This is a genomic window from Reyranella sp. (assembly GCF_044224635.1).
In the GTDB taxonomy this organism is placed as follows: domain Bacteria; phylum Pseudomonadota; class Alphaproteobacteria; order Reyranellales; family Reyranellaceae; genus Reyranella.
In genome coordinates this window covers 1-55590 of record NZ_JBGAKA010000036.1, presented here as the reverse complement: position 1 = coordinate 55590, position 55590 = coordinate 1, and the positions used below count along the sequence as shown (strand labels likewise).

Genomic DNA, 55590 nt, shown 5'->3' with positions numbered 1-55590 from the left:
ACCAGTACCGTGACGACGGCGATGGTGTCATCCCGAGCGCAGCGAGAGACCTTTCCTCTTGCGGACACCACGGGTCTGCGGCAGGTCCGCCGCCTCGGAACGCTTCTTGCTCGCGTGACGCGAGTGAACCAGGAGGAACAGCGGGATGCCCAAGGAAATTCTCTGCGGATTCGGGATCGACGTCGATGCCGTCGCCGGCTGGCTCGGCAGCTATGGCGGCGAGGACTCGCCTGACGACATCTCGCGCGGCCTGTTCGCCGGCGAGGTCGGCAGCCCGCGCCTGCTGCGGATGTTCGAGCGGCTGGGCATCAAGACGACGTGGTTCATTCCCGGTCATTCGATCGAGACCTTTCCCAGAGAGATGAAGGCCGTCGCCGATGCCGGCCACGAGATTGGCATCCATGGCTACAGCCACGAGAACCCGATCGCCATGACGCGCGCCCAGGAGACCGAGATCCTCGACAAGTGCATCGATCTCGTGACCAGGCTGTCGGGCAAGCGGCCGACCGGCTATGTCGCGCCGTGGTGGGAGTTCTCGCCGGTCACCAACGAGCTGCTGCTCGAGCGCGGCATCAAGTACGACCATTCGCTGATGCACAACGACCACACGCCGTACTACGTGCGGGTGGGCGATCGCTGGACCAAGATCGACTATGCCAAAAAGCCCAGTGACTGGATGGTGCCGCTGCAGCGCGGCCAGGAAACCGACCTGATCGAGATCCCGGCGAGCTGGTACCTCGACGACCTGCCGCCGATGATGTTCATCAAGAAGTCGCCCAACAGCCACGGCTTCGTCAATCCGCGCGACATCGAGGAGATGTGGCGCGACCAGTTCGACTGGGTCTATCGCGAGTACGACTACGCCGTGTTCCCGATGACGATCCATCCCGACGTGTCGGGGCGGCCGCATGTGCTGATGATGCTGGAGCGGCTCTACCATCACATGATCGGCCATCCCGGCGTGCGCTTCGTCACCATGAACGAGATGGCCGACGATTTCGCGCGCCGCTTCCCGCGCAAGAAGGGGTAAGCCCGCGTGTGCGCGCTGTGCGGCGTGCTGGGCGGCGCCGGCCACTGGACCGACGCCGTCGCCCGGCCCGGCGTGTTCACGCGCAATGCCGATCCCGTCGACCGGCGGCGCGACCGCGTGCAGCTGGTCGCCGGCGCCAACCGCATCCTCGCCGCCTACGGGCTCTCGCTCAGCGACTGGCAGGCGAGCGCGTTCGTCCTGTCGACGGCCACCGGCAAGAGCGAGATGGTCGACCATCTCGGCCATCTCTGGGCGACCGCCGAGAAGCTGCTCGGCCGGCCCTGCGATCCGCTCGACCCGGCGCTGATCGCGAGGCTGGAGGAGCAGGGCATTCGCAAATGACAAGAAAGCTGTCATCCCGAGCGGCGCCGCGCGCAGCGCGGCGTAGAGGAGGGACTTTTCTTCTTGCAGCTTCGACAAGACAGGTCCCTCGACTGGGCCGCGCTACGGACGGCGCCGCTCGGGATGACGGCTTTTCTCGCCGTATGAGAATGCCCTGGCGAGGGAAGCGGACGTGAACGTGCCTGTCTTCACGCCGGTCAATCTGATCACGGGATTCCTGGGCTCGGGCAAGACCACCCTGCTGCAGCGCCTGCTGGCCGATCCGGCGCTCGCCGACTCGGCGGTGCTGATCAACGAATTCGGCGAGGTCGGGCTCGACCATCACCTGCTCGAGCGCATCGATGAGACCATGGTGCTGCTGTCGTCCGGCTGCCTTTGCTGCACCATCCGTGGCGAGCTCGCTGCTGCCATCAGGGACCTGCACGAGCGACGCGAGGATGCGACGGTGCCGCCGTTTCGCCGGCTGGTAGTCGAGAGCACCGGGCTTGCCGATCCGTTCCCGATCCTGTCGACCCTCCAGGCCGACCCGGTGCTGCGCCATCATTTCCGGCCCGGCAACGTCATCACGACGGTCGATGCCGTGAACGGCGCGGCGCAGCTCGGCCGCCATCGCGAGAGCGCCCTGCAGGTCGCCATGGCCGACCGCTTGGTGCTCACCAAGACCGATCTCGCGGACGCCGACGAGATTGCCGCCTTGGTGATCCGATTGCGCCAACTCAACCCCTCGGCGCCCTTGTGGCAGGCGGCCGCAGCGCCGCTCGATGCCGGTGCGCTGCTGTCCCACGACCTCTTTGCAACGGCCGGCCGCAACGAGGCGGCGCGCCGTCTGTTGGCCGCCGAACTCGGGGTCCCGGCAAGCCTCGGCCCATCGCCGCATGAGGAGACCTTCCGGGCGTTCGCCCTGGCTTTCGATAGGCCGGTCGATTGGACACGGTTCGGCCTGTGGTTGAGCATGCTGCTTAATCGCCACGGCGAACGCGTGTTGCGCGTGAAGGGCATCCTGAACGTCGCCGGCTCGGTGACGCCGGTCGCCGTGCACGGTGTTCAACGTCTCGTCCATCCGCCAGTCCATATGGCGGCGTGGCCCGACGAGGATCGGCGATCCCGGCTCGTGTTCATCGTCGACGGCCTCGACCGCGCCGTGCTCTTCCGATCGCTTGGCGCCTTCCTCGGAGACGGCACGCACCTGCGCTCGGCGGCGTAGTCCTTTTTCGGTAGTGACGTTACTGTCAAGTTCCGTGTTGCAGGTCACGGCGACGTGACTGTCGGCAACTCGATCGACATGGACCGGAGCGGCTCCGACATCTTGCCCAATGACGGCATGACGATTGCCATCAACAGCAGCTATGCCAACTGCATCTTCAGCGACCGGGCACTCCCGCGGAGATCAGCATCGGCTTGCCGCCGCCGGTGACGAGCCAACTCGAGGGCCTTTACATCGGCTTTTTCGGTCGTGCCGGCGACCCGGGTGGCTTCAACTATTTCCCCAGCGAGGCTGGGAGGCGGGAATGATCAGTAGAACCCGTAGCGGTCCGGCTTGCGGTTCTCGCGGACGCAGAGCATCTGGGTTGCTGTCTCGGCGGGTAGCCTGATGCGCTCTTCCTCGCACTTGTCGTAGGTATAGGGACCGCCGAAATACTCCGGCCCACCCAGCACCGTCAGGTAGGGTTTCTGCAGGTACCAGCCCGGTCCGTTCCAAGCCTGGTTGACGCTCGGTCCGCAACCGGCAAGCCCGAGGGCGGGCGCCAGAACGGTGAGGCCGGCGGCCAGACGGCGAAGTAGCGCAAGCGACATTGAACCGACCATCTCCCCCAGGCTGCGGTGGCAACCTACAGCGCCTTTCGCGGCGCAACAAACGCTTTCGTCCGGCCCCGCTGCCGGGCTAATAATGCCATGACACCTGCATCTTGGGAAATCCTGCGCCGAAGGCGGGAATGGAACAAAGTGATGGATCTGCCGGAAAGACAAGGACTTTACGACCCGCGCAACGAGCATGATTCCTGCGGCGTCGGCTTCGTGGCCGACATCAAGGGCCGGAAATCGCATGCCATCGTGCGCCAGGGCCTGAGCATCCTGGTCAACCTGGACCATCGCGGCGCCGTCGGCGCCGATCCGCTGGTCGGCGACGGCGCCGGCTGCATGATCCAGATCCCGGACGCTCTGCTGCGTGACTGGGCCGGCCGGGAAGGGCTCGATCTGCCGGCACCCGGCAGCTACGCCGTGGCGATGTGCTTCCTGCCGCAGGACGAAGCCTCGCGGACTTTCGCCATCAAACGGCTCGAGCATTTCATCAAGGTCGAGAAGCAGAAGCTGATCGGCTGGCGGGACGTTCCGACGGACACGGCAGGGCTCGGCAAGGCGGTGATCGAGCGCATGCCGGTGATCCGCATGGCGATCGTCGGACGTGGTGCCAAGCTCGCCGACCAGGACGCCTTCGAGCGAAAGATCCTGGCGATCCGCAAGCAAACCCAGAATCCGCTCACCGACCTCGCGAAAAAGCATCAGCTGCCAGGCCTGCCGCAGCTCTACATGCCGTCCTTCTCGACGCGAACTGTGGTCTACAAGGGCCTGTTGCTGGCGCCCCAGGTCGAGAGCTTCTACGAGGATCTGCGCAATCCGCTGACCGAGTCGGCGCTGTGCCTCGTGCATCAGCGCTTCTCGACCAACACCTTCCCGTCATGGCGGCTGGCGCATCCCTATCGCTTCATCGCCCACAATGGCGAGATCAACACCGTGCGCGGCAACGTCAACTGGATGTATGCCCGCCGGCGCACCATGGAATCCGACTTGATCGGCGCTGACCTCGACAAGATGTGGCCGATCATCCCGCACGGCCAGTCCGACACGGCGTGCGTCGACAATGCGCTGGAGCTGCTGGTCGCCGGCGGCTATTCGCTCTCGCATGCCATGATGATGCTCATCCCGGAGGCGTGGGCCGGCAATCCTCTGATGGATGCCAAGCGCAAGGCCTTCTACGAGTACCACGCGGCCCTCATGGAGCCATGGGATGGCCCGGCCTGCATCGCCTTCACCGACGGCCGGCAGATCGGCGCCACGCTCGACCGCAACGGCCTGCGGCCGGCGCGCTTTCTGGTCACCGACGACGATCAGGTCGTGATGGCTTCCGAGGCCGGCGTGCTGCCGATCCCGGAAGAGAAGATCGTGCGCAAGTGGCGCCTGCAGCCCGGCAAGATGCTGCTGATCGATCTCGAGCAGGGCCGCATCGTCGAGGACGAGGAGCTGAAGCGCACCCTGGCCGAGGCCGAGCCTTACGAGGAGTGGCTGAAGGAGACCCAGCACAAGCTCGAGGAACTGTCGGAGATGCCCGAGCAGCCGGTGCCGGCGCCGTCGAACGATCCGACGACCTTGCTCGATCGCCAGCAGGCCTTCGGCTACACGCAGGAGGACGTCCAGTTCTTCCTCGAGCCGATGAGCAAGGAGCCGGACGATCCGGTCGGCTCGATGGGCACCGACACGCCGATCGCCGTGCTCTCGCGCAAGCCCAAGCTGCTCTACAACTACTTCAAGCAGAACTTCGCCCAGGTCACCAACCCGCCGATCGACCCGATCCGCGAGGAGCTGGTGATGTCGCTGGTGTCGATGATCGGCCCGCGGCCCAACCTGCTCGGCCGCCAAGCGGGCACGCACAAGCGCCTCGAAGTCTCGCAGCCCGTCCTGACCAATGCCGAGCTCGAGAAGATCCGCTCGATCGAGGAGCTGCTCGACGGCGCCTTCCGCACCGCAACCATCGATACGACCTGGCCGGCGTCGGAGGGCGCGGCCGGCCTCGAGGACGCGCTCGATCGGGTCTGCGCCGAGGCGACAGATTGCGTGCTGGCCGACCGCAACATCCTGATCCTGTCGGATCGCGCGGTGTCACCCGAGCGGGTGCCGATCCCGGCCTTGCTGGCGACCGCCGCCGTGCACCATCACCTGATCCGACGCGGCCTGCGCACCCAGACCGGCCTCGTCGTCGAATCGGGCGAGGTCCGCGAGGTTCATCATTTCTGCTGCCTGGCCGGCTACGGCGCCGAGGCGGTGAACCCCTATCTCGCCTTCGAGACGCTGGAGCAGCTCAGGGTCCAGAACGGCCTGCCGCTCAAGGCCTACGAGGTGCAGAAGAACTACATCAAGGCGGTCGGCAAGGGCCTCCTGAAGGTCATGTCCAAGATGGGCATCTCGACCTATCAGTCCTATTGCGGCGCCCAGATCTTCGACGCGGTCGGCCTGCATTCGGGCTTCGTCGAGAAGTATTTCACCGGCACCGCCACCACCATCGAAGGCGCCGGCTGGCAGGAGATCGCCGAGGAGACGGTGCGTCGCCATCGCGACGCCTACGGCGACAACCCGATCTACCGCGCCATGCTCGATCCGGGCGGCGACTACGCCTTCCGCCTGCGCGGCGAGGACCATGCCTGGACGCCGCAGTCGGTCGCCAGGCTGCAGCACGCCGTGCGTGGCAATTCATCGGACGAGTACAAGGCGTTCGCCGCATCGATCAACGAGCAGAGCGAGCGGCTGCTGACCATCCGCGGCCTGATGCAGTTCAAGTGGGCCGATGCGCCGCTCTCGATCGACGAGGTCGAGCCGGCTGCCAACATCGTCCGCCGCTTCGCCACCGGCGCCATGAGCTTTGGCTCGATCAGCCGCGAGGCGCACACCACGCTGGCGATCGCCATGAATCGGATCGGCGGCAAGTCGAACACCGGCGAGGGTGGCGAGGAAGCCGATCGCTTCAAGCCGCTGCCCAACGGCGATTCGATGCGCTCTGCCATCAAGCAGGTGGCGTCGGGCCGCTTCGGCGTGTCGGCCGAATATTTGGTCAATGCCGACGACCTGCAGATCAAGATGGCGCAGGGCGCCAAGCCCGGCGAGGGCGGCCAGCTGCCCGGCCACAAGGTCGACGAGAACATCGCCCGGGTGCGCCGCTCGACGCCCGGTGTCGGCCTGATCTCGCCGCCGCCGCACCATGACATCTACTCGATCGAGGATCTGGCCCAGCTCATCCACGACCTGAAGAACGTCAATCCGCGGGCGCGAGTCTCGGTCAAGCTGGTCTCCGAGGTCGGCGTGGGCACGGTCGCCGCGGGCGTCAGCAAGGCACGCGCCGACCACGTCACCATCTCGGGCTTCGAGGGCGGCACCGGCGCCTCGCCGCTGACCTCGCTCACCCATGCCGGCTCGCCGTGGGAGATCGGCCTCGCCGAGACCCAGCAGACGCTGGTGCTGAACGGCTTGCGCGGCCGCATCGCCGTCCAGGTTGACGGCGGCCTGCGCACCGGCCGCGATGTTGCCATCGGCGCCATGCTGGGCGCGGACGAGTTCGGCTTCGCCACCGCGCCGCTGATCGCTGCCGGCTGCATCATGATGCGCAAGTGCCATCTCAACACCTGCCCGGTCGGCGTGGCGACCCAGGACCCGGTGCTGCGCAAGCGCTTCACAGGGCAGCCCGAGCACGTCATCAACTACTTCTTTTTCGTCGCCGAGGAGCTGCGCGAGATCATGGCGCGCCTGGGCTTCTGCACGCTGAACGAGATGATCGGCCGGGTCGATCGGCTCGACATGCATCGCGCGGTCGATCACTGGAAGGCGGGCGGTGTCGACCTGTCGCGCCTGCTGCACGTCGCGCCGGCGCGCGAAGGCGTGGCGATCTGGAACTGCGAGCAGCAGAACCATGGCCTCGACAAGGCGCTCGACCACAAGCTGATCGAGGCGGCTGAGCCGGCGCTCGAGAAGGGCGAGCCGATGCAGATCGAGCTGCCGATCAGCAACGTCAACCGAACGGTCGGCGCCATGCTGTCGGGCGAGCTTGCCAAGCGTCACGGCCATGCCGGCTTGCCCGAGGATACGATCTCGGTGAAGCTCACCGGCACCGCCGGCCAGAGCTTCGGCGCCTTCCTGGCGCACGGCATCTCGCTCGATCTGACGGGCGATGCCAACGACTATGTCGGCAAGGGGCTGTCGGGCGGTCGTGTGGTGGTGCGTCAGCCTGCAGGCACCAACCGCGATCCGCTGCACAACATCATTGTCGGCAATACCGTGCTCTACGGCGCCATCGGCGGCGAGGCCTATTTCGAAGGCGTCGCCGGCGAGCGCTTTGCCGTGCGCAATTCGGGCGCGGTATGCGTCGTCGAAGGCACCGGCGATCACGGCTGCGAATACATGACCGGCGGCGTGGTGGTGGTGCTGGGCGACACCGGACGCAACTTCGCCGCGGGCATGTCGGGCGGAATCGCCTATGTCTACGATCCCAAGGCGCGCTTCCGCGAGCTTTGCAACATGTCGATGGTCGAGCTGGAGTCGGTTGCCCCGGCGTCGGGCGATCGCGACAGTCCGGGCCGGCCGCGCCAGCGCGCGCTCAACGCCGACGACACGGGCATGGGCGACGTGCTGGCCTTCGATGCGGAGCGCCTGCGTATCCTCGTCGAGCGGCATCTCCTGCACACCGGCAGCGCGCGGGCGCGCGAGCTCCTGGACGATTGGGACTCTGCCCTGCGCAGTTTCATCAAGGTGATGCCCAGGGACTACAAGCGGGCCTTGCTGCAGGCGAAAGACCGCGCGGCGGCGAAAGCGGTGGCGGCGGAGTAGAGCTGCCCGGCGGCGGGCAATTGCATGAACCTCATGCCGGGGCGGGCGGCCCAGCGACCGTCGCCTTGACGCATGGACAAGATGGGGGAGTTTGCAAGCCATGGGTCTTCCCACCGGCTTCCTGGAGATCGAGCGCAAGGATCGGCCTTACGAGAAGGTCGAGAAGCGCCTCAAGAATTGGCAGGAGTTCGTGCTCGGCCTGGCGCCGGCCGAGCTGTCGCAGCAGGGCGCGCGCTGCATGGATTGTGGCATTCCGTTCTGCCACAACGGCTGCCCGGTCAATAACCTGATCCCCGACTGGAACGAGCTGGTGCGGCGCGATCGCTGGCGCGACGCGCTCGAGTCGCTGCACTCGACCAACAACTTCCCTGAGTTCACCGGGCGCATCTGTCCGGCGCCGTGCGAAGCCTCGTGCACGCTCAACATCGACGACAACCCGGTCACCATCAAATCGATCGAATGCGGCATCGTCGATCGCGGCTGGCAGGAAGGGTGGATCGTCCCGCTGATTCAGGCGCGCAAGACCGGCAAGCGCATCGCCGTGGTCGGCTCCGGGCCGGCCGGCATGGCGTGCGCCCAGCAGCTTGCGCGCGCCGGCCATGCGGTGACGCTGTTCGAGAAGGCCGACCGCATCGGCGGTCTGCTGCGCTACGGCATTCCCGATTTCAAGATGGAAAAGCACCTGATCGATCGGCGCATGCGCCAGATGGAGCAGGAGGGCGTCGAGTTCCGTACCAGTGTCGAGGTCGGGGCGACGCTTTCCATCAAGTCGCTGCTCGAAGGCTACGACGCCGTTGCCCTGACGGGCGGCGCGGAATGGCCGCGCGATCTCGAGGTGCCCGGGCGCGAGCTCTCCGGCATCCACTACGCCATGGATTTCCTGACCCAGCAGAACAAGCGGGTTGCCGGCGACGACGAATCGCGGGCGGCCCCTCGCGGCACGCTCACGGCCAAGGGCAAGCATGTCATCGTGATCGGCGGCGGCGATACCGGGTCGGACTGCGTCGGCACGTCGAACCGCCAGGGCGCGGCCTCGGTGACCCAGCTCGAGGTGATGCCGCGGCCGCCGGAGCGGGAAAACAAGGAGCTGACCTGGCCCGACTGGCCTCTCAAGCTCCGCACCTCCTCGTCGCACGAGGAGGGCGTCGAACGCGACTTCGCCGTGCTGACCAAGCGCGCCGTCGGCAAGGACGGCAAGGTGACGGCGCTGGAATGTGCGCGCATCGAATGGTCGAAGGGCGGCATGAAGGAGATCGAAGGCAGCCGTTTCGAGCTCAAGGCCGACCTGGTGCTGCTCGCCATGGGCTTCCTCGGTCCGCGCAGGCCCGGCATGGTCGAGCAGTCCGGTGTCGCGCTGGATTCCCGCGGGAATATCCTGGCCAACGTAAAGGACTACAAGACCAGCGTGCCCCGGCTGTTCGCCGCCGGCGACATGCGCCGCGGCCAGTCGCTGGTCGTCTGGGCGATCCGAGAAGGCCGCCAATGCGCTCGCTCGATCGACGAGACCCTGATGGGCAGCACGACTCTGCCGCGGTGATCTTTCTCCTCCCCCAGCTTCGCTGGGGAGGTGCCCCTGCAGGGGCGGAGGGGTCATGAGCGACACACGTGTTGTTGGAATGGACGGACGCCTCGACTGAGGCTCTTGACCCCTCCGCCCCCTGCGGGGGCACCTCCCCGCGCTTCGCGCAGGGAGGGGAACAAGATGCGTGACGGCGACATCACGAATGGTTCCCTGGAGGTAGGCGCAACCGGTCCTGCAAGGGCACGTTCGGCGGGCATCATCCTTAAAATGAGATGTCACATGAAACGCATTTTGCTGACCCTCGCACTCATCGCCGCAGCCGGGGGTTACAACAGGCTCGAGCGAGGTCATGCGACAGGGCCGGAACCGATCCCGATGGATGCTGCCGGTCCCCGTCAAACCGCGCTCACGGACGAATACGGCTTCCGCTACGACAGTCAGGGCAATCGCCTCGATGCCCGCGGCAACATCATGTCGCCGCACGTGCCGCAACGCTGACGTCATCGCGGTGGGCCCGTGCAAATAGCTCATCCCCGAGCGCGCCTTGCGAAAGCCCGGCCCGTCATATGCGCGGCCGGGCTTTTGTTTCTCGCCGGTGGAACCTCGCTCCGTTGAGTGGCGCGCTCCTGGCCACGAGCTGCCATGCTTGCTTGCTACTTGCCCCTCGATCTGGCCGCGGGTGACATATCCGGGTGAGAGACAAGGTCTGAGAAGGAAAAGGCGCATGGCGGACATTGGCCGGAACGAGGGTGCCTATCTCGATGGCATCCGCGTGCTCGAGCTTGCGGAGGAGACCGGAGAGTATGCAGGCCGGGTGCTTGCCGGATTGGGTGCCGACGTCGTCAAGGTCGAGCCGCCGCAAGGTGAAGCGACGAGGCGGATCGGACCTTTCCGAGGGGACGTGCCGTCGCCAGAGGAAAGCCTGCATTTCTGGCACTACAATTTCGGCAAGCGCAGCATCGTCCTCGATCTCGATGGCGCCGACGGGCAGGCATCATTCTTTCGGCTCGCAGCGGCGGCGGATGTCGTGCTTGATGCGCGCCCGCGTGGGTATCTCGCCGACCGAAACCTGGCCTTCGAACGATTGCAGTCGGCAAATCCGCGACTGATCTATCTGCGGATCAGTCCGTTTGGCGATACCGGCCCGTGGGCTGACTACAAGGGCAGCGATCTCATTCACCTGGCGCTGGGCGGCGTCATGATGAACTGCGGCTACGATCCTGATTCGTCCGGCCGCTACGACACGCCACCCATCGCGCCCCAGATGTGGCACGCCTATCACATCTCCGGCGAGATGAGCGTGATCGCGCTGCTCGGGGCTCTCGCGCACCGGCTGCGGACGGGCGAGGGGCAGCACCTGTCCCTCAGCATCCACGAAGCGGTCAGCATGAATACCGAGAGCGACGTGCCGAACTGGATATTCCTGCGCCAGCGCCACTTTCGGCAGACCTGCCGGCATTCGATGACGACGGCGAGCCTGCCGGCCCTCGCGCAGACCAGGGACGGACGGTATCTCCTGCCGTACAAGACCTATCTCCGCGCCACGGCCACCTATTCCTCGGACGCCCTGCGCGGGACCATCGCGGTTCTCGCCAAACATGGAATGGACGAAGGCCTTGGCAAGCTCGACCAGCTCGATGCAGAGGTGGAAGCCAGGGTCGGCAAGCTGGTGGATCGCGTCGCGGCCAGCCTGGACTTCGATGCCGATCTGTGGCGCGACGGCCAGGACAATGGGCTGCCGTGGGCGCCTGTCCGACGCCCCGAGGAGAATGCCCGCGATCCGCACTATATCCAGCGCGGCATCTTCGCCAACGTGCCGCACCCGGAAAGCGGGGCTTCGTACACCTATATCGGCGCTCGCTGGTACAGTTCCGACGCGCCTTGGACGGTCGCGGCACGACGGCCGCCCAGGCTCGGCGAGCACACGCATTCGGTCATCGAAGAGTGGGCGGCGGCGCGAAAGGTGGCGACGCTGTCGCCCGATTGCGGCCTGGCCCGAGGGCCTGCCAAGACAGGCCCTACAGGCCAGCCCTTCGCCCTTTCCGGTGTGCGCGTCGTCGATCTCGGATGGATGCTCGCGAGCGCCGGCGCGGGACGCTACCTCGCCGCCCTGGGGGCCGAGGTCATCAAGGTCGAGCACGAGTCGCGCGCCGACGGAATGCGCTTCGGGCCGGCGGCCTGCCCCCTCGGCGGGCGGGCCGAGCGGCAGGCGGCGACGCAGACGATGCCGACACCTCCCCGCGACGGGCTCAATCGCAGCGGCTCCTTCATGGAGATCAATGCCGGCAAGCTCGGGATATCGCTCGACCTGAAGAAGCCCGAGGGCAAGCGCATCCTCGAGGATCTCATCCGCAATGCCGACGTGGTGCTCGAGGGCTACTCGCCGGGAACGATGGATCGGATGGGACTGGGCTACGCCCGCCTGAAAGAGCTGAATCCCGGCATCATCTATCTCCAGCAATCGGGGTTCGGGCAGCACGGCGTCTATGGTCGCGCCCGCGCCTTCGGCCCGACGGCGCAAGCCTTCTCTGGCATCAGCGACATGTCCGGCCTGCCGGAACCCCGTCCCCCCGCCGGCATCGGCTACTCCTATCTCGACTGGTTCGGCGCCTACAACATGGCGACGGCGGCGCTCGCCGCGCTCTACCGGCGGGCGACGACGGGCCGCGGCTGTCACGTCGACGCCTCGCAGGCGGAGGTCGGCATCTTCCTGACCGGAACCGCGGTGCTCGATCACTCGGTCAACGGTCGCCGCTGGTCGCGCTACGGCAACCGTTCGCCCTATCGCCTCGCCGCACCGCATGGCGCCTACCGGACACGCGGCGAGGACAGCTGGATCGCGATCGCGGCGTTCACCGACGAGCAATGGCAAGCGGTCGCGACCGAGCTCGGCCATCCCGAGTGGCTCGACGATCCGCGGTTCGACGGAGTGACGAACCGGCGCGCCAATGAAGACGCGCTCGATGATTTGATATCCGGCACTACAGGCACTCTCGATGGCGCGGACCTCATGAACCGGCTGCAGGCCTCGGGAGTCCCGGCCGGCGTTTGCCAGACGGCAGAGGAGCGGTACGAAAAGGATCCGCAGCTTCGGCACCTGCAATGGCTGGTCGAGCTGCCGCAATCCGAGATCGGCACCTGGCCGGTGAAGAGCTTCCCCGCGCGCCTCGACCGCAGCCCGGCCTATGCCGGCGGGATGCTCGGCCGCTCCGGTCCCAGCTACGGCGAAGATACCGAGCGCGTGCTCTCCTCGGTGCTCGGCATGACCGCCGAGCAGGTCACCGCACTGCGCTCGGCTAGGGTGGTGTGATCGCTGCCGGTTGCGACGGCGGAAAGCCATGAAGTTGCTGCTGATCCAGGGCGCCAACATGGCGTCCCTCGGCCGCCGGCAGCCTGCGCTGTACGGCACCACGACCTCCCGTGAGCTCGACGCATTGCTGCTGCTGCGAGCGGCCGAGCTCGATGTCGAACTCGACATCTTCTACACGAGCAACGAAGGCGAGGCCGTTGACCGGATCCAGGCCGACAGCGCCGGGATCGACGGCATTCTGTTCAATCCGGCCGGCTTCCTGCATGCCGGTTATGGCCTGCGCGACTGCTTGAAGGCGATCGCCGTGCCGGCTATCGAGATCCACATGACCAACATCGAGAAGCGGGGGCGTCGCTCGGTCACCGCAGATGTCGCCGTTGGCTCGATCGCCGGCTTCGGTGTCGATTCTTATGTCGTCGCGCTGGAGGTCATGGTCGCGCGTCTTCGCGTGCGATGACCGGAGAGCGCACCCAACTCATGTTCCTCTTCGCCGGCAGGGCAGGGCGTTCACATATGGGCGCTCTCTCATTTCCTCCCCAACTCTGTTGGGGAGGTGTCGCCGTCATCGGCGACGGAGGGGTCATGAGCAGCGGGACTGAGGCTCATGACCCCTCCGCCCCGTGTGACGGGGCACCTCGCCAGCTTCGCTGGGGAGGAGAATGAAAAGCGCGCCCATATGCGAACGCCCTGCCCTAGCGGCGGAGAGGAGCCTGCGATGAGGGAACGCCCGTTGCCAACGTTGTCGGGGCATAGGTGCCGAAGGCCCAGTTGAACGGGAAGGCCGATCGCTGCCGCCAAGCATGCTCAATCGTTATTTGCCAGAGGCGCTCGACTCCAACAGGCGCGGCGCCGGGGTGCCAGTCGATGGCGACCCGCCCCTGGAGCTGGAGCAGGTCGCCGGAGGCAAAGTCGATGAACAGCAGGCCGGCGCGCGGATCGCCGAGCAGGTTGCCGAGCGTGTTGTAGAAGCGGTTGCCGCGAAAGTCTGGGATCGTCAGCTGCTCGCCGGCCACGCCGACGAATCCCGGTCGTCCGCCCCGGTGCGACATGTCGAGGCCGCCGCCGGCACCGACGCCGGCGCGCGAATGGCTGGCCACGAAGAATGTGTCGGATATCCCGATCAGCGCTTGCGCCGTCCCGTCGAGATGGCTCAGCGCTTCAATCGGTGTCGAGGCCGGAGTGCGCGGCGACGGCGTGCGGGTCTGGATGTACTGGGCGCAGTTGCCGAAGCTTTGACCAACATGCACGGTCAAGCCGTCATCGACGACGGCCAACGTGCCGTTGGCACGATTGCGACGGCGGTTGGTGAAATCGAGGCCGATCAGGCCGATCTCTGCGCCTTCGACCAGGCCCGGCGACGCCGGGTCGCCCTCGCGCGGAAACGCCTCGATCCGGAGGGCCGTCGGATCGGGTGAGCGGATGAAGCCCGTTTCACCGGTCAGCGCTGTGCCGATCGGCCAGCCGCGTTCGTCGAGGCTGGCGGCGAAGATGTACGGCAGGCCGGCGAAGAAGGCGCGATGCTGATCGGGCATGAAGGGGCGGATCGCAGCCCGGCCGGGAGACTGGCCGGCCAGGCGCTGCGCCGCGAGCTCGTCCTCGTGAAACGACAGGAACTCCGGCGCGCTATCCTGCGGGCTCATGTCAGGCCCTCCGGCCGCTCGGGATGCTGCCGCCTGGGGTCGTACCAGGAGGCGGCGTCGCTGCGCCAGATATGGACTTGCCGGTGTTCGCTGATCGGCGTGTCGAGGCAGCCCAGGCGCAGCAGCACGACCGGCTGCGCCATGCGCTCGGCCATGATGTGAGAGCCACAGCGCGTGCAGAAGCGGCGGAATTTGCCGGGCGAGGATTCGAAGGCGCCGAGCAGCTCCTCGCCGCGGGTCCAGCGGAATTTTTCACGCGGCACGGCAGTGACTGACGAGAACGCCGTGCCGTGCGTCTTGCGGCAGGTCTGGCAATGGCAGTGGACGATCCGCTCGACATCGGCCTCGACCTCGTAGGCGACGCCCCGGCAAAGGCAGCTTCCGGTCAGCATGCAGGCACCTCGCTCGATTTCGCGCTGAACGTAGGCTCGGTGGATTGAGCCGGAAAGCCGAAGGGCATAGAATTCACTCTTGCAAATCATGGAATAATAGAATGGATCGGCTGGACGAGCTTGCGATCTTCGTGCGCATCGTCGATGAAGGCAGCCTGGTGCGCGCCGCCGCCCGTTTGCGCCGCTCGCCGCCCGCCGTCACCCGCGCGCTGGCCGCGCTAGAGAACCGCGTCGGGCAGCGGCTGATCGATCGCACGACGCGACGGCTGGCGGCGACCGAGGCCGGCCGCATCCTCTACGAAAGGGCGCGGGCGCTGGTCGCCGACTACGACGCGGCAACCGCCGCCACGCCCGGCATGCCGGTGCATGGCCTGTTGCGTCTCACCGCGCCAGTCCAGTTCGGCCGGCGTCATATGGCGCCGATCGTCGGCCGCTTTCTCGATGCCCACGACGGCGTCGAGGTCGAGCTGATCCTCAACGACCGCAATATCGACCTGATCGAGGAGGGGATCGACATCGCGCTGCGCATTGGGCCGCTCGCCGATTCGTCGCTGCTGGCGCGTCCGGTCGGGCAGGTACGGCGGCTCTGGGTGGCGAGCCCGGCTTATCTCGCCCGCCGCGGCACGCCGCGCACGCCGGCCGATCTCACGGGCCACGAGGCGCTGCTCGGCACCTTGCGCGGAAACAGCGAGTGGCAGTTCGCCGGTGGTCGCCGCGGCGCGCCGGCGCGGCTTGCCGGGCGCCTCAGGGTCGACGACGTCGAGACGCGGCTGCGCGCGGTGCGGGAGGGCCGCGGCATCGCCCAGCTCCTGTCCTACCAGGCAGCCGACGATCTGGCGGCAGGGCGGCTGGTCCGCCTACTGCGTGCCTGGGAGCGGCCGCCGCTGCCGGTGCAGCTTCTGACCAAGGGCCGCGCCCATCGCGCCCCCAAGATCGATGCCTTTCTCGATTTCGCCGCCAAGCGGCTGAAGGCGCTGCATGTGCTGTCGGGCGAGACGCCAGGCTGATTGGCATAGGCGCCAAAATGCAAAGGAACCTCACCCTGAGGAGCGGCCCGGAGGGCCGCGTCGCGAATAGAGCGCGGTAAACCGCGCGTAGTCGGCAACTGTGAAGGGTGCAGCGACACCGCTCTCTAACGACTTCGTGTGCGGCCCATCCTTCGAGACGGCCGCTACGCGACCTCCTCAGGATGAGGGCTTTATTGGGCCTTCGACTTATCTTGACCGCCTATGGGCTGATTGGCCTGTGGATGACCCGTGGCCGACCCGTGCGCTACAAGGCGGCATGATCCAGGTGACGCGCCTTCGCGAGACAGACCGCCAAGCATGGCAGCCGCTGGCGATCGGCTACAACGCCTTCTATCAGCGCGTGCTGCCGGCGGCAGCCTACGATCAGGCTTGGCGACGTTTGCTCGCGGGAGAGGAGATTCAGGGCCTCGCTGCGCGTCTCGACGGTCGGGTGGTCGGCATCGCGCACTATCTGTTTCACGCCGGAGTCTGGTTCCCCAAAGTCTGCTATCTTGCCGACCTGTTCGTCGATGAGGCCGTGCGCGGACAGGGCGCCGCGCGGGCGCTGATCGAGGAGGTCGCCGAAGCGGCCCGTGCCCAGGGCTGCGCCCGCTACTACTGGCTGACCCAGGACGGCAACGCCCAGGCGCGCACCCTCTACGACAAGGTGGCGCGCCACGTCGGCTTCATCCGCTACGACTATCCGATGGAGTGAGCCCTGACGGGCACATTGCTGATTCTGTCGTCCTGAACGAAGTGAAGGACCTCATCGCCGCTGGCACCAGCGTACTCTGGAAGTTCTGGCGATGAGATCCTTCGCTGCGCTCAGGATGACAGAGGGTGCGGTGGTCGGATGATCAATCCGGCGTCACGCCGAAGCGGCGTTGCCAGAATTCGCGGCTGCGCCGCTCGCCGATGTCGCAGCCGAGCTCGTATTCCGGCCGGACGAACTTGGTGTAGTCGTCGTCGCCGCGAATGGCGCGGCGCAGGGTTCCGCTGCCGCTCTGCGCCAGCTGGACGCCCTCGCGCAGATCGCTGCGTCCGCCGATGTCGAAGTCGTGGCGTGGGCCTAGATCGGCGACTTCCTGCAGCAGCTTCTTGCGGACCGCTCGTGGGAAATCCTCGAAATTGTGCGCCACTTCGACGAACGAGCGCGGCCCGCCGGTGACGCAGTGCAGGTAGTAGCGGTCGAGATCGGTCTCGCTCGGGAAGCCGAACGGGTTGGGCCGGTCGTTCATGATCGGCAGGCCGTTGATGACGATGCGCTCCTTCAGCGCCTCGTAGCGGATGTCGGTGACCAGGCCGCCGTCGTTGTTGGAGCCATCGCCCGAGATGTCCAGCACCTTGCGCTCGGCGTCGAACGGGCTGCGGCCGAACAGGGGAATGGCGTAGCGGATGGCGCCGCTGATCGAGGTGCGGCGGGCGATCGAGATCGGCGCGTTGGCCAGTCGCGTGGCAAAGCTCGCGATCGCCGACTCGGAGTCGAGCAGCATCCAGTCGATCAGCAGGCGCTGGACCCAGGCGTCCGACCATTCGAAGTAGGCGACGGCGATGCGGCCGTGGCTGCCGCTCAGGATCGCCTTCACGATCGCCGGATCGCGGAACGCCTGCACGTAGCCCTCGCGTTGAAGCTTCGCCTCGTCGGGATCGATGCTGCCGGAGATGTCGATGGCCAGCACCAGGGCGAGGTCGACTTCCTTCTTGTCCTGCGCCACCGCCGGCCCGGCGAGAAGGAGCATGAGAGCGATCAGACGGAGCAGGCGGGCCATGGTGACCTCCGCAGCATAGTGCGCGAGACGATGCAACAACCATACCGCCCGTCGAAAGCGTCCACCAGCGCTGCACTGGACGCCAACCACGACCGGCCGCTAGCCTCTGTGGAAAGCTCGACCTGGGATGGGAGGCCCACGAATACCATGGATCTGGCGCTGAGCCCGCAGGACCAGGCCTTTCGCGACGAGGTGCGTCGCTTCCTCGACGACAACCTCAGCGAGGATCTGCGCGAGGCCGGCCGCAAGACCGGCGGCGTCTTCGCCGACATTGCAGCAGGTCTGCGATGGCACAAGGTGCTGGCGTCGCGCGGCTGGTCGGCGCCGACCTGGCCCAAGGAGCACGGCGGCACCGGCTGGAGCGCGACCGAGCGCTACATCTTCGCGCGCGAATGCGCGGCGGTCGATGCGCCGCGCATCTTCAGCATGGGCCTGCGCATGGTCGGGCCGGTCATCATGAAGTACGGCACGCCCGAGCAGAAGGCCAAGTACCTGCCGCCGATCGTGGCCGGCGACATCGTGTTCTGCCAGGGCTATTCCGAGCCCGGGTCGGGCTCGGACCTCGCCAGCCTGAAGACGCGGGCGGTGCGCGACGGCGACGACTACGTGATCAACGGCACCAAGATCTGGACGACCGGTGCGCATGTCGCCGATCACATGTTCTGCCTGGTGCGGACCTCGACCGATGGCAAGCCGCAGGACGGCATCTCCTTCGTGCTGATCGATTCGATGAACACGCCGGGCCTGACGGTGAAGCCGATCGTGACCCTGGCGGGCGATCACGAGGTCAACCAGGTGTTCTTCGACAACGTGCGCACGCCGGTCGCCAACCGCATCGGCCCGGAGAATGCCGGATGGACGGTGGCCAAGTACCTGCTCGAGTTCGAGCGCGGCGGCGAGGCCTATACGCCCAACCTGCATGCCCGCCTGGAGGACATCCGGCGCATTGCCCGCGAGGAGGCGGCGGACGGCTCGGGCAAGCTTGCGACCGAGCGCGGCTTCGCCGAGCGCCTGGCCGAGACCGAGATGGAGATCCAGGCGCTCGAGATGATCGAGATGCAGGTGCTGTCCGATCTCAGCCGCGGCCGCAATCCCGGCGCGGCGTCGTCGGCCATGAAGATCCGCGGCAGCGAGACCCTGCAGAAGCTCGATGGTCTCGGTGTCGAGGCGCTCGCCTGGTACGCCGCGCCGTTCGAGCCGGAGGCCCGGACGCTCGGGCACAACGAGCCGACGGTCACGCCGGAGTGGGGCATCACGGCGATGCCGCTCTTCCTCAACAACCGGGCATCGACGATCTATGCCGGGTCGAACGAGATCCAGCGCAATATCATCGCCAAGGCCGTGCTCGGCCTGTGAGCGGCCTTTACACGCTGCACGGCTTCGACCCGTCGCCCTATTCGGTCAAGATGCGGGCGCTCATGCGTTACCGCCGGATCTCCTTCGTGTGGGACGCGCTGGGCTCGCCGCGCGACGTCGCGGTGGCGGCCGGACTGCCGCCGGTGATTCCCGTGCTGCGCTTTCCCGATGGCCGGCTGATGAACGATTCGACGCCGCTTGCCTACGCGCTGGAGCGCGAGCACGCCGGGCGCTCGGTAATCCCCGACGACTTGGTGCTCGCCTATCTGTCCGACCTGCTCGAGGATTTCGGCGATGAGTGGATCACCAAGATGATGTTCCATTATCGCTGGTACTATGCCCCGGACCGCGCCTTCGCCCAGACCTGGATCGTGTCGTCGCGCGATCCGACGATGGAAGAGCAGAAGCGCCGGCAGGCGATGCAGGCCTTCAACGACCGCCAGGTCGGGCGCATGGCGCTGGTCGGCTGCACCGAGCAGAACCGGCCGGTGATCGAGGACAGCTACCGTTTCGTGCTCGACACGCTCGACCGTCACGTCCGCAGCCAGCCGTACCTGCTCGGATCGCGGCCATGCCTGGGCGATTTCGGGCTCTATGGCCAGCTGCAGATCCTGTCGGTCGATCCGACGCCGGCGGCCGAGATGCGCGCCCGTGCGCCCGATCTGTTCTGCTGGCTGATGCGGCTGGACGATGCCTCGGGCATCGAGGGGGAGTGGGTCGATCCGGCGGCGCCGTTGCCCGAGGCGGTCGAGGCCCTGCTGCGGCACATGGGGCAAACCTACCTGCCATTCCTCGCCGCCAATGCCCGGGCGGTGCAGGACGGCGCACCGGAGCTCGAGGTCGAGCTGCTGGGGCGCGCCTTCAGCCAGGCGCCATTCCGCTACCAGGCCAAGTGCTACGACGCCCTGCGCAAGCGGCGGGCGGCCTTGCCGGCGGCGGCGCTGCGCCGGGTCGATGCGATCCTGGAGAAGGCGGGCTGCCTGGCCTATCTCGCGTAGGACCCAATGAAAACGCGCCGGGAGCGCACCACTCCGTGGCGCTCATGCTCTTCTTCCGATCTGCAATCGGTGTAACCGCTGTCGCCATGAGCGCCACGGAGTCGCGTGCTCCCGGCGAAGATTCATGACACCTCCCCAGCTTCGCTGGGGAGGAGAATGATCGCCGCGCCGGGCTGTCCTGTGACTGAGGGCTTGCAACCGCCTGAAACGACATCAAATTGTGGCTCATGACCGACCCCTATTCCGTCCTCGGCGTGGCCAAGGCGGCGAGTGACGAGGAGATCCGCAAGGTTTTCCGCAAGCTCGCCAAGAAGTACCACCCCGACCTCAATCCAGGCGACAAGGCAGCCGAGGCAAAGTTCAAGGAGATCAGCCAGGCCAACGACATCCTGTCCGATCCGGAGAAGCGCCGGCGCTTCGATGCCGGCGAGATCGATGCGACCGGTCAGGAAGTGCCGCCGCGTGGCTTCTATCGTGATCAGGCGGGCGGCTTCGACGGCGCCAAGTACGAGCACGCCGGGGCCCACGACTCCTTCGTCGACATGGGCGGCATCTTCTCCGAGATGTTCGGCCAGCGCGGCGGCGGCGGCCGCGGCTTCAGGTTTCGAACCGGCGATGGCGAGGAGTTCGAGATGGACGGCCTGCCAGTCACCTACAGCCTGCGCGTGCCCTTCCTGGTGGCGGCGCGCGGCGGCAAGCAGCGCGTCAACCTGCCCGACGGCAAGACGCTCGATATCGACGTCCCCGAGGGCACCACGAACGGCCAGACCCTGCGTCTCAAGGGCCAGGGCATGCCGGGCACCAAGGGGCGTCCGGCCGGCGATGCCTATGTCGAGATTCACGTCGAGCCGCACGCCTTTTTCGAGCCGCGCGACAACGACATCCATGTCGAGGTGCCGGTGACCCTGCCCGAGGCGGTGTCCGGCGGCCGCATCCGCGTGCCGACGGTCGGCGGTCCGGTGATGCTGTCGGTGCCGGCCGGCTCCAACACCGGCACGTCGCTCAGGCTCAAGGGCCGCGGGCTGCTCGACCGCAAGACCGGCCAGCGCGGCGATCAGTACGTCAAGCTGAAGCTGGTGCTGCCCGATCAACCCGACGCCGAGCTGAAGGCGTTCGCCGAGAAATGGGCGGCCGGGCGTGATCACGATCCGCGCAAGGCGATGGAGCAGTTCACATGAGCACCCTCGACGAATTGCTGCGCGCCTGTGACGGCGTGACGGTGGTCCATGTCGAGCGCTGGGTGGCGCGCGGCCTGCTGCGGCCGGGCGTCTCGGCGGAGGGCTGGACGTTCGCCAGCGTCGACGTGGCACGCGCCCGCCTGCTCGGCGAGCTGGCCGACGACATGGGCTTCGACGACGAGGCGGTGGAGACGGTGGTCGACCTGCTCGACCAGGTTCACACCCTGCGCCACCAGCTCGACCTGATCGGCCGTGCCATCGCCGACCAGCCGGTCCCAGTGCGTGAAGCTATTGCCGCGACCCTGAAGCGGCTGGGCGGTCGCTAGAGCGACACAGACCTAGACCGCGCGCCTGCCCAGCGCTTTGACATCGTCGAGCGCCCGCGCGATCGACTCCCGGCTGCGCTGGCCGATGCCGCCCAGCACGGTGCTGCGCACCGGCGCGATGCCGACGAATCGCAGGATGTTGCGCTCGAGGGTCTTGAGGCCGTGGGCGAGGAAATACCAGCGGTAGAGGAATGCCGGCATGCCCATGGTCACGATGATGCGGGCGGAACGGCCCTTCAGCTTGCCGATCGGAAACCCGCTCGGGCGATCGACGAAGGCGAAGCCCGGCCGCAGGGTCTGCTCGAAGAAGGCCTTGAGCAGAGCCGGCATGTCGCCCAGCCAGAGGGGAAAAATCACCACCAGGTGATTGGCCCACAGCAGCGTCTGCTGCGCGGCGAGGATCGCGGGCGAGTCGGCGCTGCGGGCGAATTCCGACTGCGAGTGGAGCAGGCCGAACTGCAGCGCGGCGATGTCGAGGCGGCGGACCGTGTGCCCGGACGACCGGGCGCCTTCGGCATAGGCTTCGGCAAGGGCATGGCAGAGCCCCTTGCTCGCTGGATCAGGATGCCCGTTCAGGATCACGATATTGCGCATCATGCGCCACTTCTAGCGGTGCAAGACGGTGTCCTCCTTGATCTGGATCAGTCTGTTGCAGCGAGGGCGAGTCATGCGCCGGGAGCGCGCCGCTCATGAGCGTGACTCGACTTTCGCTTCTCCTCCCCAGCTTCGCTGGAGAGGAGAATGAACGGCGCCCCCATGCGCCTTACCGACCACCTCCGCCGTCCCTCACGCCGCCAAGCGCACGGGGATGCGCAGGTAGATGGTGCCGTTGGCATCGGCTGGCGGGAAGTTGCCGGCGCGGATGTTGACCTGAACCGACGGCAGAAGCAGCACCGGGGCGGCAAGCGTGGCGTCACGCCTGATGCGCAACTCGACGAAGGCCTCCTCGCTCACGCCGTCATGGACGTGGATGTTGTGAGCGCGCTCGGCGGCCACGGTAGTCTCCCACGCGTAGTGCTCGCGGCCCGGTGCCTTGTAGTCGTGGCACATGAAGAGGCGAGTCTCCGGCGGCAGCGACAGCAGCCGCTTGATCGAGCGGTAGAGCCGCGTCGCGTCGCCGCCCGGGAAATCGGCGCGGGCGGTGCCGTAGTCGGGCATGAAGATCGTGTCTCCGACGAACACGGCGTCGGCGATCCGGTAGGCGACATCGGCCGGCGTATGGCCGGGCAGGTGAATCGCCTCGATCTCCAGCGTGCCGAGCGGCAACCGCTCGCCGTCGCGTACCAGGTGGTCGAACTCGCGGCCGTCCTCGCTCACGTCGGCGGCATTGAAGACCTTCTTGAAGATCTCCTGGACCTCGCGGATGTGCTCGCCGATCGCCACTTTCGCGCCGGTCCTCGCCTTGAGCCAGGGTGCGGCGGTCAGGTGGTCGGCATGGGCATGGCTCTCGAGGATCCAGTCCACCGCGACGCCGCGCTCGGCCGCCTTCGCCAGGACGCGATCGGCTGAAGCCGTGGTGGCCTTGCCCGAGCGGTGATCGTAGTCGCGCACGGGATCGATGATGGCGGCGCGCCGGGAAACCGGGTCGCTGACGAGGTAGGTGACGGTGAAGGTCGCCTCGTCGAAGAACGGGTCGATGATCGGAAGGGTGGTCAAGTTTTTCTCCCGTGAACGTCTTGATCGATATATTAGTAGACACTAATTTAGCAATACCTAATATGAAAGTCAGGACAACACACCGCATCGACCCGCGGGCGCTCGAGAAGAAGGCCGGCATCGTCGCCGGCCTGCTGGGCACCCTCGCCAACGACAGGCGCCTCCTCATCCTCTGCAAGCTGGTGGAGGATGGCGAAGCGACGGTCGGGGGACTGGCCGAGGAGATCGGCCTCTCGCAGTCGGCTCTGTCGCAGCATCTCGCGCGCCTGCGCGAGGAGGGCGTCGTGACTTACCGGCGGGAAGCCCAGACCCTCTGGTACCGGATTGCCGACCCACGGGTCGAAAGCCTGCTGGCGACCCTGCATCGCCTCTATTGCCAGGACTGACCTGGCCCCGAAGGAAAGGAACCCATCCATGTCTCTGCCCACCATCGACGTCGCCCGCGCCCGTCGTCTGCTCGACCAAGGCGCCGTCCTGGTCGACGTTCGCGAGGCCGACGAGCGCGCGCGCGAGCACGTGCCGGGCACCCGCCACAACCCGCTGTCGCGGCTCGCTGCCGTCGATCCTCGCGGCGCCAAGGCCGTGATCTTTCATTGCCGGTCGGGCGCGCGCACGGCGGCCAACGCCCAGCGCCTCGCCGCCGTCGCGGATTGCGAGGCCTACATCCTCGAGGGCGGGCTCGAGGCCTGGAAGAAGGCCGGTCTGCCGGTGACCGTCGATTCCCGCCAGCCGATCGAGATCATGCGCCAGGTGCAGATCGCGGCCGGCAGCCTGGTGCTGGGGGGCGTCGCGCTCGGCGTCTGGGTCGCGCCGGCTTTCCTCGCTCTGTCCGCCTTCGTCGGCGCCGGCCTGGTGTTCGCCGGCACGACCGGCTGGTGCGGTATGGCGAAGCTGCTCGCCATCATGCCGTGGAACCGGCGCGTCCGGAAGGCTGTCGCCGCCTGATGACGACCGCAATTCTCGCCCTGTTCGGTCTGCTCATGATCGTGGTCGGCCTGATGATGCTGCGGCCGCGCCGCGCCGCCACGGCGCCGTCGCCCTGGCTGAGCGCCGCCACGGCGCGCCATCTGCTGCCGCGCCTGGCGGCGCTGGGGCTGGGCGTCGGGCTGCTGTCCGGGTTCTTCGGCATCGGCGGCGGGTTCCTGATCGTGCCGGGCCTGATCCTCGCCACAGACATGGATATGCCGGAAGCCACCAGCGCGCCGCTGATCGCGGTGACAGCGTTCGGCATAGCCTCGGCGTCGAGCTACGCCTGGTCGAGCCTCGTCGACTGGCCGGTCGCCGGCCTGCTGATTGCCGGCGGTGTCGCGGGCGCCGTTCTCGGCGCCAAAGCCAATGCCAGGCTTGCCAGGCTTGCCGGGCAGAAGGGCATGCTGGCGCGCATGTTCGCCTGGTTCGTCATGGCTGCCGGCGTCTATGTCGGGGCGCGCGGCGTCCTGACCGTCCTGGAGGCCTGAAACTCTTCGCCAGCCGTTCACGAACGGTGAATGGCCTGCCACACCTTGTGGGCGGTGAGCGGCATGTCGAGATGGCGCACGCCGAGCGGCGCCAGCGCGTCGAGCACGGCGTTGGCGAGCGCCGCCGGCGCCCCGTTGGTCGGGAGCTCGCCGACGCCCTTGATGCCCATGAAATTGTTGGGTGAGGGAGTGACGATGGTCTCGACGGTGAAATCGGGCACGTCGTCGGCGCGCGGCAGGGCATAGTCCATCAGGGTGCCGGTCAGCAACTGGCCGGTCTCCTCGTCGTAGATCGCCTGTTCCGACAGGGCGTTGCCCAGGCCATGTGCGATGCCGCCATGGATCTGGCCGGCGAGCAGGCGCGGATTGACCACGACGCCGCAATCGGCAACCTCGGTAAGGCGGTCGATACGGACCTCGCCGGTCTCCGGATCGACCTCGACCTCGCAGACCATGACGCCGGTCGGAAACGATTCGATCTTGTCACCGAACAGGGCATCACCGGAGAAGGGCTTGGCGGCAGCTAGCTCGAACAAACCGACCTTGCGGTCGGTGCCCACCACCTCGAAGGCGCCGTTGCGGTAGGCGATGTCGGCTGGCGCCGTTTCGAGGTGCTCGGCCGCGAGGTCGCGGCCGCGCTCGATCACCACATCGGCAGCGCGCCGGATGGTGGTGCCACTGATGATGGTCGAGGAGGAGCCGCCGGTGCCGCCGCCGCGCGGGATGGTGCGCGTGTCGCCCTGGCGGATGTCGATGCGCTCGACCGGCACGCCGAGCGAGGCGGCGAGGATCTGCGCGAACACGGTCTCGTGGCCCTGACCCTGGCTCTGCGTGCCGACGGCAGCAACAAGCCGGTCGGGGCCGACCTGCACCACGACATGCTCGTCGGCGATGCCGCCCGTGCCGTGGAGATGGCAGGCGAGACCGAGGCCGCGCCGACGGCCGCGAGCCTCGCTGGCCGCCCGCCGCGCCGCGAAGCCCGGTTCGTCTGCTGTCGTCAAGGCCGTCTCGAACAGGCGCACGCAGTCGGCCGCGTCGTAGGTGTAGCCGCTCGCCGCCGCGTACGGCATTTCGTCCGGCCGCAAGAGGTTGCGCCGGCGCAACTCGGCCGGCGTGCGACCTGTCTCGCGGGCGGCAATGTCGATCAGCCGCTCGAGCAGGAACAGCGCCTCGGGCTTGCCGGCGCCGCGGATCGCGTCGACCGGCACGGTGTTGGTGAAGGCGCAGTCGAAATCGACACGAATCGCGGGGATGCGGTACAGGCCCGAGATAACCTTGGCGAGGCCGGTGGTCGGGATGGTCGGCGCGAACATCGAGAGATAGGCGCCGTAGTTGGCCTCCGCCTTCACGCGCAGGCCGATGAAGGCGCCCGATGCGTCGAGCGCCAGCTCGGCATGCGCGACCAGGTCGCGGGCGTGGCTGTCGGACAGGGCGAGCTCGCCGCGCTCGCAAGTCCAGCGCAGGCCGCGGCCGAGCTTGCGCGTCGCCCAGGCAATCAGGGTCGGCTCGGCATAGATCGGATATTTTGGTCCGAAGCCGCCGCCGACATCCTCGGTGATCAGCCGGAGCTTCTCCTTCGGGATGTTGAGCACGCGCTCGCACATCAGCCGGTGCGGGATCTGCACGCCTTGCGAGGAGAAGGTCATCGTGACGACATCATCGCCTGGCTCGTAGGACGACCACGCGGCGCGCGTCTCCATGTAGTGGACGATCTGGCGCGGCGAGCGGATCGACAGCGACGCCACGTGCGCGGCGCGCAAGAAGGCGGCGTCGGTGGCGGCCTTGTCGCCCTTGGCCCAATGGCACATCAGGTTGTCCGGCACGTCGTCGTGCACCAACGCCGCCCCGTCGGCCAGCGCCTGCGCCACCGTCACCACCGCCGGCAGCGTCTCGTAGTCGATATCGATCAGCTCGGCGGCGTCGCGCGCCTGGTCGAGCGTGCCGGCGACCACCATGGCGACGATGTCGCCGACATGGCGCACCTTGTCGGGCGGCATCGGCAGGTGCAGCGGCTCGCGGTGGCGGTTGCCGGCCTCGTCCTTGATCTCGCTGACCGTCGGCAGGTGGCCGACCTTGTCGGCCACGAGATCCTGCGCGGTATAGATCGCCACCACGCCGGGCGCGGCGAGGGCATCTGTCTTGTCGATGCCGCCCAGGCGGGCGTGCGCGTGCGGCGAGCGCACGAACAGCACGGCCAGCGCTTCGCGCGGCGCGGTGTCGTCGGCATAGCGGCCGCGGCCCGTCAGGAAGCGCTGGTCCTCGCGGCGGAGAATCGGCTGGCCGAGCGTGATGGGTGCATACATTGACGAGGCTCCGGTGCTCCTTCTTCTCCTCCCCGGCGTAGCCGGGGAGGTGTCGCCGTCACACGGCGACGGAGGGGTCATGAGTCTCATGAGTCGTAAACGCACATGAGTCACGAATTCCGAGTCACGATGTCCATCATGAGAGTCATGACTGCGATGGCCTATGACCCCTCCGTCGCCGTGTGACGGCGACACCTCCCCAGCGAAGCTGGGCAGGATGATGAGATCACGCCGCCAGGGCGTCGCTGATCACCTTGAGCGCGGTGTCGATGTCCTTGCGGTTGACGTCGAGATGGGTGACGGCGCGGATGCGTGTCGCGGTGTTGGCGCCGATGCCGACGCCGCGCTCGCGGCAAGCCTCGACCAGCCTGGCCGATGTCCAGCCAGCCTTGGTGACCTCGAAGAACACCAAGTTGGTCTCCATGCGCGGCACGTCGATGGCGATGCCCTTGATGTTGGCGAGGCCCTCCGAAAGATGGCGGGCGTTGTCATGGTCCTCGGCCAGGCGGTCCCAGTTGTGCTCGAGCGCGTAGAGCGCGGCTGCGGCGATGACGCCGGACTGGCGCATCGAGCCACCCAGCATCTGCTTCTGCCGCCACGCTTCCTTGATCATGTCCTTCGGGCCGGCGAGGCTGGCGCCGACCGGCGCGCCCAGGCCCTTGGTGTAGTCGAGCCACAGCGTGTCGACGCAGGCGGCGTAGTCGCGGGCCTTGGTGCCGGATTTCACCGAGGCATTGCAGAGCCGCGCGCCATCCATGTGCAGGGCGATGCCGGCGGCGCGCGCCACGTCGGCCACACCTTGCATGGTCGCCAGCGGCCACACCGTGCCGAAGCCGCCGTTCGAGGTGTTCTCGATCGACACCAGGCTCGTGCGCGGATGGTTGCGGGTGTTGGGATCGCGCAGCGCCGCCTTCACCTGCTCGCCGGTGAAGATGCCCGACGGCCCGTCGATCGGGCGGATCATGACGCCGGAATTGGCGGCCGGACCGCCTGATTCGGCGTTGATGATGTGCGCCGTGCGGTCGGCAATCACCTCGTCACCCAGCCGGCAATGCACGCGGATGGCGATCTGGTTGGCCATCGTGCCGCTCGGCAGGAAGACCGCATCCTCCTTGCCCAGGAGCTCGCAAATGCGGTCGCGCAAGCGGTTGACGGTGGGATCCTCCATCTTCTGCTCGTCGCCGACCTCGGCATCGGCCATCGCCTTCCGCATGCCGGGCGAGGGCTTGGTCTTGGTGTCGCTGTAGAGATCGATGAAACGGTTTTGCATGGCGTGTCGGGTTCTCCTGCGCCACCATAGCGGCATTCGCCAAGGGGAGGAAACATGAGCCAGTTTGCGGCCCAGCCCGCAGCTTCGGTAATATCGGAGGAACTGCTCTATGGCGTCGACGGGGCGATCGCCACCGTCACCCTGAATGCGCCGCAGCGCATGAACACCATTTCCGGCCCGATGCTGAAGCAGCTCACCGAGGCGCTGGTGCGGGCCAACGAGGATCGTGGCGTTCGGGTCGTGATCCTGACCGGCACCGGTCGCGCCTTCTGCGCCGGCTTGAACCTCGAGGCCCAGAGCAAGGGTACCGACAATCTCAGCGTCGGCTCGGGCGCGTCACCGACCAACATCGACCTGCGCAACACGCCGCCGCCGGTGCTGCACGCCATGGACAAGCCTGTGATCGCTGCGCTCAACGGCTCGGCGGCGGGCTATGGCCTCGACCTGGCGCTGGGCGCCGACATCCGGGTGATGGCGCAGTCGGCCAAGCTCGCCGCGTCCTATGCAAGGCGTGGTGTGCTGCCGGAGTCGGGCGGCACCTGGTACCTGCCGCGCCTGCTCGGCTGGGCCAAGGCGGCCGAGCTGATCTTCACGGGACGCACGCTGACGGCGGAACAGTCGATCGAGATGGGCCTGGTCAACAAGGTGGTGCCTGACGCCGAGGTCATGGGCGCGGCGCGCGAACTCGCGCTCGAGATCGCCGCCAACGCGCCGCTCGCCATCCAGGCCGCCAAGCGCATGATGCGCATGGCGTGGAACGAGCCGTTCAACGAGCACGTCCACCACGTCTTCCTGCAGCTCCTGCCGCTGATGCAGACCGAGGATATGAAGGAGGGCATCAAGGCCTTCCTCGAAAAACGCGAGCCGCAGTTCAGGGGGCGGTAGTGAACGCGATGCTCATACACCTCCCCAGCGAAGCTGGGGAGGTGTCGGCGTCTTCGCCGACGGAGGGGTCATGAGTCACGTGTCGAGGCTCATGACCCCTCCGTCCGCGATTACGCGGACACCTCCCCAGCGCAGCTGGGGAGGAGAAGATCAGCGCTCGCCTGACATCGAACACCACGGGAGCCCTCCATGAAGTTCACCTGGTTCCATCTCATGCCGTGGCCGCACATGCCGGACGACTTCCGCGAGAAGCACCGGTCGGTGTGGGTCGATCTGCCCAGCCGGATGTACGAGCCTGAGGTCGGTCACGGCGTTTATCACCAGTATCTCGACCAGCTCGAGTTCGCGGAAAGCGTCGGCTTCGACGGCATCGGCGTGAACGAGCATCACGCCAACGCCTACGGGCTGATGCCGTCGCCCAACATCATGGCGGCGACCCTGACGCGGCGCACCTCGAAGTCGGCGCTGGTCGTGCTCGGCAACTCGATCGCGCTCTACAATCCGCCGCTGCGCGTGGCCGAGGAGATGGCGATGCTCGACGTGCTGTCGGGCGGCCGCCTGGTGGCCGGCTTCCCGGTCGGCACCTCGATGGACACCAACTACGCCTACGGCACCATCCCGGCCCTGACGCGCGAGAAGTACGCCGAGGCGCACGACCTGATTCGCAAGGCGTGGGCGGCCGACGAGCCGTTCGCCTTCAACGGCCGCTACACCAAGCTGCGCTACGTCAATTGCTGGCCCAAGCCGATCCAAAGGCCGGCGCCGCCGGTGTTCATTCCCGGCGGCGGCTCGGTCGAGACCTACGATTTCTGCCTCGACAACACCTACTCGTATTCCTACCTGAGCTACTCGGGCTACCTGCGCGCCAAGCTGCTGATGGAAGGCTACTGGAAGCGGGTGGCGGAGCGCGGCGTCGCCGACACCGATGCCGAGGCCGAGCGCCTCTACGGCTCGCACATCAACTATTTCTACAACAGGTGCCTGCACGTCTATCCGGGCTTCGCCGATGCGCCGGGCTACCGCACCATCAAGACCATCCAGACCGGCGCGCTGTCCCAATTCACCGCCGCCTCGGCGCGCAACTACGTCACCATGTCGTGGAAGGACCTGACGGAGAACCGCTACGTCATCGCCGGTTCGCCGGAGACGGTGCGCCAGCAGATGGAGGAACTGATCAAGACCCTGCGCGTCGGCAACATCTTCTGCCTCATGCATGTCGGCAACATGCCCGACGACAAGGTGCGCCATTCGACCCGCCTGTTCGCCGAGAAGGTGATGCCCCACCTGCGCCATCTGTGGCCGGAGTGGAACAACCACGACGACCGATTCTGGATCCATCCCATGCACCGGCCCGTTGCCCTGCGGACCGCCGCCGAATGACATCGCGCTTCATCACGCTCGAACCGTCGGGCCGCCGCATCGAGATCGTCGAGGCCGGGACAGGTCGCGACCTCCTGTTCCTGCATGGCGCCGGCGGCCACATGCCGGCCGATCCGCTGATCGCAGCACTGGCCAGCCAGTATCGCGTGGTGGCGCCGCTGCTGCCGGGCTACGGCCAGTCGGCCGGCGAGGACGATCTGCGCGACATGCTCGACGTGACCCTGCACGCGCTCGATGTCCTGCACGCGCTGAAGCTCGAGCAGCCGATCGTGGTCGGCCATTCGATGGGCGGCATGATCGCGGCCGAGATGGCGGCGATCGCCCGCACCGAGATCGCCCGGTTGTGCCTGCTGGCGCCGGCCGGGTTGTGGATCGACGATCATCCCGTGATCGATATCTTCACCAAGCTGCCTTACGAGCTGCCGGGATTGCTGTTCCATGACGCCGAGGCCGGCCAGAAGATGCTGGCCTCGGGCGGCAACATGGAGGATCCTGAGTTCCTGAAGCAGTTCCTGGTCATGAATGCCCGCCGGCTGGGCATGGCCGGCAAGCTGCTTTTTCCGATTCCCGACCGGGGATTGGGGCAGCGACTCTATCGTATTACCGCCGATACCCTGATCGTCTGGGGCGCCGAGGACGTGCTGATCCCGCCGGTCTACGGAGACGCCTTCAAAAAGGCGATTTCCTACGCCAAACTTGTTAAGGTCTCTGGCGCTGGACATGCGGTGGGGCAGGAGAAGCCGCAGGCGGTGCTCGAGGCGATCAAGGCTCACTTCTGACGGGAGAAGATTTCGATGATCAAGGTTGTGGCTTTCGCTGGCGCGGTGATCGGCTTGCTGCTCGGCGCCACCGCGCAGGCTCAGGCGCCGAAGACCGTCTATACGTGGACCGGTTACGGCGTGAACGTCCCGGGCAGCTCGAAGTGCCCGACCTACAAGATGACCATCGACGTGACGGTCGAGGGCGAGCAGGTGAAGGGCCTGTTCCAGCAGGAAGGCCGCCCGCAGCGCCATTTCGAGACCACCCTCGGCAAGGGCGGCGCCATCAAGACGGCGGCGGCGGTCGGCGGCGGCGGCATCATGGATGTCATCGGCCAGATCAAGGAAGGCGATTCCAAGATCAAGCTCGACGGCTACTGCAAGTTCGAAGGTGCCCTGACCAAGAAGCAGTAGCCTGCAAACCGGGCCAGTAACCGGATTAGTCCATCACCACGGCCACGCGGCCGGTGACACTGCGTTCGAGAAGCGCCCGCATGGCCTGGGGCGCTTCTTTCAGTTTGAAGGTGCGGTCGACGTGCGGACGGCACAGGCCCGCCTCGCACCAGCCGCGGATGCGTTCCAGCAGCGCGAAGACGCGATCGGCCTCCTCGAGGCGCGCATCGTGCGGGCTCCAGCCGACATAGTAGCCGTAGTTGAAGCCGGTGACGGCGAGGGTCTTGACCAGCAGGATGTTGGCCGGGATCTGCGGGATCGTGCCGCCAGCAAAGCCGATCGGGCAGATGCGGCCCTCGACCGCCATGCAGCGCAGCGATTGCATGAAGATGTCACCGCCCACCGGATCGTAGACGCGATCGGCGCCGCGGCCGCCGGTCAGCTTCATCACCTCGTCGCGGAAATCGCTCGCCGTGTAGTCGATCACGTGGTCGGCGCCGCGCGCGCGCACGAACGCGACCTTGCGCGACCCGCCGGCGGTGGCGATCACGGTGGCGCCCAGGATCTTGCCGATCTCGACCGCCGCCATGCCGACGCCGCCGGCCGCCGCATGGACGAGCAGGGTGTGGCCCTTCTGGACGTCGAGCACAGCGGGCCAGGTAAGCGCGCCGGCCGACGTCGGGTAGGAGATGGCGAGCTGGATCGCCTCGACGAAGCCCACCGTGCGCGGCTTGGGGAAGACGTTGACCTCGTGGGCGACGGCTTGCTCGGCGAGCCCGCCCCAGTCGAGCACCGCCACGACCTCGTCGCCGACCCTGAGCCGGCGACAGGCCGGATCGGCCTCGATCACTGTGCCGGCGACCTCGGTGCCGGGCGCGAACGGGAAAGGCGGGCGCCGCTGGTACTTGCCGGCGATCACCAGCGTGGTGGCGAAGCTGACGCCCGCGGCGTGGACCTTGATCCTGACCTGCCCGGCCGCGAGCGGCGCCGGCTCGGTCTCCTCGTACGCCAGGTCCTCGGGCTCGCCCCAGCGGCGGCAGACCATCGCCTTCATGCACCACGCTCCCTCGTTACGCGCGGCGGGAGATTAGTCGAGAAGGGGCAGTATGCACACGAGCTCATAGCCGGGAGCGCGCGATCGTCTCCTCCCCAGCTTCGCTGGGGAGGTGTCCGCGTAATCGCGGACGGAGGGGTCATGAGCCTCAAGGCCGGGAGCGCGCCACTCCGTGGCGCTCATCTCATGCTCCCTCCTCCTCAGCTTCGCTGGGGAGGTGTCCGCGTAATCGCGGACGGAGGGGTCATGAGCACCCCCCTGTGCCCTTGACCCCTCCGTCGCGTATGACGCGACACCTCCCCAGCATAGCTGGGGAGGAGAATGAGATGAGCGCCACGGAGTGGCGCGCTCCCGGCGATGAGCGCCTCGCACCAGCCTTCGTTGCGAGTTGCGATAACCGGCGCTACGCTTTTGGCGCAGGGGCGGGCGATCGAATGAGGCGGCGGCAGTTCTCTTACCTTTTCGGCGCTCTCGCCTGCTCGAGTCCGTTTGCCGCCTTTGGGCAGTCGAAGGACAGGCCGACGGTCGGCGTGCTGGGCTTGGCGAGCGAAGCGCAGTCCCGCCCGTACGTAGAGGGGCTACGGGACGGGCTGGGCAAGTTTGGCCTGATCGATGGCAGCACGATGCGGCTGGTTGCTCGCTACGCCGACGCCAGACCGGAGCGACTGGCCGATCTGGCGCGCGAACTTGCAACGGAGCGCAGCCGTGTGATCGTCACCTCCGGCACCACCGCCGTGAATGCTGCCCACCTCTCCGCACCAGGTCTGCCCATTGTCATGGCGGGCAGTGCCGATCCCGAGCTGATGGGATTCGCCCGCAGTCTGGCGCGGCCCGGTGGCCGGATCACCGGCATCTCGATCCGGGGCGTCGAGCTTCTCGGCAAGCAGTTTCAGCTCCTCAAGGAGGCGGTCCCCGCGGCACGGACGTTCGCGGCATTCCTGCACGCGGCGAATCCAGGCAATCCCGAGTTCCGCAAGGCTTTCGGCGACATCAGCCAGGCTCTCGGCATGCGGATCGATGTCCGGGACATTCACGCCGTGGAGGAGTTCCCCGCCGCCTTCGACTGGGCCGTCCGGCAGTCGGCGGATGGAGCGATGGTGCTGCAGGATCCCTCCTTCGACACCCATCGCGAGGCCATCTTCCGGCTCGCCGTCGAGCGCCGGCTGCCGACCGTGACCGGAAACGCGCGGTTGGCGCGGGCGGGCGCCCTTCTGGCCTATGCGCTGGACTTCGTGGACGTGTGGCGCCAGTCCGCGCGTTACGTCAGCGAGATCCTGCGCGGGGCTGATCCTGCGCTACTGCCGATCGAACAGGCGACCGCTTTCCGGGTTCTGGTCAATATGAAAACAGCGCGTGCCCTCGGTCTTGCGCTGCCCCTTTCGCTCCTCACCCGTGCCGACGAGGTGATCGAGTAGGGACTTCCGCCATGTCCGCTTCGGGAAGGGCTTTGATCTCAGTCTGTCTCCCACGGCGTGCGTGCCGACCGGCGGACGAACTTGACGAAGTTGCGTACCGCAGCCGCCGGATCACCGTGCCGGCAAGCCAATGTGAGAACCGCGTTGGGAACTGATCCCTTGATGGCACGATACACCACGCCATTCAGGGCCATGGTGCGCATCGACTGGGGCACGATCGCGAGGCCAAGTCCGGCCGCAACCAGGCTGAGGGCTGAGACGATGCGCGGGGCTTCCTGCCCGATACGCGGTGTGAAACCCGCTTTCAGACATCCCATCAACATCGCCTCGAACAGCGCCGGCCCGGACTGGCGCGCGTAGGCGATGAAGGTTTCGCCGGCCGCCTCCTTCAAGGAGAGTGGCTTGCCGTGATCGCGCGCGAGGGGGTGGTTGGCGGGCAGCGCCGCAATCATCGGCTCGGTCAGCAACGGATAGAGCACCAGTCCCTGCGGCGGGGTGAAGGACGATCGCATGAATGCGACATCCATCTGCTCGTCTTGCAGTCGCGAAATCGCTTCGATCTTGAGGCACTCGTCGAGAGACAGGGAGATCCCCGGAAACGCGGTCTGGAACTCCCGGATGGTCGAGGGCACGAAGGGATGGAACGGCGCCGACGGCATCATGCCGACCCGCAGGATTCCTTCCTCGCCCCGTGCCGCTCGCCGGGTCGCTTCCAGGGCCCGGTCGTGGTGCTGCAACATGGCCTTGGCGTTGTCGCGCAAGACGCGTCCGGCTTCGGTGAGCTCCACGCCGCGCGGCTTGCGCCGGAACAGCTGCGCCCCGACCTCGCGCTCGATCATCCTGATGCGCTGGCTCAGCGGCGGCTGCTGCATGCCGAGCCGTTCGGCAGCGCGCGTCACGTGGCCTTCCTCGGCGACCACAAGGAAATGCCGGAGATGGCGCAGGTCAACTGACATATGAAAACCAATATGGAAATCGTATCTCCCATAGGATACCGGATCACCCGCCGCGATGATATCCCCGATCACGCTGGCAATCACATCAGGTGGCCCATGACCCTCGGACGTCGACAACTGCTCCAGATCGCCGCTGTGTTCGCGCCAGGGAAGGTCGCTCTTGCCCAGTCCTATCCCAATCGAATGGTCCGCATCGTCGTGCCCTACGCGCCGGGTGGACCCTCGGACATCCTCGCGCGACTGGCCGGGCAAAAGCTGTCGGACGAGCTCGGCCAGAAGTTCCTGGTAGAGAACGTCCCCGGCGCGAGTGGCAATATCGGCATGGGGCGCATCGCCAGGTCGGCGCCGGACGGCTACAGCCTCGCCGTCGTGCCGCCAAACGTCGTTGTCAATCCGATGATGTATGCCAGCGTGCCCTACGATCCCTACAAGGATTTCGACCCGGTCACGATAGCTGTTTCCTCGCCGATCGTGCTGGCGGTCAACGCGTCGATGCCTGTCCGATCGGTCGAAGAGCTGGCGTCGATGGTAAGGGCCAACCCCAGCCGGCATTTTTTCGCCTCTCCGGGTATCGGCACGCCGCCGCACCTGGTGGGCGAGCATTTTCGCCTCGAGCTTGGTCTCGACCTCCCGCATGTGCCGTTCACGGGTGCGGGTGCCGCGGTCAACTCGGCGATCGGAGGACACACGCCAATCGTGTTCTCGTCGCTGCCGCCGGTCGTGCCGCAGATCAAGGAGGGCCGGCTGCGGGCGTTGGCCGTGATGAGCAAGAGCCGCGCCCCGGTGCTGGCGAATGTCCCGACCATCGTGGAGCTGGGTCACCCCGATCTCACGGGTGAAGGATGGTTTGCGTTCCTGGCTCCGGCCGGAACACCGAGGGAGATCCTCAGACTCCTGCACCAGCAGATCGTGAAAGCCATGGCACTGGCCGACGTAAAGGAGCGGCTGAGCGCGCTCGGCTACGAGACAGTAGGCAATTCGCCGGAGGCGTGCGCCGAGCAATTCAAGAGCGAAGGCGCCAAGTGGGCGAGGGTGATGCAGAAGGCGGGCATCAAGGCCGAGTAACGCTTCCGGTTGTTGACGGCCACATCATCGCCGCGAAACCGACAGACGAGGCTGCGGACCAGCCTCAGCTGCCGCCGCCCGCCTTGTCGGCTCGTCCGTCCTTGCGTATGGAGGGGCCTCGCAAGGTTGGAGGCTCAGGATGGGCTGCTGCGACGAAACCACTGCCCGGGTCCCCGACACCGACGTGTCCCGGCGGTCGCTGTTCAAGGGAGCGGGGCTGATCGCCAGCGTGCTCTCGGCCGGACAGGCCGCGCCCGCGATCGCCCAGGGCAAGCAGATCAAGCTCGCCTACTGCAGCCAGCTGTTGTGTGGCGTGCCTTATGAGGTCGCACGCTCGGGCGGCCTGTTCAAGGCGCACGGTCTCGACGTGCAGTTCGTCTATACGCGCGGCGGCACGGCGGCGATGCAGGCGCTGGTCGGCGGCGCCGTCGATTACGCCGCCACCTCGCTCGACGTCGCCATCCAGGCCTATGCCAATGTCGGCGCCGACATCCGTCGCTTCGCGGTGACCGGCCGCCTGCCGCTGTTCGCCATCGCCACCGCGCCCAAGACGGCCGACAAGATCACGTCGATCAAGGATCTCGAGGGCAAGACCGTCGGTATCAACGCGCTGGGCACGGCCGACCATGCGCTGACCCTGTATCTCCTGAAGCAGGCCGGTGCCGACGCGAGCAAGGTCAAGTTCGCCACCATGGGCGTCAATCTCCTGGAGGCGCTGCGCCAGGGACAGATCGATGTCGGTCTGGTGCAGGAGCCGGCGCTCACCCTGGTGAAGCGGGCCGGCGGGCGTGTGCTGATGAACGCCATGGACCTCGAGGAGGCCAAGAGCCATCTCGGCGGTTCCTTCGAGTTCATGGGCGTCGCGGTGCGGGGCAAGGAGATCGAGCGGCGCAAGCCCGAGATGATCGCCCTGACCAGGGCGCTGGCTGACGCGCTGAAGACGTTGCGCGGCCTGAGCGGCGACCAGTTGAGCGCCGCCTTTCCGAAGGAGATGACGGCCGGGCTCGATCTCAAGGAGCTCGGCGAGATCATCCTGGCGCATCGCGAATCGCTCTATCCCGAATCGGTGACCATCGATCTCGACTCCGCCAAGCGTGTCCAGCAGAGCCTGATCATCGGCGGCCTGATCAAGCCCGACTCGAGCATCGCGGGGCTGCACGACACCTCGATCGCCGGGGGCTGACCGCTGCACGTCCGCGATCTGACAATCTCCTACGGCGGCGGCGAACCGGTTCTCGAGGGGGCGAGCCTGTCGGTCGGCGCGGGCCGTTTCGTCAGCCTGGTGGGGCCCTCCGGTTCGGGCAAGTCGAGCCTGCTGCGCGCCGTGATCGGCCTGCAGCAGCCGCTGTCGGGCACCGTGGAGACCACGCTGACCCATGCCGAGATCGGTCTGTTGTTCCAGGATGATGCGCTGCTGCCGTGGAAGACGGCGCGCGACAACGTGGCGCTCGGCCTGACCTTGAACGGCGTCGAGCGCCGCAAGGCGCTGGCCGAGGCGGACGCCTGGCTGGAGCGGCTCGGCCTGTCCGGGTTCGGCGACCGCTTTCCGCGCCGTCTGAGCGGCGGCCAGCGCAAGCGCGTCGCGCTCGCCCAGGTGCTGGCGCGCCAGCCGAAGCTGATCCTGATGGACGAGCCGTTCGCCTCCCTCGACGCCATCGTGCGCGCCCGCGTGGTGCGCGACGTCGTCGCCCTGGTCGAGAGCGGCGGCATCAGCGTGCTGCTCGTCACCCACGATCTGGAGGAGGCGCTCAGCCTCTCCGACGACGTCTACCTGCTGTCACAGGGGCCGCGCGCCCACATCACCCAGCACTACCAGGTGGCGATTCCCCGGCCGCGCGATCCCGTGCACTCGCGCGCCCATCCTGCCTTCGCGCCGCTCTATGAACGGCTGTGGGATGACCTGTCGCGCGCGGTCGATCACCGCGTGGAGGCGGCATGAAGTCGCTGCTCGATCCGCGTTATGCCTGGGTGCGCCGCCTGCTCGCGCTGGGGCTGCTGCTGGCGGCGTGGGAAGCGGCGGGTGATGCCGGCCAGCTCAACCCGCTGTACGCGCCAACCCCGAGCCGGGTCTGGCTCGCGCTTGCCGACCTGTTCGCCGACGGGCGCATCTGGCCGCACCTCGAGGCGACCTTCTCGGCGGCGCTGGGCGGACTGGCGCTCGGCATCGTGGTCGGCGTCCTGCTGGGCGTTGCCGCCGCCCTGATCCCGCTGGTCGCCGAATTGCTCGAGCCGGTGATGAGCGTGCTGAACGCCATCCCGCGCGTCATCCTGGCGCCGCTGTTCGTGATCTGGCTGGGCATCGGCATCGCCTCGAAGGTCGCGCTGTCGTTCATCCTGGTGGCGGTGCTGATCTTCTTCACCGTGTTCACCGGCATCCGCCAGGTCGACCGCAAGCTGGTCGAGCGCGTCGTCACCCTGGGCGGCAATCGCCTGGACCTGGTGCGCCACGTCTACCTGCCATCGGTGACGGCCTGGGTGCTGGGCAACCTGAAAGTCGCCGTCGGCTTCGCCTTCACCGGCGCCTGCGTCGGCGAGTTCGTGGCGGCGACCCACGGGCTGGGATATCTGCTGTCGTTCGCCCAGAGCACCTACAATGCGGCGCTGATGTTCGCCCTGATCCTGCTGATCCTGGTCGTGGTAATGCTGATCTTCGCCATTGCCGGCCGCCTGGAGCGGCATCTGCTGCGCTGGAATTAGGCCTGTAACGTCGCCACTCCTTGTCGTCCTGAGCGTAGCGAAGGATCTCATCGCCAGAGGTTTCCGCATACACTCGTGGCAAACGGCGATGGGGTCCTTCGCTAGGCTCAGGACGACAGAAAAGCGCCCTTGCGGGCGCTCTTTGGGATGGCGCGGGGCTTGGTCTCGCAGTCCGCAAGACCATCGAGGCCGGGCAAAACCTGATACCGTCCCGTCATGGAACTGAAGCAGCTCGAGCATCTCCTTGCCGTGTGCAGCGCGGGCAGCTTCAGCAGCGCGGCCAAGCGTCTGGGCATCTCCCAGCCCACCCTGAGCAAGAGCATTGCCCGGCTCGAGAAGTCGCTTCGCGTCGAGCTGTTCGACCGCCGGGGCGGCCGGGCGACGCCGACGATCTATGGCCAGCTGGCCGCCGAGCACGCCGAGACGCTGCTGGCCGGCGTCGCGCGGCTCGGCGAGCAGCTGGTGCAGCTGGCCAAGGGCGAGGCGGGGGCCTTGCGGATCGGCGTCGGACCGGCAACGCGGGTCAGGCTGCTGCCGGAAGTGGTCCACCAGGTCGGCAAGAGCTTTCCGCACCTGCAGCTCGAGGCGCGTTACGACGACGTCCAGCATCTGCTGCGCTCGCTCCAGATGGACAAGCTCGATCTGGTCTTCTGCTACTACGAGGCACCGGACGAGCTCTCCGACTTCATCAGGGTCAGGATTCACGACGATCGGCGCATTGCCGTCGTGCGGCCGCGCCATCCGGCGTTGCGCCGCGCGCCGCTCACGGCCGAGCTGCTTCTCAAGTATCCCATCGCCAGTGTCGGCGCCGTGCCGAGCTTCCGCAGATGGCTCGGCGCGCTCAGCAGCGACGCGGCGCGCAACCTCAATGCCTTCGTGTCGGACGACTATGCCCTCGTGAAGGCGAGGCCGCTGGAGTCCGACTTCGTCGCCTGCGGACCGAAGTTCGTGTTCGACCAGGAACTGCGCGACGGCACGCTCGTCGAGCTGCCGCTGCAGACGGAGATCAAGTACGAGTGCTGGATGCTCACGACCGAGGCGAAGTGGCGGTCGCCCGTCGTGAAGAAGATCGCCGACTTCGCGCGGGCGGCGATGCGCCGCAAAGCGGCGAAGGCAGTGGCCGGATAGTCTTTTTCAACCCTCCCCCGTAATTGGGGGAGGTGGCCCGCAGGGCCGGAGGGGGGAAGCCCCAGGCGAGATCCTTCCAGTTCCGACGTCGGAACCAGAGGCGCCTCGACTGTGGCCTTCCCCCTCCGCCCCGTATGACGGGGCACCTCCCCCGATTACGGGAGAGGAATGCTTTCCCCATGCCTGCAGGCTATGGCCCATTCGGATATCGAGGGTGCCGCGGCCGGCGAACGTGATGCACATATCCAGCGACTCTGGTGAGGCCATGACACGCTGGACATTCCTGCTTTCCGCCCTGGCCCTGCTGCTGCTGCTGGCGAACGCCGGCCCGGCAGCGGCGCAGTATCCCGACAAGCCGGTGCGCATCGTCGTTCCGTTCACGGCCGGCGGGTCGCCCGACACGACCGCCCGGCGGGTGGCGCATCGCCTGACCCAGGAGCTGGGCCAGCAATTCGTGGTCGAGAACCGCCCCGGGGCGGCCGGCAATATCGGCGCCGAATCGGCGGCGCGGGCCGCACCGGACGGCTACTCACTGCTCATCATGGCCAACAGCCATGTCATCAATCCGGCCCTCTATGCCCGCGTCAACTACGACCCGGTGAAAGACTTCGTGCCGATCTGCCTGCTGGTGCGCGGCGGGCACATGATGGTGGTGCCGGCCGCCAGTCCGGCCAGGACGGTCGGCGAATTCGTCGAACTCGCCAAGGCGCAGCCCGGCAAGCTGTTCTATGGCTCCGGCGGCTCGGGAAGCCCCGCCCACCTGGCGGCGGAAGCCTTCCGGCAGGCGACCGGCATCGACTACGTGCACGTGCCCTACAAAGGCGCCCCGGAGACCGTCCGCGCCCTGCTGGCCGATCAGGTCCAGGTCGGTTTCCCGACCTTCGACACCGCACTGTCCCAGGTCCGGCAGAATGCGCTGCGCGCTCTTGCCACGACTGGCTCGAAGCGGTCGCGGCTGCTGCCCGACACACCGACCCTGCTCGAGGCGTTGCCCAAGGGGTTCAGCCTGGAAGGATGGCTTGGCCTGGTGGCACCGGCGGGAACCCCGCCCGAGGTCGGGCAGACCATCGTCGCCGCCCTGACCAAGGCGCTGAAGGATGCCGCTTTCCGCGAGGCGCTGGAGAGTGGCGGCCAGGAGATCGACTTCCTGCCCGGCTCCGAGTTCGGCGCCCTGCTGCCCGGCGAGCTCGTGAAGTGGAAGACGCTTGTCCAGAGCGTCGGCGCGAAGGTCGAGTAGGGAAGGGCCACGACACATGGCATCACCGGCACCGCGCATTCACGAAGCGCCCGACGATCTCCTCGCCGCCATCGACTATTGCTACGAGCAGGGCTGGACCGACGGCCTGCCAGTCGTGCCGCCGGCCGTCGAGCGCGTGAAGACGATGCTCGCGGTCGAAGCGCGGCCTGCCGAGACGGTGATCGCCCGCCATCCCGCGACCGGGCTCGAGCTCTCCCTGCATGCCGCCGCGGTGAATGCCGTGATGGCGGGCTGCCTGCCCGAGCACTTCCCGGTCGTCGTCGCGGCCTTCGAGGCGATGGACCACCCGGACTTCAATTTCCACGGCTCGACCGCCAGCACCGGCGGTTCGGCGCCGTTGCTCATCGTCAGCGGGCCGTACGCCGATGCGATCGGCATGAATTCCGACGTCAACCTGTTCGGCCCGGGCAATCGCGCCAACGGCACGATTGGCCGCGCGGTGCGCCTCGTCCTGCGCAACGTCTTCCAGATGCTGCCCGGCATTTCCGACAAGTCGACCCAGGGCAATCCGGGCAAGTACAGCTTCTGCATCGCCGAACGGTCGCGCGGCAACCCGTGGCCTCTGCTCAGCGAGGCCCAGGGCTATGCCAAGGGAACGTCGAGCGTCACGGTGTTCGCTGGCGGCGGCTTCGCCAATGTCGAGAACCATGGCGGCAATACGCCCGAGCAGGTGTTGCTCTCGGTAGCCGATGCAATGGCGAGCTACGGCTGCATCAGCCTGGGCCAGAGCGTCGTCATCCTGGCGCCCGAGCATATGAAGGTCGTGAGCGATGCCGGCTGGTCGCGCGAGAACGTGCAGGATTTTCTCTTCGCCCAGGCGCGGCGCCCCGTCGAGGGCATGAAGAGCGCCGGCAAGTTCCGTGATCGCGAGTACGACGCGCAGCATGGCGAGACAGCCCATGCGCTCGCCGAAGCGGGATACATGCATCGCGGCCTGCGGCCCGACGACATCCTGGTCACCATGGGCGGGGGCGATGCCGGCGGCCATTCCTGCTTCATTCCATCGTGGAGCCGCGGCCGTGCCTCGATCCTGCAGCACGCCCCGGTCGCCCTGCCGGCCGACGGCAAACGCAGCTAGAAAACAGGAGACCCGTTCGATGCAGCTCTACTCACCGCAGTCCACGACACCCAAGCGCCGGGCCTTCCGCGCGCCGCCGCTCGACAGGCTCGACGGCCTCAGGATCGGCATCCTGGAGAACGGCAAGCTCAATGCCGACGAGATGCTGCGCGAGGTGGCCAACCTGTTCGTCGAGCGCCACGGCTGTACCGTGCGAACGGTCGCCTCGAAGAAGAACGCCAGCGCGCCGGCCCCGGCCACGACCCTGGTGAACCTCGCGCAGGAGGTCGATTTCCTGGTCACCGGTTTGGGGGATTGAGGCTCCTGCTCAACGTGCAGTTTGCACGACAGCATCAGCTTCGAGCAGCTCGGCAAGCGGTCCGTGGTGATCTGCACCACGCCGTTCGAGGTGACGGTGAAGAACATCGCCCGGGTCCTCGGCCTCGCCGACTACCCGTTCGTCAAGGTCCAGCATCCGATCGGCAGCTGCACGCTGCGGGAGCTCAAGGTTCGCGCCGAGGCAGCCTACCAGCAGGCCCTGGCGATCCTGCAGAAGGAGTAGCGGGCGGTGCGCCGGGTCGGGTCGCGCTTGCTTGGACGGTTGCTCGCTTGGCTGGGATGGCTGCCGAACAGGCACTATCGCCCTGAGCGCCACTACATGCGCGGTCCCGGCCCGGCCGCTGAGACGAGGTCACCGGCCAGATCCGCCAAGCATCAGGCTCCGCTTCCGCGCTAGTTCAGGGCAGGGCCTTCTCAGCTCTTCATTCTCCTCCTCAGCTTCGCTGGGGAGGAGAAAAGATCACGCCGCCAGCATCACCGGCAGCTTCTTCACGCCGCGCAGGATCAGCGAGTCGTGCCAGTCGGGCTCGCCCGGGCACAGCGTTATGCGAGGCAGGCGCTCGCTGAGCCGGATTGCGGCGATCTCGGCTTCCAGGCGGGCGAGCGGGGCACCAAGGCAGAAATGGATGCCGTGGCCGAACGTCACGTGCGGGTTCTGGGCGCGGCCGATGTCGAAGCGATTGGGGTCGTCGAAGGCCTCGGGATCGCGGTTGGCCGAGTTCATGAAGGCGAACACGCGCTGGCCTTCGCGGATGGCCTTGCCGGCCATCTCGAGGTCGGCGGCAGCGACGCGGGCCAGCGCGCCTGACGGTCCGTCGTAGCGCAGATACTCCTCGACCGCGCTTGCCGCCAGCGTCGGGGCGGCGACCAGGCGCTCCCACTGGTCGCGATGTCTCATCGAATAGAGGAAGCCGTTGCCGATCAGGTTGGTCGTCGTCTCGTGGCCGGCGAACAGCAGCAGGATGCAGGTGCCGATGATCTCGTCGGTGCTGAGCGCATCGCGATCGTCGCGCGCCAGCACCAGCTGGCTGATCGTATCGGCGCGCGGTTCGCGCGTGCGGTCCTCGACCAGGCCGCGGAAGTAGACCGACATCGCCTTGGCGCCGACCTCGGCGCGCAGGTACTTGTTGCCGGCGACCTGGGCGGTGCCGATGAACAGGGCGATGTCATCCGACCACACCTTGACCTGCTCGAGGTCGGCGCGCGGCACGCCCAGCAGGTCCATGATCACCGAGGCGGGCAGGGGATAGGCGAAGTCGGCGATGAAATCCACCGGATCGCCGCGGCGCGCCTTGGCCAGCATGCCGTCGATCAGGTGGGCGACGATGTCCTCGATGTTCGGCCGCAGGTTGGCGACCGCGGTCGGCGTGAAGGCCTTGTTGAACAGCCGCCGCAGCCGCGTGTGATCGGGTGGGTCGCGGAACACCATCCAGTGATTGAGATAGCGCACCAGGCTGTCGAGCGAGCCGTTGCGATAGTCGGGATTCGACTTGAAGAAGGGGGTCAGCCGGTCGGCCGAGATCTCGCGATTGTTGAGCGCGACCTGTCGCACGTCGGCGTAGCGCGTCACGATCCAGGCCTTCATGGCGGGCGACCAGTGCACCGGGTCCTCGGCGCGCAGGCGGGCGAACTCGGGGAACGGGTTGGCATTGGTGGCGGGATTGCCGAGATCGAACACGTAAGCCATGGCGCCAAGGCTAGCGCCCGGCCGCTGACCAAACAAGTGTTTGGTGGTAGGCTGGTGCCCATGTCGCGCGAAAAGCTGCTCTCCGTCTCGGCCCGCCTGTTCGCCAGGGGCGGCTTCGAGGCCACGTCGATGCGCGACATCGCCAAGCAGGCCGGCATGCTGGCCGGCTCGATGTACTATCACTTCCCGTCCAAGAACGACCTGATCGCCGCCGTGTACCAGGCCGGCGTGGCCGAGATCGACGCCGCCGTCGACCGCGCGATGACGGGCAGGCAGGACCCGTGGGAGCGACTGGAGGCGGCCTGCATCGCCCATCTCGAGACCTTGCTGGCCGACGCGGCCCACGCCGCCGTGATGACCGCGGAGCTGCGACGCCTCGATGCGCGGCTGCGCCGGCGCCTGGTCGTCCTGCGCGACCGATACGAACGCCGCTTCATCGAGCTCGTGGACGCTCTGCCCTTGGCGGCGGAGACGGACCGGACCCTGTGGCGCCTGCATCTGTTGGGGGCGTTGAACGGGACGGCGACGTGGTACCGTCCGGGCGGCAAGTCGCCGATGGCGATCGCCCGGGGCCTGGTGTCCATGTTGGGCCCGGACCGGTCGGCTGCGTCGACGTTGCCCGAGTCGCGCCCGCACGGACGCCAGGCTCCCGCCGCCGAACGACTGGCTGGAGGGAACAGAGCCTTTCGCGCCACGGGTTGAGTTGCTACGACCGGCCGATGCGGCTCTATCTTTCGTCTTTCGATGTCGGGAACAACCCCGACGAGCTCGTGGCGCTGGCCGGCACGGCGCGCCGTGCCGCGATCATTCTGAATGCGCTCGACCATCGGCCGCAGGCACGCGCCGGTTGGCTGGAGCGTCAAACGAGCAAGCTCGTCGGACTGGGTTTCAGCGTCGTCGAGCTCGATCTACGGAATCACTTCGGAGCGGCCGCGCAGCTGCAGCAGGTGGTGAGTGAAGTCGACCTTGTCTGGATCAATGGTGGCAATTCCTTCATTCTTCGCCGGGCCATGAAGCAAAGTGGCTTCGATGTGCTCGTGAGAGACGCCGTCGAGCGGGACGCGATCGTCTACGCCGGGTTCAGCGCCGCGGCCGTGATGTCTTTCACGAGCCTCAAGGGCCTGGAGCTGACCGACAATCCGCACGAGGTTCCCGTCGGCTACGATCCCGAGATCGTGTGGGAAGGCCTGGGCTTCGTGCCGTTTGCCATCGCCGTCCACTTCAAGTCGGATCATCCGGAGTCTGCGTCGGTCGATCGCGAGATCGCCTTCTACGAAGAATCCGGCATCCCCTATCGAACACTGAGAGATGGCGAAGCCTTGGTGATCCATGGCAGGCACGAGAAGGTCGTCGGTTAGGGTGACTGACGCTGATCGATCTGTCGCACTTCCCGCGAAGTGGAGCCAATCAAGCACTGATTGGCGATCTTGGATGGCACCGTAGGAGAACGGGCGAATCAATGTCTTGCATGGTACATGGAAACGACACGTCGATCGGCGTAGAATAAGCCTTATGAAGCGCGATCAGATTATCGCCACATTGAAGGCGGCCGAAACGGAACTGCGCAAGCGTGGGATCCGCCATGCGGCGCTGTTCGGGTCGATCGCGCGAGGCGAGGAGCGGCCCGATAGCGATATCGACATTCTGGTGGAGTTCGAGCCAGGCCAAGAAGGCTCGATCTACGACTACGTGCGGCTCAAGGAATATGTTGCAGGACTCTTTGAGGGGCCGGTCGATGTGATCGACCGCGATGCGCTGAAGCCTGACCTGCGCGCTCCCGCTGTGCGCGATACCGTGTATGCCTTCTGAGAAGGAAAGCGGCGCGCTCCGCGAGATCCTCCGTAACATCAAGCTCGCCGAGCAGTTCGCGCAAGGTCATACTTTCGAGACTCTGCAGGCCGACGAGAAGGCCCTCTACGCGATCGTGTGCTGTCTGGAAATCATATCCGAAGCCTCCCGTCGGTTGTCCGACGAGCTCAAGGCGCGGCACCCAAGCATCGAATGGCGAGAGATGGCGGCGGCGGGCAACGTCTACCGTCACAAATACGAAGACGTGACAGCTCGGCGCGTCTGGAAGACGGTGCAGGATCATCTGATGCCACTGCGGATTGCGATCGAGCGCGAAGCGAGCAGGTAGCGGATGCGTGAGCAAGACTGGCCGCACCGCGTCATCCGGCGTGGCGGCGTGGTGCGGCCGCTCGCGCCGCACGCCCGTTCGCTCGCGGACCTGACCTTCGACGTGGGCGACGTCCGCGTCAGTGTGAGCGACTACATGACCCGCCGCCGCACGGCCGGGCTCCTGATCCTGAAGGACGGCGACATCGCCCTGGAGCGCTACGGAAAGCGCGGCGGCCCGGAGATCCTTTGGACAAGCTTCTCGACCGCCAAGTCCGTGACCTCGACGCTCTGTGGCGCCGCGCTCCACGACGGCGCCATCGCCAGCCTGGACGATCGCTGCGACCTCTACCTGCCGCGGCTGCGCGGCTCGGTCTATGAGGGCGTCACCATCCGCAATGTCATGCGGATGTGCTCGGGCGTGGCCTGGAGCGAGGAAGACGAAGGACGCGCCGACGCCGGAGGCCTGACCCGGGCCCTGGCGAGCCGGCGGCCAGGCGCCGTCCTGGACCTCGTGTGCAGTCTGCCGCGCGCTCATCCGCAGGGTGTCGTCTTCAATTATTCGACCGGCGAGAGCTGCCTGCTTGGCGCGCTAGTCGCGGCTGCCACGGGCCGGCCGCTGGCCGACTACTGCGCCGAGACGATCTGGGGGCCTGCCGGCATGGAGGCCGACGGGCGCTGGCTCCTCGAGTCCGAGGACGGCCTCGAGATGGGCGGGTTCGGCGTCAGTGCGCGCCTGCGCGACGTCGGCCGATTCGGCCAGTTCGTGCTGGAGAACGGCGAAGCGTTCAATGGCCGACGGATTCTGCCACCCGGCTGGCGCGACCTCGCCGGCCAGCCCGACAGCGCGCCCACGGGCTTCGGCCGGCTGATGCCTGCCTCCCCGTGGGGATACGGCTACCAATGGTGGGCGCTGCCGCACCTGCCGACCGGCATCCACGCCGGCGCCTTCTCGGCGATCGGATCCTTCGGCCAGTACATCTACGTCCATCCGACCGCGCAGCTGGTCGCTGCCATCCAGAGCGCGTGGCGCCAGCATGAAGACATCGATGCCACCGTCGAGACCTTCGCGCTGCTGCGAGCTGCGGTGCTCGCCCTCCGACCGGACTAACCCTCCCCCGGACGCTTGCCCGGATAGACCGGCAGGCCATCGGCGAGCTTTACCCAGCTGAGACCCGAGGCGGCGTAGATGTGAGTCTCGGGCGGCACCTGCTCGGGGTCGTCAGGGAGCCTGTGGTGATGTCGATTTCGTCCGGATAGTGCGTCGATTGGAAGGTGATGGGCGTGCCGCATCTGGTGCAGAATGTGCGGGTCGCATGCTCCGACGACTTGAAGCTGGTCAGTTCACCCGCCACGAGCCGGAACGATGCCGGAGGAACCGTGAACCACGCAACGAATGGCGCGGCGCTGGCACGCCGGCAGATCGAGCAATGGCAACCCGTCGAATGGTAGGGGGTGCCATCGACCTCGTAGCGGACGGCGCGGCAGCAGCAATGACCCTTGAGCATGATGACCTCCTCGGCGGGCGGCGACCGCTCTTGCTGCAACGTCCGATACGCACATCAGTGCCATGAGGCAGTCGAACTAGAGCGGCATTTTCTTATATTGATCATGCTCTTCCGGACCGCAGCGACGCGGTTTACCGCGTCGGACTCGCTCAGATTCATGAGCGAGCGCGACGCGGTCCGGAAGAGCTTGAACGTGATATTTCTCGAATGCTCACCCGCTTCCGCATGAACCGATCACGCTCTAGGTCGCCGGCCCGGCAAACAGCAGAAGATTGCCGTCGGGGTCGCGGACGATGAAGGTCCGGGCGCCCCATGGCTCCTGCTTCAAGGTTTGCAGGAAGTCGACGCCGGCGGCCTGGTACTGGACGAAAAGCTCGCGGATCTCGGCGGCGCTGTCGACCGTCATCGAGGCGGCGAGTAGCTGCTCGCGGTCGCGGATGTCGCCGACGAAAATCGGCTCGCAGATCATGCGCAGGTTGAGGCGTGCATTGTCGCGTCTGACCTGGCCATAGAACGGCGGCTCGCCGTAGGTGAAGACCACCGTGAAGCCGAGCTTCGTGGTGAAGTAGTCGCTCGAGGCCTTGATGTCGGCGACATAGAGCTCGGCTTCGACCTCGGTCAGGAGCGGTGCCACGCTCTCGGGCTTGACGGTGTCGGGCATGGCCTGGACGCCGTCCCGGAGCGCCTGCCAGCTGTCGAAGCCAGATTGACGGGCGACCAGTTCCTGGGCGTCGCTAAGCTTGAACTCGGCCTCCAGGACCTGCCGGTCGGTCAGGCCCTTGTAGCGGGAGAGCATGGTGCGGATCTGGGCCGCCACCGGATAGTAGCGGTCGCGATGCCAGCGCACGTAGAGCTTGGCTTGCTTCTTGAGATTCTCGAGGTTCGGCATGGGCGCATCGTTGGTTGTGTGAGGTAGGTGGGCATAGCCCCTTCGGCCTCAGCCGATGCGCCCTACTGCAACGATGGGAGAGTTGGCTGTATGGACGGGGTTGTCAACGGCGATCGCCGGGAGCGTGCCGCTTAAGGCGGAGTAACCTCCGCCGACATGGCGCTCATCTCATTCTCCTCTTCAGCTTTGCTGGGGAGGTGTCCGCGTAGTCGCGGACGGAGAGGTCATGAGCAACCTCTCCTGTGCCCTTGACCCCTCCGTCGCGTATGACGCGACACCTCCCCAGCAAAGCTGGGGAGGGAAAATGAGAAGGCGCATTCCCGGCGCAGACTTTCTTGTGCTAGTCGCGGCCTCTTCAGGCCAGCTCGGCGACGCCCAGCGCCTTGCCGAAGCGCCGGCTGCAGTCCAGCGCATCGCCATATTTGCGATGTCGCGCCGTGTGTTGTGCCGCGGCGAGCAGGAGGCGGCCGCGATGGGGGTTCCGGTTCTTGCCGTAGTCCTCCAGCATGCACAACGCGATCTCCTGGTTGTGCGGGTCGTTGCCGAGGCGCGAGCAGGCGTAGGCCAGCGCGCGCACCAGCGGCGCCGTGTCGTGGCCGCTCTCGAGACAGGTTTCCACCCAGCCCAGCGCCTTGGGCGCATCGAGGGCGATGCAGGCGGCCTCGACCCGGCTGGCCAGCTCGTCGGCGCTCAAGGCGGCCGCGTTGGCAGGCAGCTCGAGGCGCGGCTGCGTGAGATCGCCGGTCAGCTTCTGATGCCAGGCGGCCTGGTTGAGATAGGTGGCCGCCAAGTAGAGCAGCTTCAGCCGCTGCGGATGATCGAAGGTGTCCCAGAACCAACCCAGCGTGTTGCAGTACTCGTAGCAATGCTGGGGCAGGGAGAAGTTCAGCTCGTCGTGCGTCTCGATGACGACCTGTGCCGCGCCGACCTGGATCGCATCCATGATCGCGCGCGGGCTCTTGCCGGCCTTCAGCAGCGCCGTGAGATGCACGGCGAACGCCGGCTCGGGCTCACGCAGAATGACCTCGATCAGCGCCTCGGTCTCGGCGGCATCGAGCGGGGCCTTGTTGTTGGCAAGGATGGCGCGCTCCTGCTCGGTCGTGCCGCTGTAGGGCACGGCGTGCAAGGTCTGGCCCTCGAGGTAGATCATGATCGCGTTGCTGGCCGACTCGTAGAGCGAGTACCAGCGCGGGCCGACCGCGATGTCGAGCGCGCCGGCATAGAGCACGTCGTGCGCCATGTCCCAGCCGATCGCGTCGCCGAGCTCGACGGTGGCGCGGGCGCGGAACGATTTGTGGCCGGTGGTGTACGACCTGTTGTGGAAGGAGCGGTCCTGCACGTCGATCAGCCCGGCGAAGCAAAGCTCGGCCAGCGCGGCCCGCCGTTCGGCCGGGTTCTGCATCAGGCCGAGGAAGACGCGATAGGCCTCGATCACCTGGCCGCGATGGACCAGCGTCATCCACTGCCCGAGACGCTTGCTGAGCGGGCCGTCCAGCGCGAGCGGCGGCTGGTCGGGCCAGTGCACGACCGGCACCGGCGGCGGACCGTCGGGCATCTGGAAGCCGCGCGCGTAATGGCCGGGCGCCTTGGCGATCTTCTGGTTCCAGATGTCGAGGCCGGTCGGGATGTACCAGATGGTCTGCGCCATCGGCAGGCCCGACGCGCCGCCCGGCAGCATGCGCGAGAGGTGCAGGCTGGTGCGCGCGCTCAGCAGGCAATGGTCATTGTTGACGAAGTTGACGTACCCATCGTCCATCCGCTCGTGATAGGGCACGTGGGTGTAGGGCCCGTGGATGCGCACCGCTTCGCGCAGCATCTCGGTCAGGGGTCGGCCCTCGCGCACCAGCCCGTAATAGACCTCGCTCGCACCCTTCTGGTCGCGCGCCATGACGCGCTCTTCCAACGCGGCGTAGGCAGGCTCGGGACGTGTATTCGCGGCGGTGACTGAGTCAGGCGGCATGGCGGCGATCTCCAGCGGCAACCTTCGGCGATGCCGCCATTAGACGCCCGCCGGCGGCGCCTTCCAAGCCGCTATTTCACCCACGGACCGAAAGGCGGCATGTCCTTGCTGGGTTTCAGGGGAAAATCCGGCGGCCGCTTCTCGAAGAACGATTTTATGCCTTCCTGGGCGTCGGCGCCGGCGGCGAGATAGCCGACGCATTGCAAATCGAGCGTTACCGCATCGAGCGGATCCTGGGCGCCCAGCATGCTCCACATCAGGCGCCGGTTGACCGCCGCGGCGACGGCCGACGAGGTGCTGGCGGCGAACTTGCGGGCCAGGGCCTGCGCCGCCGGCACGAGGTCCTCGGGCGCGTGGACGGAGCGCACCAGGCCGCCCGTCAGCGCTTCCTCGGCGCCGAACAGCTCGGCGGTCATCACCCATTCCTGCGCCCGCTGCATGCCGACCAGCCGGGGCAGGAACCAGCACGAACCGGCTTCCATGGCCATGCCACGCTTGTTGAAGACGAAGCCGATGCGCGCCGTGCTCGACATCAGGCGGATGTCCATCGGCAGGCACATGGTGATGCCGACGCCGACGGCGGCGCCGTTGATCGCCGCCACGATCGGCTTCAGGCAGTTGAAGATGGCAAGCGTGATCGAGTCGCGGGCGTCGCGCTTCTGCGGCGCCTTGCCGTCGTTCCACACCTGGAAGGCGCCGCTGCCGCCCGAGATGTCCGCGCCGGCGCAGAAGGCGCGGCCGGCGCCGGTGACGACGATGGCGCGGACATCGTCCATCCCGTTCACGCGCTGGAAGAAATCGATCAGCTCGCGGCTCATCACCGTATTGAAGGCGTTGAGCTTGTCGGGTCGGTTGAGCGTCACGGTCATCACGCCGTCGACCAGCTCGGCGAGCAAGGTTTCGTATGCCATGGCGCCGCATATCCTCCTGAAAGGGTTCCGCTCAGCGAGGCGGAATACCGTTGCGCGACTGCGCGCTTTACGAAACATTCGCCGCCAGCCAAGGCTTTCGCAATACCGGAGGAACCCGATGTCTCACCTGCTGAAATCCGTCGAAGAGGGCGTGATGAAGATCGTCTTCAACCGGCCCGAGGCGATGAACGCCCTGTCGCGCGACATGATGTCGGGTCTGCAGGATGCGCTCACCGAGGCGGCGGGTTCGCGCGACATCGGCTGCGTCGTGGTGCGCGGCGCCGGCGACAAGGCGTTCTGTGCCGGCGGCGACGTGAAGTCGATGGCGGCAGGACGCGACCAGGAAAAGACCTACGAGGACAAGGTCCACGACATCCGTATGCGCATGCAGGTCTCCGAGCTGCTGCATGAGATGGGCAAGCCCACCATCGCCATGGTGAACGGCGTCGCGGCGGGCGCCGGCCTGTCGCTGGCGCTGGCCGCCGACATGCGCTTCGTCGGCAAAAGCGCGCGCATGACCACGGCGTTTGCCAAGGTGGGCTTCTCGGGCGATTTCGGCTCGCACTATTTCCTGCACAAGCTGGTCGGCACGGCCAAGGCGCGCGAGCTCTACTTCACCGCCGAGATCCTGAATGCCGAGCAGATCGAGAAGCTCGGCCTCGCCAATCGCGTGGTCGACGACGCCAACCTCGAGAGCGAGACCATGGCGTTCGCGAAGAAGCTCGCGGCGGGCCCGCGCGTGGCGTGGTGGCACGTCAAGAAGAACATGAAGATCGCGGAAGAGGGTACGCTCTCCGAGGCGCTCGATTCGGAAGCTGCGCGCATGATCCGCACCGGTGAAACCGAGGACCACAAGGAAGCCGCACGCGCCTTCGTCGAGAAGCGCGCGCCGGTGTTCAAGGGGTACTGATTTCATTCACCTCCCCCGTCTTACGGGGGAGGAGGGCCGGAGGGGGAAGGCCTCAGTCGCGATTTTTCATGAACCCGACGTCGGACTCATAGGAATCTCGACTGAGGCTCTCCCCCTCCGCCCCCTATCGGGGGCACCTCCCCCGATGACGGGGGAGGGAGTCCGACGTCGGGACTCGAAGCATCCCTCAAGCCCGCCACGCATCGACGATCTCCGCGCCGGTCGCCGGCCAGACGCCGGCGTGGGCTAGGAGGCGGTCGAGCAGCGTGCCCAGGGCGCGGATGCGGTGCGGCTGGCCCATCAGCCAGGGCGTGATGGTGAGGCCGAGGATGCGGCCGCCGCCGGTGCGGCCGGCCTCGGCGTAGAGCGTCGCGAAGGCGCGCAGCACCTGCTCGACGAACTCGGCCGTGTCCATGTGCTGCTGGAACAGCAGGCGCTGATCGGACAGGTCCCAGGCGAGCGGCATTGCCGTCAGAGCTCCTGCCGACGTCGTCACCGGATAGGGCATGTCGTCGTTGATCCAGTCGGCGACGTAATCGAGGCCGGCCCCAGCCACGAGATCGAGCGTGCGCATCGATTCCGAATGGGCCGGCGAATGCCAGCCGCGAATCGTCGAGCCGAAGACGCCGCGCAGATCGCCCACCGCCTGCTCGACCAGCGCCCGCTCCGCGGCCTCGGCGAGCCCGCCGTGATGCAGCTTGCCCATGTCGACGCCGGCCGCGGCGACCTCCCATCGGCTGGCCGCGATCTCCTTCGCCAGCGCCGGGTAGCGCGTGGCGACCGCGCTGTTCAGCAGCGCCGTCGCGCGAAGCCCGCGCGCATCGAGCGCGCGCATCAGGCGATAGATGCCGACCCGGTTGCCGTAGTCGCGCTGGGTATAATCCCAATAGCTCGGATAGGGCCGGTCGACGCCGCCCGGCGCCACGAACGGCGTGCGCGGCATGTCCATGGGGAAGTGCCCGACATGGACGGCGACCCACAGCGCCACCCGCGCCTTGCCCGGCCACACCACCGGCTTCGCTTGCGGCAGGTTGCGATGCGGGAAACGATCGTGGTCGAGCCCGCGCCGCCGCCACTTGTAATCGAGGTAGTTTGGGATGCCGGGGCCGCTCATCGCCGGCCTCCCGGCGTGCCCGCGGCCAGCCAGGCCGACACCGCGTCGTAATAATGCTCGGTGTACCAGGCGGCGATCTCGCGCCCCGTGGCCAGCCACACGCCGTCGTGCGCCACGATGTGGGCCAGCGCCGCGTCGAGGGCTGCGATGCGCTGCGGCTGGCCGATCAGGAAGGGATGCAGCGGCAGGCACATCACCGTGCCGTTCTCCGCGCCCTCGGCATAGAGCTGGTCGAACTGCGCCTCGACCATCGCGGTGTAGCGCTCGACCGGCGTGTTGCGGTTCTGGAACAGCGGCACGTCGTTGACCTCGAGCGAATAGGGCACGCTGATCAGCCGGCCGTTGCGCACCTTGACCGGCATCGGCTGGTCGTCGTGGACCATGTCGAGCGTGTACTTGATGCCCTCCTCGGCCAGCACGTGCTGCGTGGTCTCGTCGTTGGTGATGGCGGGCGTCAGCCAGCCGTCGAGCGACTGGCCGCTGTATTTCCGGATGGTCTCGCGGCTGTCGGCGATCACCGCACGCTGCTGGTCCTCGGTCAGATCGTAGAAGTAGCGCGTGTTGTAGGTGCCGTGGCTGAACAGCTCCCAGCCGAGCGCGCAGCAGCGCTCGATGATCTCGGGATAATGATCGCAGACGGCGACATTCAGCGACACGCTGCCGCGCACGCCGTGCCTTTCCATCACCTCGGCCATGCGCCAGAAGCCGGTGCGGTTGCCGTAGTCGCGGTGCGAGTAGTTCAGGATATCGGGCACCGGCCGCGGCCACGGCGTCTTGCGCGGATTGTCGGGCGGCTCGAGCTCGTAATGCTCGATGTTGGGCGCGAGCCAGACCGCGATGCGCGCTCCGCCCGGCCAGACGATGCGCGGACGGCCGCTGTACGGCGCGTAGTCGTAATGCCCAGGTTCGGCCAGCATCCGATTCCCCCTCCGACGAAGACGTGGGCGACACTGTAGTCCAGATTTCCGCCCGCCGGGCAGCGGAAGCGGATGACTCGGGCGCCGATGACCTTATTCTGCCGCGCTCACCCTCAACAGGACGGCGACAAGGCGATCATGGACGACGAGTACGACTACATCATCATCGGCGGCGGCTCGGCGGGCGCCGTTCTGGCGGCGCGTCTCAGCGAAGACCCCGCCGTGCGCGTCCTGCTGCTCGAGGCCGGCTTCGATTTCCGCACCGCCGAGACGCCGCACCATCTGCGCATCCCCAATCCGCTGCGCGCCATCGCCGACGACAATTACCGTTGGCCCAAGCTCCTGGCACGGCGCACCGAACGCCAGGAGCCCAAGCTGCTGTGGCGCGGACGGGCGATCGGCGGCAGCTCGAGCATCAACGGCCAGATCGCCATCCGCGGCGTGCCCGACGATTTCGCGGACTGGGCCGCCGCCGGCTGCACCGGCTGGGGCTGGCAGGACGTGCTGCCCTATTTCCGCAAGCTCGAAAGCGACGTCGATTTCGGCGACGCCCCCTATCACGGCAGCGCTGGGCCGATCCCGGTCTATCGCGCGCCGGTCGAGGCGTGGGGCCACGTCGATCGGGCACTGATGAAGGCGGCCCTGGCCCTGGGCTACGGCTGGTGCGCCGATCACAACGCGCCGGAAGGCAGCGGGGTCGGCCCCTACGCCATCAACAGCCGGCAAGGCCTGCGCATCTCGACCAACGACGCCTATCTCGAGCCGGCACGCGGGCGGCCGAACCTGACCGTGGTCGGCCAGGCCGTCGTCGATACACTGCGGGTCGAGGGCAATCGCGCGCATGTGAGCGGCGTCAACGTAAGCGTGGGCGGCGAGCGCCGGAGCGTGCGCGCGCGCCGCGAGGTCATCCTGTCGGCCGGCGCCATCCATTCGCCGGCGATCCTGCAGCGCACCGGCATTGGACCCGCCGCCTGGCTGGGCGAGCTCGGCATCGCCGTCGTCGCCGACCGCCCGGTCGGCCGCCATCTGCTCGACCATCCCATCCTCGGC

The 55590-nt window shown here is 67.1% G+C and carries 54 protein-coding genes; 37 read left to right on the top strand and 17 right to left on the bottom strand.

What is annotated here, in order from left to right:
* Positions 1-145 precede the first annotated feature (145 nt).
* The 3 genes from ACILR9_RS26305 to ACILR9_RS26295 all read left to right on the top strand — a co-directional run bounded on the left by ACILR9_RS26305 (position 146) and on the right by ACILR9_RS26295 (position 2576).
* A complete protein-coding gene (locus tag ACILR9_RS26305) occupies positions 146-1030 on the top strand; it encodes a polysaccharide deacetylase (protein WP_395712943.1) in 885 nt (294 codons plus the stop codon).
* 6 nt (positions 1031-1036) lie between these two features.
* Complete coding sequence (locus tag ACILR9_RS26300) at positions 1037-1372, top strand: hypothetical protein (RefSeq protein WP_395712942.1); 336 nt, start codon at positions 1037-1039, stop codon at positions 1370-1372.
* Between the two features lie 172 nt (positions 1373-1544).
* Complete coding sequence (locus tag ACILR9_RS26295; RefSeq protein WP_395712941.1) at positions 1545-2576, top strand: CobW family GTP-binding protein; 1032 nt, start codon at positions 1545-1547, stop codon at positions 2574-2576.
* A gap of 308 nt (positions 2577-2884) precedes the next feature.
* Here the strand turns inward: ACILR9_RS26295 and ACILR9_RS26290 are convergent, their stop codons facing one another.
* Positions 2885-3166 carry a hypothetical protein gene (locus tag ACILR9_RS26290; RefSeq protein ID WP_395712940.1) on the bottom strand — a complete coding sequence of 94 codons (282 nt, stop codon included), beginning with the start codon at positions 3164-3166 and terminating at the stop codon, positions 2885-2887.
* 99 nt (positions 3167-3265) lie between these two features.
* Here ACILR9_RS26290 and gltB point away from each other — a divergent pair, with 99 nt between their 5' ends.
* The 5 genes from gltB to ACILR9_RS26265 all read left to right on the top strand — a co-directional run bounded on the left by gltB (position 3266) and on the right by ACILR9_RS26265 (position 13249).
* Positions 3266-7960, top strand: coding sequence for a glutamate synthase large subunit (gltB, locus tag ACILR9_RS26285; RefSeq protein WP_395712939.1), 4695 nt, complete (start codon positions 3266-3268; stop codon positions 7958-7960).
* Between the two features lie 100 nt (positions 7961-8060).
* Positions 8061-9497 carry a glutamate synthase subunit beta gene (locus ACILR9_RS26280; protein ID WP_395712938.1) on the top strand — a complete coding sequence of 479 codons (1437 nt, stop codon included), beginning with the start codon at positions 8061-8063 and terminating at the stop codon, positions 9495-9497.
* Between the two features lie 165 nt (positions 9498-9662).
* Entirely contained in the window at positions 9663-9980 is a 318-nt protein-coding gene (locus ACILR9_RS26275) for a hypothetical protein (protein WP_395712937.1), read from the top strand.
* Between the two features lie 226 nt (positions 9981-10206).
* Positions 10207-12792: a CoA transferase gene (locus ACILR9_RS26270; protein WP_395712936.1), complete on the top strand. Its 2586-nt coding sequence runs from the start codon at positions 10207-10209 to the stop codon at positions 12790-12792.
* 28 nt (positions 12793-12820) lie between these two features.
* Positions 12821-13249: a type II 3-dehydroquinate dehydratase gene (locus ACILR9_RS26265; RefSeq protein ID WP_395712935.1), complete on the top strand. Its 429-nt coding sequence runs from the start codon at positions 12821-12823 to the stop codon at positions 13247-13249.
* Between the two features lie 235 nt (positions 13250-13484).
* On the opposite strand, the gene ACILR9_RS26260 is transcribed toward ACILR9_RS26265, so the two are convergent.
* Together ACILR9_RS26260 and ACILR9_RS26255 are read right to left on the bottom strand one after the other, a co-directional pair.
* Positions 13485-14432, bottom strand: coding sequence for a pyridoxamine 5'-phosphate oxidase family protein (locus ACILR9_RS26260; RefSeq protein WP_395712934.1), 948 nt, complete (start codon positions 14430-14432; stop codon positions 13485-13487).
* Positions 14429-14824, bottom strand: coding sequence for a GFA family protein (locus ACILR9_RS26255; RefSeq protein ID WP_395712933.1), 396 nt, complete (start codon positions 14822-14824; stop codon positions 14429-14431). The genes ACILR9_RS26260 and ACILR9_RS26255 overlap by 4 nt, the downstream gene beginning before the upstream one ends.
* Positions 14825-14925: 101 nt before the next feature.
* Between ACILR9_RS26255 and ACILR9_RS26250 the strand changes: the two genes are divergently transcribed.
* Together ACILR9_RS26250 and ACILR9_RS26245 are read left to right on the top strand one after the other, a co-directional pair.
* Positions 14926-15831, top strand: a complete 906-nt coding sequence (locus tag ACILR9_RS26250) for a LysR family transcriptional regulator (RefSeq protein WP_395712932.1) — start codon at positions 14926-14928, stop codon at positions 15829-15831.
* 277 nt (positions 15832-16108) lie between these two features.
* Complete coding sequence (locus ACILR9_RS26245; RefSeq protein ID WP_395712931.1) at positions 16109-16546, top strand: GNAT family N-acetyltransferase; 438 nt, start codon at positions 16109-16111, stop codon at positions 16544-16546.
* 142 nt (positions 16547-16688) lie between these two features.
* On the opposite strand, the gene ACILR9_RS26240 is transcribed toward ACILR9_RS26245, so the two are convergent.
* A complete protein-coding gene (locus ACILR9_RS26240; RefSeq protein ID WP_395712930.1) occupies positions 16689-17600 on the bottom strand; it encodes a DUF1194 domain-containing protein in 912 nt (303 codons plus the stop codon).
* 147 nt (positions 17601-17747) lie between these two features.
* On the opposite strand from ACILR9_RS26240, the gene ACILR9_RS26235 reads away from it, so the two are divergent.
* The 4 genes from ACILR9_RS26235 to ACILR9_RS26220 all read left to right on the top strand — a co-directional run bounded on the left by ACILR9_RS26235 (position 17748) and on the right by ACILR9_RS26220 (position 21458).
* Positions 17748-18956, top strand: a complete 1209-nt coding sequence (locus ACILR9_RS26235) for an acyl-CoA dehydrogenase family protein (protein WP_395712929.1) — start codon at positions 17748-17750, stop codon at positions 18954-18956.
* A complete protein-coding gene (locus tag ACILR9_RS26230; RefSeq protein WP_395712928.1) occupies positions 18953-19954 on the top strand; it encodes a glutathione S-transferase N-terminal domain-containing protein in 1002 nt (333 codons plus the stop codon). The genes ACILR9_RS26235 and ACILR9_RS26230 overlap by 4 nt, the downstream gene beginning before the upstream one ends.
* Positions 19955-20181: 227 nt before the next feature.
* Complete coding sequence (locus tag ACILR9_RS26225) at positions 20182-21132, top strand: DnaJ C-terminal domain-containing protein (RefSeq protein WP_395712927.1); 951 nt, start codon at positions 20182-20184, stop codon at positions 21130-21132.
* On the top strand, positions 21129-21458 hold the full coding sequence (locus ACILR9_RS26220) for a chaperone modulator CbpM (protein ID WP_395712926.1): 330 nt from the start codon (positions 21129-21131) through the stop codon (positions 21456-21458). Before ACILR9_RS26225 ends, ACILR9_RS26220 begins: the two co-directional genes overlap by 4 nt.
* A gap of 12 nt (positions 21459-21470) precedes the next feature.
* Here the strand turns inward: ACILR9_RS26220 and ACILR9_RS26215 are convergent, their stop codons facing one another.
* Positions 21471-22055, bottom strand: a complete 585-nt coding sequence (locus ACILR9_RS26215; RefSeq protein ID WP_395712925.1) for an NAD(P)H-dependent oxidoreductase — start codon at positions 22053-22055, stop codon at positions 21471-21473.
* 189 nt (positions 22056-22244) lie between these two features.
* The gene (locus ACILR9_RS26210) at positions 22245-23114 is read right to left on the bottom strand and encodes an MBL fold metallo-hydrolase (protein ID WP_395712924.1); all 870 of its coding nucleotides are present in this window, start codon (positions 23112-23114) and stop codon (positions 22245-22247) included.
* A gap of 62 nt (positions 23115-23176) precedes the next feature.
* Between ACILR9_RS26210 and ACILR9_RS26205 the strand changes: the two genes are divergently transcribed.
* Genes ACILR9_RS26205 through ACILR9_RS26195 form a run of 3 tightly spaced genes read left to right on the top strand, consistent with a single transcriptional unit; the run spans position 23177 to position 24571 of the window.
* Positions 23177-23500 (top strand): ArsR/SmtB family transcription factor, encoded by a 324-nt coding sequence (locus ACILR9_RS26205; RefSeq protein WP_395712923.1) that lies wholly within the window; start codon positions 23177-23179, stop codon positions 23498-23500.
* Between the two features lie 28 nt (positions 23501-23528).
* Positions 23529-24059: a rhodanese family protein gene (locus tag ACILR9_RS26200; protein WP_395712922.1), complete on the top strand. Its 531-nt coding sequence runs from the start codon at positions 23529-23531 to the stop codon at positions 24057-24059.
* Entirely contained in the window at positions 24059-24571 is a 513-nt protein-coding gene (locus ACILR9_RS26195) for a TSUP family transporter (protein ID WP_395712921.1), read from the top strand. Before ACILR9_RS26200 ends, ACILR9_RS26195 begins: the two co-directional genes overlap by 1 nt.
* A 17-nt stretch (positions 24572-24588) precedes the next feature.
* Here ACILR9_RS26195 and ACILR9_RS26190 read toward each other — a convergent pair whose 3' ends face one another.
* Entirely contained in the window at positions 24589-26874 is a 2286-nt protein-coding gene (locus ACILR9_RS26190) for a xanthine dehydrogenase family protein molybdopterin-binding subunit (protein ID WP_395712920.1), read from the bottom strand.
* 226 nt (positions 26875-27100) lie between these two features.
* A complete protein-coding gene (locus tag ACILR9_RS26185) occupies positions 27101-28144 on the bottom strand; it encodes a threonine aldolase family protein (RefSeq protein ID WP_395712919.1) in 1044 nt (347 codons plus the stop codon).
* 54 nt (positions 28145-28198) lie between these two features.
* Here ACILR9_RS26185 and ACILR9_RS26180 point away from each other — a divergent pair, with 54 nt between their 5' ends.
* From ACILR9_RS26180 to ACILR9_RS26165, 4 genes are all read left to right on the top strand, one after another.
* Positions 28199-29029 (top strand): enoyl-CoA hydratase/isomerase family protein, encoded by an 831-nt coding sequence (locus ACILR9_RS26180; protein ID WP_395712918.1) that lies wholly within the window; start codon positions 28199-28201, stop codon positions 29027-29029.
* A gap of 189 nt (positions 29030-29218) precedes the next feature.
* Positions 29219-30409, top strand: a complete 1191-nt coding sequence (locus tag ACILR9_RS26175; protein ID WP_395712917.1) for an LLM class flavin-dependent oxidoreductase — start codon at positions 29219-29221, stop codon at positions 30407-30409.
* On the top strand, positions 30406-31188 hold the full coding sequence (locus ACILR9_RS26170; RefSeq protein WP_395712916.1) for an alpha/beta fold hydrolase: 783 nt from the start codon (positions 30406-30408) through the stop codon (positions 31186-31188). The genes ACILR9_RS26175 and ACILR9_RS26170 overlap by 4 nt, the downstream gene beginning before the upstream one ends.
* A 15-nt stretch (positions 31189-31203) precedes the next feature.
* Positions 31204-31581: a hypothetical protein gene (locus tag ACILR9_RS26165; RefSeq protein ID WP_395712915.1), complete on the top strand. Its 378-nt coding sequence runs from the start codon at positions 31204-31206 to the stop codon at positions 31579-31581.
* A gap of 25 nt (positions 31582-31606) precedes the next feature.
* On the opposite strand, the gene ACILR9_RS26160 is transcribed toward ACILR9_RS26165, so the two are convergent.
* Complete coding sequence (locus tag ACILR9_RS26160) at positions 31607-32614, bottom strand: NADPH:quinone oxidoreductase family protein (RefSeq protein ID WP_395712914.1); 1008 nt, start codon at positions 32612-32614, stop codon at positions 31607-31609.
* Positions 32615-32940: 326 nt separating this feature from the next.
* On the opposite strand from ACILR9_RS26160, the gene ACILR9_RS26155 reads away from it, so the two are divergent.
* Positions 32941-34029 (top strand): ABC transporter substrate-binding protein, encoded by a 1089-nt coding sequence (locus ACILR9_RS26155; RefSeq protein WP_395712913.1) that lies wholly within the window; start codon positions 32941-32943, stop codon positions 34027-34029.
* Positions 34030-34067: 38 nt separating this feature from the next.
* On the opposite strand, the gene ACILR9_RS26150 is transcribed toward ACILR9_RS26155, so the two are convergent.
* Positions 34068-35069, bottom strand: a complete 1002-nt coding sequence (locus ACILR9_RS26150; protein ID WP_395712912.1) for a LysR family transcriptional regulator — start codon at positions 35067-35069, stop codon at positions 34068-34070.
* Positions 35070-35081: 12 nt separating this feature from the next.
* On the opposite strand from ACILR9_RS26150, the gene ACILR9_RS26145 reads away from it, so the two are divergent.
* The 8 genes from ACILR9_RS26145 to ACILR9_RS26110 all read left to right on the top strand — a co-directional run bounded on the left by ACILR9_RS26145 (position 35082) and on the right by ACILR9_RS26110 (position 42752).
* Positions 35082-36050, top strand: coding sequence for a Bug family tripartite tricarboxylate transporter substrate binding protein (locus tag ACILR9_RS26145; protein WP_395712911.1), 969 nt, complete (start codon positions 35082-35084; stop codon positions 36048-36050).
* A 139-nt stretch (positions 36051-36189) separates the two neighbouring features.
* A complete protein-coding gene (locus ACILR9_RS26140) occupies positions 36190-37233 on the top strand; it encodes an ABC transporter substrate-binding protein (RefSeq protein ID WP_395712910.1) in 1044 nt (347 codons plus the stop codon).
* 3 nt (positions 37234-37236) lie between these two features.
* The gene (locus ACILR9_RS26135; RefSeq protein WP_395712966.1) at positions 37237-37989 is read left to right on the top strand and encodes an ABC transporter ATP-binding protein; all 753 of its coding nucleotides are present in this window, start codon (positions 37237-37239) and stop codon (positions 37987-37989) included.
* Positions 37986-38747, top strand: coding sequence for an ABC transporter permease (locus ACILR9_RS26130; RefSeq protein WP_395712909.1), 762 nt, complete (start codon positions 37986-37988; stop codon positions 38745-38747). Before ACILR9_RS26135 ends, ACILR9_RS26130 begins: the two co-directional genes overlap by 4 nt.
* A gap of 216 nt (positions 38748-38963) precedes the next feature.
* Positions 38964-39875, top strand: coding sequence for a LysR family transcriptional regulator (locus ACILR9_RS26125; protein WP_395712908.1), 912 nt, complete (start codon positions 38964-38966; stop codon positions 39873-39875).
* Positions 39876-40140: 265 nt separating this feature from the next.
* Positions 40141-41112 carry a Bug family tripartite tricarboxylate transporter substrate binding protein gene (locus ACILR9_RS26120; RefSeq protein WP_395712907.1) on the top strand — a complete coding sequence of 324 codons (972 nt, stop codon included), beginning with the start codon at positions 40141-40143 and terminating at the stop codon, positions 41110-41112.
* 16 nt (positions 41113-41128) lie between these two features.
* Positions 41129-42211, top strand: coding sequence for a hypothetical protein (locus ACILR9_RS26115; protein WP_395712906.1), 1083 nt, complete (start codon positions 41129-41131; stop codon positions 42209-42211).
* A 19-nt stretch (positions 42212-42230) separates the two neighbouring features.
* Positions 42231-42752, top strand: coding sequence for a UGSC family (seleno)protein (locus ACILR9_RS26110; RefSeq protein WP_395712905.1), 522 nt, complete (start codon positions 42231-42233; stop codon positions 42750-42752).
* Positions 42753-42989: 237 nt separating this feature from the next.
* Here the strand turns inward: ACILR9_RS26110 and ACILR9_RS26105 are convergent, their stop codons facing one another.
* On the bottom strand, positions 42990-44216 hold the full coding sequence (locus tag ACILR9_RS26105) for a cytochrome P450 (RefSeq protein WP_395712904.1): 1227 nt from the start codon (positions 44214-44216) through the stop codon (positions 42990-42992).
* 60 nt (positions 44217-44276) lie between these two features.
* On the opposite strand from ACILR9_RS26105, the gene ACILR9_RS26100 reads away from it, so the two are divergent.
* The 5 genes from ACILR9_RS26100 to ACILR9_RS26080 all read left to right on the top strand — a co-directional run bounded on the left by ACILR9_RS26100 (position 44277) and on the right by ACILR9_RS26080 (position 47442).
* On the top strand, positions 44277-44918 hold the full coding sequence (locus ACILR9_RS26100) for a TetR/AcrR family transcriptional regulator (RefSeq protein ID WP_395712903.1): 642 nt from the start codon (positions 44277-44279) through the stop codon (positions 44916-44918).
* 17 nt (positions 44919-44935) lie between these two features.
* Complete coding sequence (locus ACILR9_RS26095; protein WP_395712902.1) at positions 44936-45574, top strand: Type 1 glutamine amidotransferase-like domain-containing protein; 639 nt, start codon at positions 44936-44938, stop codon at positions 45572-45574.
* A 154-nt stretch (positions 45575-45728) separates the two neighbouring features.
* Entirely contained in the window at positions 45729-46025 is a 297-nt protein-coding gene (locus ACILR9_RS26090) for a nucleotidyltransferase family protein (RefSeq protein ID WP_395712901.1), read from the top strand.
* A complete protein-coding gene (locus ACILR9_RS26085; RefSeq protein WP_395712900.1) occupies positions 46015-46353 on the top strand; it encodes a DUF86 domain-containing protein in 339 nt (112 codons plus the stop codon). Before ACILR9_RS26090 ends, ACILR9_RS26085 begins: the two co-directional genes overlap by 11 nt.
* A gap of 3 nt (positions 46354-46356) precedes the next feature.
* Positions 46357-47442, top strand: a complete 1086-nt coding sequence (locus ACILR9_RS26080; protein ID WP_395712899.1) for a serine hydrolase domain-containing protein — start codon at positions 46357-46359, stop codon at positions 47440-47442.
* Positions 47443-47491: 49 nt separating this feature from the next.
* Here ACILR9_RS26080 and ACILR9_RS26075 read toward each other — a convergent pair whose 3' ends face one another.
* The 4 genes from ACILR9_RS26075 to ACILR9_RS26060 all read right to left on the bottom strand — a co-directional run bounded on the left by ACILR9_RS26075 (position 47492) and on the right by ACILR9_RS26060 (position 51599).
* On the bottom strand, positions 47492-47839 hold the full coding sequence (locus ACILR9_RS26075) for a GFA family protein (RefSeq protein ID WP_395712898.1): 348 nt from the start codon (positions 47837-47839) through the stop codon (positions 47492-47494).
* A 241-nt stretch (positions 47840-48080) separates the two neighbouring features.
* A complete protein-coding gene (locus ACILR9_RS26070; RefSeq protein WP_395712897.1) occupies positions 48081-48728 on the bottom strand; it encodes a VOC family protein in 648 nt (215 codons plus the stop codon).
* Between the two features lie 355 nt (positions 48729-49083).
* Positions 49084-50688, bottom strand: a complete 1605-nt coding sequence (locus ACILR9_RS26065) for a hypothetical protein (protein ID WP_395712896.1) — start codon at positions 50686-50688, stop codon at positions 49084-49086.
* A gap of 71 nt (positions 50689-50759) precedes the next feature.
* Positions 50760-51599 (bottom strand): enoyl-CoA hydratase-related protein, encoded by an 840-nt coding sequence (locus ACILR9_RS26060; RefSeq protein WP_395712895.1) that lies wholly within the window; start codon positions 51597-51599, stop codon positions 50760-50762.
* A gap of 118 nt (positions 51600-51717) precedes the next feature.
* On the opposite strand from ACILR9_RS26060, the gene ACILR9_RS26055 reads away from it, so the two are divergent.
* On the top strand, positions 51718-52509 hold the full coding sequence (locus tag ACILR9_RS26055; protein ID WP_395712894.1) for an enoyl-CoA hydratase: 792 nt from the start codon (positions 51718-51720) through the stop codon (positions 52507-52509).
* A gap of 187 nt (positions 52510-52696) precedes the next feature.
* Here the strand turns inward: ACILR9_RS26055 and ACILR9_RS26050 are convergent, their stop codons facing one another.
* A complete protein-coding gene (locus tag ACILR9_RS26050) occupies positions 52697-53623 on the bottom strand; it encodes a polysaccharide deacetylase family protein (protein WP_395712893.1) in 927 nt (308 codons plus the stop codon).
* Positions 53620-54540, bottom strand: coding sequence for a polysaccharide deacetylase family protein (locus tag ACILR9_RS26045; RefSeq protein WP_395712892.1), 921 nt, complete (start codon positions 54538-54540; stop codon positions 53620-53622). The genes ACILR9_RS26050 and ACILR9_RS26045 overlap by 4 nt, the downstream gene beginning before the upstream one ends.
* A gap of 138 nt (positions 54541-54678) precedes the next feature.
* Between ACILR9_RS26045 and ACILR9_RS26040 the strand changes: the two genes are divergently transcribed.
* A partial coding sequence (locus tag ACILR9_RS26040; RefSeq protein WP_395712891.1) for a GMC family oxidoreductase occupies positions 54679-55590 on the top strand: 912 nt, incomplete at its 3' end.

What these genes read in the sequence shown, in the direction of transcription:
- ACILR9_RS26245 (WP_395712931.1), top strand. Translation starts at nt 16,109, where the DNA reads ATGATCCAGGTGACGCGCCTTCGCGAGACAGACCGCCAAGCATGGCAG.
- ACILR9_RS26085 (WP_395712900.1), top strand. Translation starts at nt 46,015, where the DNA reads ATGCCTTCTGAGAAGGAAAGCGGCGCGCTCCGCGAGATCCTCCGTAAC.
- ACILR9_RS26100 (WP_395712903.1), top strand. Translation starts at nt 44,277, where the DNA reads ATGTCGCGCGAAAAGCTGCTCTCCGTCTCGGCCCGCCTGTTCGCCAGG.
- ACILR9_RS26080 (WP_395712899.1), top strand. Translation starts at nt 46,357, where the DNA reads ATGCGTGAGCAAGACTGGCCGCACCGCGTCATCCGGCGTGGCGGCGTG.
- ACILR9_RS26205 (WP_395712923.1), top strand. Translation starts at nt 23,177, where the DNA reads ATGAAAGTCAGGACAACACACCGCATCGACCCGCGGGCGCTCGAGAAG.
- ACILR9_RS26055 (WP_395712894.1), top strand. Translation starts at nt 51,718, where the DNA reads ATGTCTCACCTGCTGAAATCCGTCGAAGAGGGCGTGATGAAGATCGTC.
- ACILR9_RS26045 (WP_395712892.1), bottom strand. Translation starts at nt 54,540, where the DNA reads ATGCTGGCCGAACCTGGGCATTACGACTACGCGCCGTACAGCGGCCGT.
- ACILR9_RS26070 (WP_395712897.1), bottom strand. Translation starts at nt 48,728, where the DNA reads ATGCCGAACCTCGAGAATCTCAAGAAGCAAGCCAAGCTCTACGTGCGC.
- ACILR9_RS26155 (WP_395712913.1), top strand. Translation starts at nt 32,941, where the DNA reads ATGAGCGCCACGGAGTGGCGCGCTCCCGGCGATGAGCGCCTCGCACCA.
- ACILR9_RS26220 (WP_395712926.1), top strand. Translation starts at nt 21,129, where the DNA reads ATGAGCACCCTCGACGAATTGCTGCGCGCCTGTGACGGCGTGACGGTG.
- ACILR9_RS26120 (WP_395712907.1), top strand. Translation starts at nt 40,141, where the DNA reads ATGACACGCTGGACATTCCTGCTTTCCGCCCTGGCCCTGCTGCTGCTG.
- ACILR9_RS26090 (WP_395712901.1), top strand. Translation starts at nt 45,729, where the DNA reads ATGAAGCGCGATCAGATTATCGCCACATTGAAGGCGGCCGAAACGGAA.
- ACILR9_RS26270 (WP_395712936.1), top strand. Translation starts at nt 10,207, where the DNA reads ATGGCGGACATTGGCCGGAACGAGGGTGCCTATCTCGATGGCATCCGC.
- ACILR9_RS26140 (WP_395712910.1), top strand. Translation starts at nt 36,190, where the DNA reads ATGGGCTGCTGCGACGAAACCACTGCCCGGGTCCCCGACACCGACGTG.
- ACILR9_RS26275 (WP_395712937.1), top strand. Translation starts at nt 9,663, where the DNA reads ATGCGTGACGGCGACATCACGAATGGTTCCCTGGAGGTAGGCGCAACC.
- ACILR9_RS26305 (WP_395712943.1), top strand. Translation starts at nt 146, where the DNA reads ATGCCCAAGGAAATTCTCTGCGGATTCGGGATCGACGTCGATGCCGTC.
- ACILR9_RS26255 (WP_395712933.1), bottom strand. Translation starts at nt 14,824, where the DNA reads ATGCTGACCGGAAGCTGCCTTTGCCGGGGCGTCGCCTACGAGGTCGAG.
- ACILR9_RS26215 (WP_395712925.1), bottom strand. Translation starts at nt 22,055, where the DNA reads ATGATGCGCAATATCGTGATCCTGAACGGGCATCCTGATCCAGCGAGC.
- ACILR9_RS26260 (WP_395712934.1), bottom strand. Translation starts at nt 14,432, where the DNA reads ATGAGCCCGCAGGATAGCGCGCCGGAGTTCCTGTCGTTTCACGAGGAC.
- ACILR9_RS26185 (WP_395712919.1), bottom strand. Translation starts at nt 28,144, where the DNA reads ATGCAAAACCGTTTCATCGATCTCTACAGCGACACCAAGACCAAGCCC.
- ACILR9_RS26180 (WP_395712918.1), top strand. Translation starts at nt 28,199, where the DNA reads ATGAGCCAGTTTGCGGCCCAGCCCGCAGCTTCGGTAATATCGGAGGAA.
- ACILR9_RS26225 (WP_395712927.1), top strand. Translation starts at nt 20,182, where the DNA reads ATGACCGACCCCTATTCCGTCCTCGGCGTGGCCAAGGCGGCGAGTGAC.
- ACILR9_RS26240 (WP_395712930.1), bottom strand. Translation starts at nt 17,600, where the DNA reads ATGGCCCGCCTGCTCCGTCTGATCGCTCTCATGCTCCTTCTCGCCGGG.
- ACILR9_RS26115 (WP_395712906.1), top strand. Translation starts at nt 41,129, where the DNA reads ATGGCATCACCGGCACCGCGCATTCACGAAGCGCCCGACGATCTCCTC.
- ACILR9_RS26280 (WP_395712938.1), top strand. Translation starts at nt 8,061, where the DNA reads ATGGGTCTTCCCACCGGCTTCCTGGAGATCGAGCGCAAGGATCGGCCT.
- ACILR9_RS26200 (WP_395712922.1), top strand. Translation starts at nt 23,529, where the DNA reads ATGTCTCTGCCCACCATCGACGTCGCCCGCGCCCGTCGTCTGCTCGAC.
- ACILR9_RS26105 (WP_395712904.1), bottom strand. Translation starts at nt 44,216, where the DNA reads ATGGCTTACGTGTTCGATCTCGGCAATCCCGCCACCAATGCCAACCCG.
- ACILR9_RS26265 (WP_395712935.1), top strand. Translation starts at nt 12,821, where the DNA reads ATGAAGTTGCTGCTGATCCAGGGCGCCAACATGGCGTCCCTCGGCCGC.
- ACILR9_RS26095 (WP_395712902.1), top strand. Translation starts at nt 44,936, where the DNA reads ATGCGGCTCTATCTTTCGTCTTTCGATGTCGGGAACAACCCCGACGAG.
- ACILR9_RS26060 (WP_395712895.1), bottom strand. Translation starts at nt 51,599, where the DNA reads ATGGCATACGAAACCTTGCTCGCCGAGCTGGTCGACGGCGTGATGACC.
- ACILR9_RS26125 (WP_395712908.1), top strand. Translation starts at nt 38,964, where the DNA reads ATGGAACTGAAGCAGCTCGAGCATCTCCTTGCCGTGTGCAGCGCGGGC.
- ACILR9_RS26195 (WP_395712921.1), top strand. Translation starts at nt 24,059, where the DNA reads ATGACGACCGCAATTCTCGCCCTGTTCGGTCTGCTCATGATCGTGGTC.
- ACILR9_RS26160 (WP_395712914.1), bottom strand. Translation starts at nt 32,614, where the DNA reads ATGAAGGCGATGGTCTGCCGCCGCTGGGGCGAGCCCGAGGACCTGGCG.
- ACILR9_RS26235 (WP_395712929.1), top strand. Translation starts at nt 17,748, where the DNA reads ATGGATCTGGCGCTGAGCCCGCAGGACCAGGCCTTTCGCGACGAGGTG.
- ACILR9_RS26050 (WP_395712893.1), bottom strand. Translation starts at nt 53,623, where the DNA reads ATGAGCGGCCCCGGCATCCCAAACTACCTCGATTACAAGTGGCGGCGG.
- ACILR9_RS26130 (WP_395712909.1), top strand. Translation starts at nt 37,986, where the DNA reads ATGAAGTCGCTGCTCGATCCGCGTTATGCCTGGGTGCGCCGCCTGCTC.
- ACILR9_RS26145 (WP_395712911.1), top strand. Translation starts at nt 35,082, where the DNA reads ATGACCCTCGGACGTCGACAACTGCTCCAGATCGCCGCTGTGTTCGCG.
- ACILR9_RS26250 (WP_395712932.1), top strand. Translation starts at nt 14,926, where the DNA reads ATGGATCGGCTGGACGAGCTTGCGATCTTCGTGCGCATCGTCGATGAA.
- ACILR9_RS26175 (WP_395712917.1), top strand. Translation starts at nt 29,219, where the DNA reads ATGAAGTTCACCTGGTTCCATCTCATGCCGTGGCCGCACATGCCGGAC.
- ACILR9_RS26165 (WP_395712915.1), top strand. Translation starts at nt 31,204, where the DNA reads ATGATCAAGGTTGTGGCTTTCGCTGGCGCGGTGATCGGCTTGCTGCTC.
- gltB (WP_395712939.1), top strand. Translation starts at nt 3,266, where the DNA reads ATGACACCTGCATCTTGGGAAATCCTGCGCCGAAGGCGGGAATGGAAC.
- ACILR9_RS26065 (WP_395712896.1), bottom strand. Translation starts at nt 50,688, where the DNA reads ATGCCGCCTGACTCAGTCACCGCCGCGAATACACGTCCCGAGCCTGCC.
- ACILR9_RS26190 (WP_395712920.1), bottom strand. Translation starts at nt 26,874, where the DNA reads ATGTATGCACCCATCACGCTCGGCCAGCCGATTCTCCGCCGCGAGGAC.
- ACILR9_RS26290 (WP_395712940.1), bottom strand. Translation starts at nt 3,166, where the DNA reads ATGTCGCTTGCGCTACTTCGCCGTCTGGCCGCCGGCCTCACCGTTCTG.
- ACILR9_RS26075 (WP_395712898.1), bottom strand. Translation starts at nt 47,839, where the DNA reads ATGCTCAAGGGTCATTGCTGCTGCCGCGCCGTCCGCTACGAGGTCGAT.
- ACILR9_RS26170 (WP_395712916.1), top strand. Translation starts at nt 30,406, where the DNA reads ATGACATCGCGCTTCATCACGCTCGAACCGTCGGGCCGCCGCATCGAG.